This is a genomic window from Mesorhizobium sp. B2-3-11 (assembly GCF_006442215.1).
Lineage (GTDB): Bacteria > Pseudomonadota > Alphaproteobacteria > Rhizobiales > Rhizobiaceae > Mesorhizobium > Mesorhizobium salmacidum.
Map to the genome: position 1 here is coordinate 112,998 of NZ_VFVS01000012.1, position 54,719 is coordinate 167,716.

56 protein-coding genes are annotated in these 54,719 nt (G+C 63.9%); 30 read left to right on the forward strand and 26 right to left on the reverse strand.

Annotated elements, in window-relative coordinates; translation table 11 throughout:
- Positions 1-261: 261 nt before the first annotated feature.
- From FJ960_RS17775 to ligD, 3 genes are all read left to right on the forward strand, one after another.
- Positions 262-768 (forward strand): ferritin-like domain-containing protein, encoded by a 507-nt coding sequence (locus FJ960_RS17775; RefSeq protein WP_140715687.1) that lies wholly within the window; start codon positions 262-264, stop codon positions 766-768.
- A gap of 102 nt (positions 769-870) precedes the next feature.
- Positions 871-1,740, forward strand: a complete 870-nt coding sequence (locus FJ960_RS17780; RefSeq protein ID WP_140507046.1) for a Ku protein — start codon at positions 871-873, stop codon at positions 1,738-1,740.
- A 9-nt stretch (positions 1,741-1,749) separates the two neighbouring features.
- Positions 1,750-4,272 (forward strand): DNA ligase D, encoded by a 2,523-nt coding sequence (gene ligD / locus FJ960_RS17785; protein ID WP_140715689.1) that lies wholly within the window; start codon positions 1,750-1,752, stop codon positions 4,270-4,272.
- An 83-nt stretch (positions 4,273-4,355) separates the two neighbouring features.
- Here ligD and FJ960_RS17790 read toward each other — a convergent pair whose 3' ends face one another.
- Positions 4,356-5,030, reverse strand: coding sequence for a winged helix-turn-helix domain-containing protein (locus FJ960_RS17790; protein ID WP_140715691.1), 675 nt, complete (start codon positions 5,028-5,030; stop codon positions 4,356-4,358).
- 68 nt (positions 5,031-5,098) lie between these two features.
- Here FJ960_RS17790 and FJ960_RS17795 point away from each other — a divergent pair, with 68 nt between their 5' ends.
- From FJ960_RS17795 to FJ960_RS17805, 3 genes are all read left to right on the forward strand, one after another.
- Positions 5,099-5,314 (forward strand): DUF1127 domain-containing protein, encoded by a 216-nt coding sequence (locus tag FJ960_RS17795; protein ID WP_140715693.1) that lies wholly within the window; start codon positions 5,099-5,101, stop codon positions 5,312-5,314.
- Positions 5,315-5,406: 92 nt separating this feature from the next.
- Positions 5,407-5,739 carry an NIPSNAP family protein gene (locus FJ960_RS17800; protein ID WP_140715696.1) on the forward strand — a complete coding sequence of 111 codons (333 nt, stop codon included), beginning with the start codon at positions 5,407-5,409 and terminating at the stop codon, positions 5,737-5,739.
- Positions 5,736-6,080 carry an antibiotic biosynthesis monooxygenase gene (locus tag FJ960_RS17805; RefSeq protein ID WP_140715698.1) on the forward strand — a complete coding sequence of 115 codons (345 nt, stop codon included), beginning with the start codon at positions 5,736-5,738 and terminating at the stop codon, positions 6,078-6,080. The genes FJ960_RS17800 and FJ960_RS17805 overlap by 4 nt, the downstream gene beginning before the upstream one ends.
- Before the next feature lie 209 nt (positions 6,081-6,289).
- Here the strand turns inward: FJ960_RS17805 and mbfA are convergent, their stop codons facing one another.
- A complete protein-coding gene (mbfA, locus tag FJ960_RS17810; protein WP_140715700.1) occupies positions 6,290-7,273 on the reverse strand; it encodes an iron exporter MbfA in 984 nt (327 codons plus the stop codon).
- 171 nt (positions 7,274-7,444) lie between these two features.
- On the opposite strand from mbfA, the gene FJ960_RS17815 reads away from it, so the two are divergent.
- Together FJ960_RS17815 and FJ960_RS17820 are read left to right on the forward strand one after the other, a co-directional pair.
- Entirely contained in the window at positions 7,445-7,768 is a 324-nt protein-coding gene (locus FJ960_RS17815; protein WP_027146459.1) for a hypothetical protein, read from the forward strand.
- A gap of 142 nt (positions 7,769-7,910) precedes the next feature.
- A complete protein-coding gene (locus FJ960_RS17820; RefSeq protein ID WP_140715702.1) occupies positions 7,911-8,888 on the forward strand; it encodes a threonine/serine dehydratase in 978 nt (325 codons plus the stop codon).
- 126 nt (positions 8,889-9,014) lie between these two features.
- On the opposite strand, the gene FJ960_RS17825 is transcribed toward FJ960_RS17820, so the two are convergent.
- Entirely contained in the window at positions 9,015-9,503 is a 489-nt protein-coding gene (locus FJ960_RS17825) for an isoprenylcysteine carboxylmethyltransferase family protein (protein ID WP_140507062.1), read from the reverse strand.
- Positions 9,504-9,667: 164 nt separating this feature from the next.
- Here FJ960_RS17825 and FJ960_RS17830 point away from each other — a divergent pair, with 164 nt between their 5' ends.
- A complete protein-coding gene (locus tag FJ960_RS17830; protein WP_140715704.1) occupies positions 9,668-10,141 on the forward strand; it encodes a MarR family transcriptional regulator in 474 nt (157 codons plus the stop codon).
- On the opposite strand, the gene FJ960_RS17835 is transcribed toward FJ960_RS17830, so the two are convergent.
- From FJ960_RS17835 to FJ960_RS17850, 4 genes are read right to left on the reverse strand one after another with little or no spacing between them, the layout of a single operon-like run.
- Positions 10,138-11,274, reverse strand: coding sequence for an ABC transporter permease (locus tag FJ960_RS17835; protein ID WP_140507066.1), 1,137 nt, complete (start codon positions 11,272-11,274; stop codon positions 10,138-10,140). The genes FJ960_RS17830 and FJ960_RS17835 overlap by 4 nt on opposite strands.
- Positions 11,271-12,191 (reverse strand): ABC transporter ATP-binding protein, encoded by a 921-nt coding sequence (locus FJ960_RS17840; RefSeq protein WP_027146455.1) that lies wholly within the window; start codon positions 12,189-12,191, stop codon positions 11,271-11,273. The genes FJ960_RS17835 and FJ960_RS17840 overlap by 4 nt, the downstream gene beginning before the upstream one ends.
- Positions 12,188-13,141, reverse strand: coding sequence for an HlyD family efflux transporter periplasmic adaptor subunit (locus tag FJ960_RS17845; protein ID WP_140715706.1), 954 nt, complete (start codon positions 13,139-13,141; stop codon positions 12,188-12,190). Before FJ960_RS17845 ends, FJ960_RS17840 begins: the two co-directional genes overlap by 4 nt.
- Before the next feature lie 13 nt (positions 13,142-13,154).
- Positions 13,155-13,838 (reverse strand): CerR family C-terminal domain-containing protein, encoded by a 684-nt coding sequence (locus tag FJ960_RS17850; protein WP_140715800.1) that lies wholly within the window; start codon positions 13,836-13,838, stop codon positions 13,155-13,157.
- Between the two features lie 90 nt (positions 13,839-13,928).
- On the opposite strand from FJ960_RS17850, the gene FJ960_RS17855 reads away from it, so the two are divergent.
- Together FJ960_RS17855 and FJ960_RS17860 are read left to right on the forward strand one after the other, a co-directional pair.
- Complete coding sequence (locus FJ960_RS17855; RefSeq protein ID WP_140507072.1) at positions 13,929-14,402, forward strand: CYTH domain-containing protein; 474 nt, start codon at positions 13,929-13,931, stop codon at positions 14,400-14,402.
- Entirely contained in the window at positions 14,399-15,343 is a 945-nt protein-coding gene (locus tag FJ960_RS17860) for a CHAD domain-containing protein (protein ID WP_140715708.1), read from the forward strand. Before FJ960_RS17855 ends, FJ960_RS17860 begins: the two co-directional genes overlap by 4 nt.
- Positions 15,344-15,373: 30 nt before the next feature.
- Here FJ960_RS17860 and FJ960_RS17865 read toward each other — a convergent pair whose 3' ends face one another.
- On the reverse strand, positions 15,374-16,177 hold the full coding sequence (locus FJ960_RS17865) for a helix-turn-helix transcriptional regulator (protein WP_140715710.1): 804 nt from the start codon (positions 16,175-16,177) through the stop codon (positions 15,374-15,376).
- 113 nt (positions 16,178-16,290) lie between these two features.
- Here FJ960_RS17865 and FJ960_RS17870 point away from each other — a divergent pair, with 113 nt between their 5' ends.
- From FJ960_RS17870 to FJ960_RS17880, 3 genes are all read left to right on the forward strand, one after another.
- Entirely contained in the window at positions 16,291-17,106 is an 816-nt protein-coding gene (locus tag FJ960_RS17870) for an ATP/GTP-binding protein (RefSeq protein WP_246672866.1), read from the forward strand.
- 136 nt (positions 17,107-17,242) lie between these two features.
- Positions 17,243-17,623 (forward strand): nuclear transport factor 2 family protein, encoded by a 381-nt coding sequence (locus tag FJ960_RS17875; protein WP_140507080.1) that lies wholly within the window; start codon positions 17,243-17,245, stop codon positions 17,621-17,623.
- Positions 17,602-18,228 (forward strand): DNA-3-methyladenine glycosylase, encoded by a 627-nt coding sequence (locus FJ960_RS17880; protein ID WP_140715712.1) that lies wholly within the window; start codon positions 17,602-17,604, stop codon positions 18,226-18,228. The genes FJ960_RS17875 and FJ960_RS17880 overlap by 22 nt, the downstream gene beginning before the upstream one ends.
- On the opposite strand, the gene FJ960_RS17885 is transcribed toward FJ960_RS17880, so the two are convergent.
- The 4 genes from FJ960_RS17885 to FJ960_RS17900 all read right to left on the reverse strand — a co-directional run bounded on the left by FJ960_RS17885 (position 18,218) and on the right by FJ960_RS17900 (position 21,644).
- A complete protein-coding gene (locus FJ960_RS17885) occupies positions 18,218-19,960 on the reverse strand; it encodes a SulP family inorganic anion transporter (protein ID WP_140715714.1) in 1,743 nt (580 codons plus the stop codon). The two genes, FJ960_RS17880 and FJ960_RS17885, sit on opposite strands and share 11 nt — an antisense overlap.
- Positions 19,961-20,043: 83 nt before the next feature.
- Positions 20,044-20,307, reverse strand: coding sequence for a helix-turn-helix transcriptional regulator (locus FJ960_RS17890; protein ID WP_140715716.1), 264 nt, complete (start codon positions 20,305-20,307; stop codon positions 20,044-20,046).
- A gap of 285 nt (positions 20,308-20,592) precedes the next feature.
- Positions 20,593-21,294, reverse strand: a complete 702-nt coding sequence (locus FJ960_RS17895; RefSeq protein WP_140715718.1) for a phosphatase PAP2 family protein — start codon at positions 21,292-21,294, stop codon at positions 20,593-20,595.
- Positions 21,295-21,302: 8 nt separating this feature from the next.
- Positions 21,303-21,644: a hypothetical protein gene (locus FJ960_RS17900; protein WP_027146446.1), complete on the reverse strand. Its 342-nt coding sequence runs from the start codon at positions 21,642-21,644 to the stop codon at positions 21,303-21,305.
- Positions 21,645-21,812: 168 nt separating this feature from the next.
- Here FJ960_RS17900 and FJ960_RS17905 point away from each other — a divergent pair, with 168 nt between their 5' ends.
- Complete coding sequence (locus FJ960_RS17905) at positions 21,813-23,204, forward strand: sensor histidine kinase (protein ID WP_140715720.1); 1,392 nt, start codon at positions 21,813-21,815, stop codon at positions 23,202-23,204.
- Entirely contained in the window at positions 23,201-23,863 is a 663-nt protein-coding gene (locus tag FJ960_RS17910; protein ID WP_140715722.1) for a response regulator transcription factor, read from the forward strand. The genes FJ960_RS17905 and FJ960_RS17910 overlap by 4 nt, the downstream gene beginning before the upstream one ends.
- 221 nt (positions 23,864-24,084) lie before the next feature.
- On the opposite strand, the gene FJ960_RS17915 is transcribed toward FJ960_RS17910, so the two are convergent.
- Positions 24,085-24,576 (reverse strand): hypothetical protein, encoded by a 492-nt coding sequence (locus FJ960_RS17915; protein ID WP_140715724.1) that lies wholly within the window; start codon positions 24,574-24,576, stop codon positions 24,085-24,087.
- A 278-nt stretch (positions 24,577-24,854) separates the two neighbouring features.
- On the opposite strand from FJ960_RS17915, the gene FJ960_RS17920 reads away from it, so the two are divergent.
- Both FJ960_RS17920 and FJ960_RS17925 read left to right on the forward strand, forming a co-directional pair.
- Positions 24,855-26,858, forward strand: a complete 2,004-nt coding sequence (locus tag FJ960_RS17920) for a PhoX family phosphatase (RefSeq protein WP_140715726.1) — start codon at positions 24,855-24,857, stop codon at positions 26,856-26,858.
- 132 nt (positions 26,859-26,990) lie between these two features.
- Positions 26,991-27,215 (forward strand): hypothetical protein, encoded by a 225-nt coding sequence (locus FJ960_RS17925; protein WP_140507098.1) that lies wholly within the window; start codon positions 26,991-26,993, stop codon positions 27,213-27,215.
- On the opposite strand, the gene FJ960_RS17930 is transcribed toward FJ960_RS17925, so the two are convergent.
- Entirely contained in the window at positions 27,207-28,391 is a 1,185-nt protein-coding gene (locus FJ960_RS17930; protein WP_140715728.1) for an NAD(P)/FAD-dependent oxidoreductase, read from the reverse strand. The two genes, FJ960_RS17925 and FJ960_RS17930, sit on opposite strands and share 9 nt — an antisense overlap.
- A gap of 442 nt (positions 28,392-28,833) precedes the next feature.
- Between FJ960_RS17930 and FJ960_RS17940 the strand changes: the two genes are divergently transcribed.
- Positions 28,834-29,871, forward strand: a complete 1,038-nt coding sequence (locus FJ960_RS17940) for a phosphatidylglycerol lysyltransferase domain-containing protein (protein WP_140715730.1) — start codon at positions 28,834-28,836, stop codon at positions 29,869-29,871.
- Positions 29,872-29,925: 54 nt separating this feature from the next.
- Here the strand turns inward: FJ960_RS17940 and FJ960_RS17945 are convergent, their stop codons facing one another.
- Positions 29,926-30,687: an ABC transporter permease gene (locus FJ960_RS17945; protein ID WP_027146438.1), complete on the reverse strand. Its 762-nt coding sequence runs from the start codon at positions 30,685-30,687 to the stop codon at positions 29,926-29,928.
- 14 nt (positions 30,688-30,701) lie between these two features.
- Positions 30,702-31,628, reverse strand: coding sequence for an ABC transporter ATP-binding protein (locus tag FJ960_RS17950; protein WP_140715732.1), 927 nt, complete (start codon positions 31,626-31,628; stop codon positions 30,702-30,704).
- A gap of 322 nt (positions 31,629-31,950) precedes the next feature.
- Between FJ960_RS17950 and FJ960_RS17955 the strand changes: the two genes are divergently transcribed.
- Both FJ960_RS17955 and FJ960_RS17960 read left to right on the forward strand, forming a co-directional pair.
- Complete coding sequence (locus FJ960_RS17955; RefSeq protein WP_140715734.1) at positions 31,951-33,312, forward strand: cytochrome ubiquinol oxidase subunit I; 1,362 nt, start codon at positions 31,951-31,953, stop codon at positions 33,310-33,312.
- Positions 33,313-33,316: 4 nt separating this feature from the next.
- Entirely contained in the window at positions 33,317-34,321 is a 1,005-nt protein-coding gene (locus FJ960_RS17960; RefSeq protein WP_140715736.1) for a cytochrome d ubiquinol oxidase subunit II, read from the forward strand.
- A gap of 45 nt (positions 34,322-34,366) precedes the next feature.
- On the opposite strand, the gene FJ960_RS17965 is transcribed toward FJ960_RS17960, so the two are convergent.
- Positions 34,367-36,955: an AAA family ATPase gene (locus tag FJ960_RS17965; RefSeq protein WP_140715802.1), complete on the reverse strand. Its 2,589-nt coding sequence runs from the start codon at positions 36,953-36,955 to the stop codon at positions 34,367-34,369.
- Between the two features lie 223 nt (positions 36,956-37,178).
- Between FJ960_RS17965 and FJ960_RS17970 the strand changes: the two genes are divergently transcribed.
- The 3 genes from FJ960_RS17970 (at position 37,179) to FJ960_RS17980 (ending at position 38,277) form a co-directional block, all read left to right on the forward strand.
- Positions 37,179-37,454, forward strand: coding sequence for a DUF4242 domain-containing protein (locus FJ960_RS17970; RefSeq protein WP_140715738.1), 276 nt, complete (start codon positions 37,179-37,181; stop codon positions 37,452-37,454).
- Entirely contained in the window at positions 37,429-37,695 is a 267-nt protein-coding gene (locus tag FJ960_RS17975; RefSeq protein ID WP_140507114.1) for a hypothetical protein, read from the forward strand. The genes FJ960_RS17970 and FJ960_RS17975 overlap by 26 nt, the downstream gene beginning before the upstream one ends.
- Before the next feature lie 75 nt (positions 37,696-37,770).
- Positions 37,771-38,277 (forward strand): hypothetical protein, encoded by a 507-nt coding sequence (locus tag FJ960_RS17980; protein WP_140715740.1) that lies wholly within the window; start codon positions 37,771-37,773, stop codon positions 38,275-38,277.
- A 102-nt stretch (positions 38,278-38,379) separates the two neighbouring features.
- On the opposite strand, the gene msrA is transcribed toward FJ960_RS17980, so the two are convergent.
- From msrA to FJ960_RS18000, 4 genes are all read right to left on the reverse strand, one after another.
- Positions 38,380-39,105 carry a peptide-methionine (S)-S-oxide reductase MsrA gene (msrA, locus tag FJ960_RS17985; RefSeq protein WP_140715742.1) on the reverse strand — a complete coding sequence of 242 codons (726 nt, stop codon included), beginning with the start codon at positions 39,103-39,105 and terminating at the stop codon, positions 38,380-38,382.
- A 245-nt stretch (positions 39,106-39,350) separates the two neighbouring features.
- Positions 39,351-39,647, reverse strand: a complete 297-nt coding sequence (locus FJ960_RS17990; RefSeq protein ID WP_140715744.1) for a hypothetical protein — start codon at positions 39,645-39,647, stop codon at positions 39,351-39,353.
- A 114-nt stretch (positions 39,648-39,761) separates the two neighbouring features.
- A complete protein-coding gene (locus FJ960_RS17995; protein ID WP_140715746.1) occupies positions 39,762-40,466 on the reverse strand; it encodes a DUF1223 domain-containing protein in 705 nt (234 codons plus the stop codon).
- 153 nt (positions 40,467-40,619) lie between these two features.
- Complete coding sequence (locus tag FJ960_RS18000; protein WP_140715748.1) at positions 40,620-41,702, reverse strand: TadE/TadG family type IV pilus assembly protein; 1,083 nt, start codon at positions 41,700-41,702, stop codon at positions 40,620-40,622.
- Between the two features lie 207 nt (positions 41,703-41,909).
- On the opposite strand from FJ960_RS18000, the gene lepA reads away from it, so the two are divergent.
- Positions 41,910-43,715: a translation elongation factor 4 gene (gene lepA / locus FJ960_RS18005; RefSeq protein WP_140715750.1), complete on the forward strand. Its 1,806-nt coding sequence runs from the start codon at positions 41,910-41,912 to the stop codon at positions 43,713-43,715.
- A gap of 27 nt (positions 43,716-43,742) precedes the next feature.
- On the opposite strand, the gene FJ960_RS18010 is transcribed toward lepA, so the two are convergent.
- A complete protein-coding gene (locus tag FJ960_RS18010) occupies positions 43,743-46,472 on the reverse strand; it encodes a hypothetical protein (protein WP_140715752.1) in 2,730 nt (909 codons plus the stop codon).
- Positions 46,469-46,942, reverse strand: a complete 474-nt coding sequence (locus FJ960_RS18015; RefSeq protein ID WP_140715754.1) for a hypothetical protein — start codon at positions 46,940-46,942, stop codon at positions 46,469-46,471. Before FJ960_RS18015 ends, FJ960_RS18010 begins: the two co-directional genes overlap by 4 nt.
- A 203-nt stretch (positions 46,943-47,145) precedes the next feature.
- On the opposite strand from FJ960_RS18015, the gene FJ960_RS29530 reads away from it, so the two are divergent.
- Entirely contained in the window at positions 47,146-47,658 is a 513-nt protein-coding gene (locus FJ960_RS29530; RefSeq protein WP_181174264.1) for a hypothetical protein, read from the forward strand.
- Between the two features lie 798 nt (positions 47,659-48,456).
- On the opposite strand, the gene FJ960_RS18030 is transcribed toward FJ960_RS29530, so the two are convergent.
- The 3 genes from FJ960_RS18030 to FJ960_RS18040 form a co-directional block, all read right to left on the reverse strand.
- Positions 48,457-50,097, reverse strand: a complete 1,641-nt coding sequence (locus FJ960_RS18030; RefSeq protein WP_140715756.1) for an ABC transporter substrate-binding protein — start codon at positions 50,095-50,097, stop codon at positions 48,457-48,459.
- Positions 50,098-50,579: 482 nt separating this feature from the next.
- Complete coding sequence (gene secB, locus FJ960_RS18035) at positions 50,580-51,077, reverse strand: protein-export chaperone SecB (protein WP_027145705.1); 498 nt, start codon at positions 51,075-51,077, stop codon at positions 50,580-50,582.
- A 196-nt stretch (positions 51,078-51,273) separates the two neighbouring features.
- Positions 51,274-51,771 (reverse strand): FxsA family protein, encoded by a 498-nt coding sequence (locus FJ960_RS18040; protein WP_140715806.1) that lies wholly within the window; start codon positions 51,769-51,771, stop codon positions 51,274-51,276.
- 200 nt (positions 51,772-51,971) lie between these two features.
- Here FJ960_RS18040 and FJ960_RS18045 point away from each other — a divergent pair, with 200 nt between their 5' ends.
- The 4 genes from FJ960_RS18045 to FJ960_RS18060 are packed head-to-tail and all read left to right on the forward strand — an operon-like array spanning position 51,972 to position 54,719.
- On the forward strand, positions 51,972-52,679 hold the full coding sequence (locus tag FJ960_RS18045; RefSeq protein ID WP_140715808.1) for a Tim44/TimA family putative adaptor protein: 708 nt from the start codon (positions 51,972-51,974) through the stop codon (positions 52,677-52,679).
- Between the two features lie 21 nt (positions 52,680-52,700).
- The gene (locus tag FJ960_RS18050) at positions 52,701-53,801 is read left to right on the forward strand and encodes a murein transglycosylase A (protein WP_140715758.1); all 1,101 of its coding nucleotides are present in this window, start codon (positions 52,701-52,703) and stop codon (positions 53,799-53,801) included.
- Positions 53,798-54,328 carry a Smr/MutS family protein gene (locus FJ960_RS18055; protein WP_140715760.1) on the forward strand — a complete coding sequence of 177 codons (531 nt, stop codon included), beginning with the start codon at positions 53,798-53,800 and terminating at the stop codon, positions 54,326-54,328. Before FJ960_RS18050 ends, FJ960_RS18055 begins: the two co-directional genes overlap by 4 nt.
- A gap of 22 nt (positions 54,329-54,350) precedes the next feature.
- Positions 54,351-54,719, forward strand: a complete 369-nt coding sequence (locus FJ960_RS18060) for a helix-turn-helix transcriptional regulator (RefSeq protein ID WP_140507142.1) — start codon at positions 54,351-54,353, stop codon at positions 54,717-54,719.

Here is a 54,719-nt window from a genome sequence, read left to right on the forward strand (position 1 = left end):
GGGTGTTTCGGTGCCTTTTGTCGCCATTTCGTCCGGTGTGACTTTTGCATCACATATGTTTCGTTTGAATGTCGCCTTGGCGCGCTTGTGTTTCAGCTTTCGTGCCGCCCTTGGAATTTCCTTGCCGGATGGCCGGTAGGCCCGGAACCGCCCCGCGCAGCGGACGTTGGGATCATAGGACCGGCATTGCCGGCTCAGAGGCATTGCCGCTGGCAAGCCGCAACTCTCGACACAAGCAAGAGCAATGGAAAGGCTGAAATCATGGGTTTCTTTTCGAAGGACATCAAAACGCTGGACGATCTCTTCGTGCACACGCTGCGCGACATCTACTATGCCGAGAAGCAGATCGAGAAGGCGCTGCCGAAGATGGTCGGCAAGGCAACCGATCCGCAGTTGAAGGCCGGCTTCGAAAAACACCTCGAACAAACCAAGGGCCATATCGAACGCGTCGAAGAGGTGTTCGAGCTGCATGGCGTAAAGGCCAAGCAGGTGAACTGCCCGGCCATCGACGGCATTCTCGAGGAGGCCGACGACGTCAACGGCGATGTCGACGACAAGGATGTTCTCGACGCCGCGCTGATCGCCTCCGCGCAGGCCGTCGAGCACTATGAGATGACCCGCTACGGCACCCTGATCGCCTGGGCCAAGCAGCTCGGCCGCAGCGACTGCGCCAATGTGCTGGCCAAGAATCTTAGGGAAGAGCAGGCGACGGATCGCAAGCTGACCGAAATCGCGGAAAGCAAGATCAACCTGCAAGCCGCCGAATAGGGGCTGACAGCCGGGGCCGGCGGCAACCGCGCCGGCTCCAGCCGGTTGGAACCCATCGGGGTGGTCGTCCGTTGCAGCTGATCTTTGTCAAGGGAAATCATCATGGCGCCGCGCCCGGCCTGGAAAGGCTATCTGAAGCTCTCGCTGGTCACCTGCGCCATCGAACTGACCAATGTCGTCACCCATGCCGATAAGGTCTCGTTCCACATCCTGAACCGCAAGACCGGCAACACGGTGAAGCGTATCTATGTCGACGCCGAGACCGGCAAGCCGATCGAGGAGGGCGACGAGATCAAGGGGTACGAGATCGACAAGGGCGATTTCGTCCATATAGAGGAGGACGAGATCGAGGCGGTGCAGATCGAAACCTCGCACACGATGAGCCTCGACGGCTTCGTCGACAAATCCTCGATCCGGCAGATCTATCTCGACACGCCCTACTATGTCGCGCCGGCCGACAAGGTTTCGCAAGATGCCTTCGCCGTCATCCGCGACGCCATGGCGGGCAAGAAGATGGCCGGGCTGGCGCGCATCGTCCTCTACCGCCGTGAGCGTCCGGTGGTCATCGAGCCGCTCGGCAAGGGCATGGTGCTGACCACGCTGCGCTACGACAATACGGTGCGCCAGCCAGAGACCGTCTTCGGCGACATCGAGGCGGTGAAGCCCGATCAGGAGATGACCGACCTTGCCGAGCTCATCATCGACAAGAAGAAGACGAAGTTCGATCCCTCGAAATTCGAGGACAAATATGAGGAAGCCCTGCTCGAACTGATCCGCGCCAAGAAGGCGGGGCACAAGGCGCCGAAAGCCAAGGCGGCGCCCAAACCCTCCAATGTCGTCAACCTGTTCGACGCGCTGAAGAAGAGCCTGTCGTCGGATTCAGGATCAACGAAGCCATCCTCGGCGAAAGCCAAGCCGGCGGCCAAACGCGTCAAGGCGAAAAGCGTCGCGCCGAAGCGCAAATCGGCCTGAGGATACGAGATGGCCAGCAGCCTCGAACAGTACCATTCGAAGCGGGACTTCAAGAAGACGGCCGAGCCGGCCGGCAAGGTTGCGCGCGGGAAGAAGCACGGCGGCATCTTCGTCATCCAGAAGCATGCCGCTACAAGGCTGCATTACGATTTTCGCCTTGAGCATGACGGCGTGCTGTGGAGCTGGGCGGTGACGCGCGGTCCGAGCCTCGACCCGCACGAAAAGCGGCTGGCCGTGCATGTCGAGGACCATCCCATCGACTATGCCGGTTTCGAAGGCACTATCCCCAAGGGCGAGTATGGCGGCGGCTCGGTCCTCGTCTGGGACGAGGGCACCTGGATGCCCGAGGGCGATCCGGCCAAGATGATGGCGAAGGGCCACATCAACTTCGAGCTCGAGGGCCACAAGCTGCGTGGCAAATGGCATCTGGTGCGGCTGCGTCCGCGCCCGGGCGAAAAACGGGACAACTGGCTGCTGATCAAGTCCGACGATGCTGCCGCACGCCCCGGCGAGGACATTCTGAAGGACGAGCCGAAGTCGGTGAAGTCAGGTCTGACGATCGAGGAGGTCGGCGAAGGCAAGGCGGCCAAGGGCGAGAAACCGAAGGTCTGGCACTCAAACAAGCCGGCCGTCAGCAAGGCCAAAACCGGCGGCAAGAAGCTCGACTTCATTGAGCCGCAGCTCGCCACGCTGGAGCGGGACGCGCCGCCCGGCCAGGACTGGCTGCATGAGGTGAAGTTCGACGGTTATCGCATGCAGGCGCAGATCGCCGGCACCGAGGTGCGGCTCTTGACCCGCACCGGCCTCGACTGGACGGAAAAATTCGGCGGCGAGATCGCGGCCGAGCTCGCTGGGCTGAAATGCAGCGATGCCATCATCGACGGCGAGACCGTCGTGCTGGCCGATAGCGGCGTGTCGTCCTTCGCGCTGCTGCAGCAGGATCTGTCGGCGAAGCGGACAGACCGCTTCCTCTACTATGTCTTCGACCTGATGCGGCTCGACGGCAAGGATTTGCGCCGTGAACCCCTGGTCGAGCGCAAGCACACCTTGCAGGATCTGCTCGGCGAGCAGGCCGACAACGCGGCGGTGCGCTTCTCCGACCATTTTACCGAACCCGGCAAGATCATGCTGGAACATGCCTGTCGCATGGGGCTGGAAGGCGTCGTCTCGAAACGCGCTGATGCGCCCTACCGCAGCGGGCGCGGTCCGACATGGGTCAAATCGAAATGCACGGCACGGCAGGAATTCGTCATCGGCGGCTATCTGCCGTCGGACAAGACCGGACGCGGCCTGCGCTCGCTGCTGGTCGGCTATTTCGAAGACGGCAGCTTGCACTATGCCGGCCGTGTCGGCACCGGCTTCTCCACGAAGGGCGCCAACGACCTGAAGAAGAAGCTCGATGCGCTCAAGACAGACGCCTCGCCCTTCGATGCGGCCGTGCCGAAGGGCAAGGGCCTGGTCTGGGTCAAGCCGGAACTGGTCGGCGAAGTGGAATTTCGCAGCTGGACGTCGGACCGTATAATACGCCATGCTTCGTTCCAGGGGCTGCGCGAGGACAAGCCGGCGGAGGAAGTCGTGCAGGAAAAGCCGAAGCCAGCGACAGATAAGGCGGCGACAGGCAAGGGCCCGGCCAAGGCCAAGCCGGCGGCAAACGCCAATACGGCAGGAACGGCGGCGAAAACCACTGTGAAGCTGTCCCACCCGGACAAGCTTCTGTGGCCCGACGAAAAGATCTCGAAGCGGGCCCTGCTCGATCATTACGCGCTGGTATGGCCGCGCATGAAGCAGTTCGTTGTCGAGCGGCCGCTCAGCCTGGTCAGGGCGCCGGATGGCGTCGGCGGCCAGCGCTTCTTCCAGAAGCATGCCTCGGCCGGCATGCATGCGAAGATCGAGAAGACCAGGGATCCCACGGATGGCGAGGAAATCCTGTTCATCCGCGATTTCGACGGCATCGCAGCGCTGGTCCAGCTCGGCGTGGTCGAGATCCACATCTGGGGCTGCACGATCGACAAGCTTGAACAGCCGGACCAGATCGTCTTCGATCTCGACCCCGACGAAGGCGTCGATGTGAAAGCGGTGCGCGAGGCGGCGCTCGACATCAGGGCCAAGCTCGATGAGCTGTCGCTGCCCAATTTCGTCAAGACATCGGGCGGCAAGGGCTTTCATGTCGTCGTGCCGCTGAAACCGTCGGCGGATTGGGCCGAGGTCAAAGGCTTCGCCCATGATTTCGCCAGGGCGCTTGAGCAAGGCGCGCCGGACCGCTACACGGCGACGCTGTCGAAGAAGGCGCGCACGGGAAAGATCTTCGTCGACTATCTGCGCAACGGCAGCGGCGCGACCACCGTCGCACCGTACTCGTCGCGAGCCAAGAAGGGCGCGACGGTGTCGATGCCGGTGACCTGGGCCGAGATCGAGGCCGGCTTGCCGCCAAACGCCTTCCCGATCGGCGACAAGACGACGCTGAAACGGCTTTCGGAAGCCGATCCGTGGGTGGATTTCTTCAAGAAGGGCAAGGTGTTGAAGCGGGGCTAACTCGACTTTCGACGCCGTGGGGCACCACCCCCCCTCTGGCCTGCCGGAGGGGGGCGCTGTCCCGCCGAGGTCTCCGCAATCCATCACGCCAGAAACACCCTCTCGAACGCCTGCTTGCCGGGCAGCGAGAAAATCACCGCCCGGCTTTCCTTCTCGCGGCGCGCCCATTTCTCGGCAAGGATCTTGTCGAGGATGGCGGCGCCCAGCGTCCCGGCGAGGTGCGAGCGCCGCACGCTCCAGTCGAGGCAGGCGCGGCACACCGGCCGCCGCGGCTTGGTGTAGACATCGATGCCTATCGCCGCGAAGTGCGATGCGGCGGAGGGCCCGAGCCTGATCTCCTTGTCGTCGCGGACCAGGATGTTTTTCTCGACAAGACGATCCAGCATCGCAACGGCCTGCTCGCCGGCAAGGTGATCGTAGCAGACGCGCGCGATGCGCATCGCGCCGTCGCGAGGACCCGGCCGCACGCGCTTGGGGCCAACAGCTTCGGCCACGCCGGTGATGGCTTCGATCATGCCGGCCACTTGCGGGCCGGCCAGCCCGTAATAACGATGCCGGCCCTGGCTGGCCAAGGTCAGCAACCCGCCCTCCATCAGTTTGGACAGGTGCGAGGAGGCGGTCGGCAGCGACACGCCGGCCTCCAGCGCCAGTTCGCTCGCGGTCAATGCCGTGCCGCCCATCAGGGCGTTCAGCATGTTGGCGCGGGCCGGATCGCCGACCAGGCTGGCGATGCGGGCAATATCGGGTCCTTCACGCATGGTTTGATCCTCATCGAAGCATTCTTGTCAGGTAAACATTATTCTCCGACCAGATCAAGGAGACGACGATGGCCGCACGAATCGCTTTCACCCCCGCACCGTTGCCCCGCCGCCAATCGTTCCCGTTCATCAGCTGGGTCCGCTCGCGGCTGCCGGCCCGCTGGTATGACCGCCATTTGCAGCGCCGCGACCTCCGCGAGATCGACGACCATCTGCTGCGCGACCTTGGCCTGACACGGGAAGATGTGCGCCGCGAATGCGCGAAGTCCTTCTGGCAGGCTTGAGGTCAGGACATTTGCCTAGCAGATCGGACGATACAACGGTTCGACGCCGCTCGAATTATCGACGCGAAAACACTCTTCAAGGAGAGACCGAGATGACCATCACGTGCTTTATCCGCTATGAGATCGACCCGTTCGGCAAGGCCGCCTTCGAGGAGTATGCCCGCAACTGGGGCCAGGCCATTCCGCGCTGCGGCGCCGATCTGATCGGTTATTTCGCACCGCATGAGGGCTCGGCCACGACGGCCTATGCCGCCTACAACATCGAGAATCTGGCCGCCTACGAAGCCTATCGCGCCCGGCTTGCCGCCGACCCCGCCGGCAAGGCAAACTACGAGTTCGCCCGCCGTGAACGCTTCATCCTTAGGGAGGACCGCATGTTCCTGAAACTGGCTTCCGGCCCGCATGCGGCGCTGGTGAAGAAATGATCGCCGTCATCTTCGAGGTGCAGCCAGCGCAGGGCCGGCGCGAGGTCTATCTGAGCATCGCCGCCGATCTGCGGCCGCTGCTCGACGGCATCGACGGGTTCATCTCCATCGAGCGCTTCCAGAGCCTGGCCGACCCGAACCGGATCCTGTCGCTGTCGTTCTGGCGTGACGAGGAGGCGGTCAAGGCCTGGCGCAATACCGAAGAACACCGACAGGCACAAAAGGCAGGGCGGGGCGGCATCTTTGCCGGCTATAGATTGCGGATCGCGCATGTGGTGCGGGATTATGGGCTGACGGAAAGAGACGAGGCGCCGGCGGACAGCCGGGCGGTGAATGGGTGAGAGGTTAGCGCGACCTTTTCCCTTCTCCCTTGTGAGGCCCGAAGGGCGGGCGAGGACCGTGACTCGCCCAGGGCGGCGGATCGGCGCGCAGCGCCGAGACGGTCGAGGGGTGTTCCAGCGGAGTGAGACGCTGGCTTTCCCTGGAGCACCCCTCATCCGACCTCGCTGCGAGGCCACCTTCCGCCACAAGGGGGGAAGGAAGAGGCGTTCTACGCATTCCCGATCAGCACACCCGCCGCGAACACCAGGGCACCGCCGAGAACCACCTGGAAGGCGGCGCGCAGGAACGGGGTCTGCATGTAGCGGTTCTGGACGAAGGCGATCGCCCACAATTCGAAGAACACCACCACGGCGGCAACGCCGGTCGCCGTCCAGAAATGCGGGATGAGGTAGGGCAGCGCGTGGCCGAGGCCGCCCAGCGTCGTCATGACGCCGACGGTCAGGCCGCGCTTGGTCGGCGAGCCCCTGCCCGACAGTTTGCCGTCGTCGGAGGCCACTTCGGTGAACCCCATCGAGATGCCAGCGCCGATCGAGGCGGCGAGACCGACCAGAAGCGTCTGCCACGTGTCATGCGTGGCAAAGGCGGCGGCGAAGATCGGCGCCAGCGTCGATACCGATCCGTCCATCAGCCCAGCCAGGCCCGGCTGCACATAGGTGAGAATGAACTGGCGCTGCTCGGCGGTCGCCTCCTCGACCCTGACTTCGCCCGGGACATGTTTCTGCTCCAGCGCATGCGCCGAGCTTTCATGGCCCTGTTCGGCCGCGGCCAGGTCGTTGAGCAGTTTTCGCGTCGAGGCATCGGTGGTGCGCTTGGCCGCCTCGACATAGAACAGGTAGGCTTGCCGCTCCATCGCCTCGGCCTGGGTACGCACGGCCTCGATGCCGAGCGGCCGCACCAGCCAGTCGGGCTTGCGCTCATAATAGCCTTTCACATGTTCACGGCGGATCAGCGGAATGCGCTCGCCGAAACGCTTGCGATGGAGCTCGATCAGCGAGTCGCGATGGCCGTCCTCCTCCTTGGCCATCGCCTCGAACAGTTTGGCCGATTGCGGGAAAGTCTCGGCCAGTCCATCCGCGTAGGCGCGGTAGATGCGGCCATCATCTTCTTCCGATGAAATGGCCAGCGCCAGGATCTCTTGTTCGGAGAGCGATTCGAAGGAGCGGCGGCCGAAGCCGAAAACACGGGAAAGCATGAGGAAATCACCCTAGTTTAGAATTGTTCTAAAGTAGGGTTTACGGCGCCGGTGGTCAATCGCGCGCTTGGCCGCGGTCAACAATAGTTGAAGCCCGGCCTTGGCATCGTCCTTCATTATTGCCGAATGTTCACCTATATATGGCACCAAGCCATCAAAAGGAACGAGCTGATGACGGCAAAGACGCCTCCGCACGCCTATGACCCGAAACCGGTCCTCGATCTCATCGCCAGCATCGAGGCCGACCTGCAGCGCCTGAAAGGCCTTGTCGAACAGCAGGTCGAGAAATTCGACCCTGCCAATCCGCACAACAAGGCGCCGGACGGCAAGCTGACCGAGGAAGGCGTCGAGTGCTGCTACCGCATGTTCGACGAAGGCAAGTCGCGCTATTCGGTGGCCCAGCAGATGAAGATTTCGTTCGCCGCCGCCACGCATCGGTTCAACAGCTGGCGCAAGCTGGGCGGGACAAAAAGGCAGCGGACGTTGCTGGGGTGAATTGCGATACGCTGGCGGCCGCAACGCGGGCTATATTTGTATCTTGATCACAATCGCGAATTGTCCCGGTCACATCTTTTCGTTGGCATCGCGCGAGCCTTTCCGTGCACCATGGCCGGATCGCATCACCACAGGACCCGCCATGACCACCCCTCCCGGCATTGCCGATATCCACGCCGCCGCCGCGCGCCTTTCGGGGCTGATCGTCGAGACACCGCTGATCGAATCGCAGGAGCTGAACAGGCGCTTCGGCGGCCGCATCCTGTTCAAGCCGGAGACACTGCAGCGCACCGGCTCGTTCAAGTTCCGCGGCGCCTACAACAAGCTGTCCTCGCTGAGCGAGGCGGAACGCAGCCGTGGCGTCGTCGCTTTCTCCTCGGGCAACCATGCGCAAGGCGTGGCGGCTTCGGCCGCCATGTTCGGCGTCAAAGCGGTCATCGCCATGCCAGCCGATGCACCTGACATGAAGATCGCCAATGTCCGCAAGATGGGCGCCGAGGTGGTGCCCTTCGACCGTTTCAACGACGACCGCATGACGGTGGTTCGCCCTTACCTCGACAGGGGCATGGCGTTGGTGCCGCCCTTCGACGACCCGGCTATCATCGCCGGCCAGGGCACGATCGGACTGGAGCTGGTGAAGCAGACGCGGGCGCTCGGTGTATCGCTCGACGCGGTCGTCATCCCCTGTGGCGGCGGCGGCCTGACCAGCGGCATTTCCGTCGCGGTCAAGGATGCCTCGCCCGGCACCGCGATCTGGGCGGTCGAACCCGAGCATTTCGACGACACTCGCCGCTCGCTGGCGGCGGGCGCCAGGGTTTCGAACGAGCCGGGCCACAGTTCAATCTGCGACGCCATCCTGACCGCCGAGCCGGGCGTCATCACCTTCGAAATCAACCGCCGCAACCTCGCCGGCGCCATCGCGGTTTCCGACAAGGCGACGGCTCAGGCGATGCGCGACGCCATGGCCCATCTCAAGCTGGTGGTCGAGCCCGGCGGCTGCGTTGCGCTCGCGGCGCTGTCATCGGGCGAGATCGAACTGTCCGGCAAATGCGTTGCCGTGATGCTGTCCGGCGGCAATGTCGATTTCGGCACCTATGCGGAAATCATGGGGGCCGCATAAAGGTTGCAATTGATCTGCGGGATCATGCGCTGGCCAATTGGACGCGCGGCACTCTAGGGTCAAAGCCAAATCAGTTGGCTGCCGCAAATGGCGCCGGCGCTGCAGGCCGGCGCTCTTGTCCAACTGTCACAGCCAGCGGCGCACGCGGGCCTTGTAGCCCCGATAGATGTCGCCGAACCGCCTTTCCAGGTAAGCCTCCTCGCGCGCGACGACGCCATAGCGGACCATGAACACAAGCGGCAGTGTTAGGATCAGAACCCACGAGCTTTGTGTCGCGACGCCGATGCCGCCGTACATGAGAAAAAACCCAAGATAGATGGGATTGCGGGTCCAGCGGTAAATGCCTGTCGTCACGAGCACGCGGGCGGGCTGGTTCGTGGGCAAAGGCGTCGCAGCGCTGGAGAAGCGGCGGACCCCCGCGGCAAAAAGCGCCAAACCTATCAGGATCAGCGACCCGCCGATGATCCGGTGGACCAGGTCGATCCCCGGCACCGGGAACGGCAAAGGCAGCACCCGATCCAAGGTGAGACCGACCAGAACAGCGGCAGGAAAGAAAAGGATCGGTCGCCCAGCGACGCCTGCTGTCGCGGCCACTTGTTGCCCATCTGTGTCCATACCCGTGGCTGCTCCTGCAGATCCTGGAGGCTACGTAGGGGAGGTCGCCTTCAAAATGACAACTAAGGTGTCATTCTATACTTGACAATCGGCGTGTCAATCAGGAAACAGGCGAGGTCAGCGGAATGGATGCGCATGGCAGCGGCACGACACAGGACCGAGGCATGCCGAAGGACGGGATCGGACCAATCGTCGACAGCAAGGGCGAGGCAATCGCCGAGCTGATGCTCGAAGTGGCCCAGTGCTTCTTCAGAATACGGGCCCTGGGTCAGAAGACGGGGCTCATCACCAGCTGGGGCGGCGGTGCGTTCGGCTTCATGCGAAGTCTCGCGCTGCTTGGTCCCCTGACCGTGCCGCAGATCGCTCAGATGAGACCCACCAGCCGCCAGCGGATGCAGCGGCTGGCGGATGAGCTTGCGGCCGAGGGGCTCGTCAAATTCGTCCACAATCCGAAGCACCGGCGCTCCAAGCTCGTGCAGCTGACGCCCATAGGCGACGCGCGCTACCGCGAACTCAACACCCAGCTCCTTTCGATCGCAACCACCATGGGCGTCGCGCTCAGCGAACCGGATATTCGCAGGACGACCGAGATCGTGCGGCGGCTGAGCGATGATGTGAGAGGGCGCTCGAAACTTTAGTCCAACGTGCGCCTGAACCGTACCAGCGCCACGCCGGCGAACAGCGCCACGAACGCCGCCAGCCAGCCGATCTCGGTCGCCACCGCCGGCAGCTGGGCGCTCTTCAACATCACCGCGCGGGTGATGCGCAGGAAATGCGTCAGCGGAAAAATCTCGCCGAAGGTCTGCGCCCAGCCCGGCATGCCGCGATAGGGAAACATGAAGCCCGACAGCATGATTGAGGGCAGGAAGAAGAAGAAGGTGAGCTGAAGCGCCTGCATCTGCGTGCGCGCGATCGTCGAGATCGTGTAGCCGAGCAGCACCAGGGACAGCACGAACACCAGCACCGCCGACAAAAGCAGCGTCATCGAGCCGGTGAAGGGGATGGCGAACAGAAGCTTCGACGCCGCCAGCACCACCACCACCTGCACCGCGCCGACCGCCAGATAGGGCAGCACCTTGCCCATCATGATCTCCAGCGGGCTCGATGGCATCGCCAGGAGATTCTCCATCGTGCCACGCTCGGTCTCGCGCGTCAGCGCGATCGAGGTCATCATCACCATGGTCATCTGCAGGATGACGCCGAGCAGGCCGGGCACGATGTTGTATTGCGAGATGCCTTCGGGATTGTAGCGCCGGTGCACGACGACATCGAGTTGGCCCCTGGCGGCCTCGGCGGCGGCTTCCTGCATGCCCTGCGCTCTCAGCAGCGCCTGGCCGGCGATGGTGCCGAGCGTCGATATCGCGCCGCTGGCGACCGCCGGATCGGTGGCGTCGGCCTCGATCAGGATCTGCGGCTTGTCACCGCGCTCGACGCGCCGGGCGAAATCGGCGGGGATGGTGACGACGAAGGCGACGTCGCCGCGCGCCATCAGGAACTCGGCCTCGTCAGCGCTTTGCGCGACATTGTCGAAGCGGTAGTAGCCGGTGGTCTGCAACGCCGAGACCATGGCGCGGGTGTAGGGATCGCTGCTGGTCGCCACCAGCGCCGCCGGCAGGCTTTTCGGGTCGTTGTTGATGGCGTAGCCGAACAGGACGAGCTGTATCAGCGGCACGCCCAGCATCATGGCGAAGGTGATGCGGTCGCGCCGCATCTGGATGAACTCCTTGATCAGCAGGGCGCCGAGCCTGGCGAAGGAAAAGACGTTGTTCATGCCATATTGTCCTTCGATCCCGACATGAACTGAATGAAGACGTCCTCCAGGCTGGTTTCGCCGGGTTTCATGGTCACCCCTTTGTGCTCTCTCTCAACATCGGCAAGGGCAGCCTCAAGCTTCTTGCGGTCGGAACCGACGACATGCAGCGTCGCGCCGAACGGTGCCACCTGGTCGACGCCGGGACGGCCTTGCAGCGTTTGCGCCACCTCGTCGAGCCGCGGACCCTGCAGCACGAAAGTGGTCAGGCCCGCGTTCTTCACCACCTCGGCGACGGTACCGGTGGCTAGCATCTTGCCGTAGGAGATGTAGCTGATGCGGTGGCAGCGCTCGGCCTCGTCCATGTAATGAGTGGAAACCAGCACGGTGAGCCCGCCGCTGGCCAGGCGATGGATCTCGTCCCAGAACTCGCGCCGCGCCTTCGGGTCGACGCCGGCCGTCGGCTCGTCGAGCAGAAGCAGTTTCGGCTTGTGCATGATACAGGCGGCCAGCGCCAGACGCTGCTTCCAGCCGCCGGACAAGGTGCCGGCCAGCTGGTTGCGGCGCGTCGCCAGGCCGAGATCCTCCAGCGTGCGCGAGACATATTCCTCGACCGGCTTCAGCCGGTAGAGCCGCGCCACGAATTCCAGGTTCTCGCCGATCGTCAGATCCTCGTAGAACGAGAATTTCTGCGTCATGTAGCCGACTTCACGCTTGATCCTGAGCGCATCGGTGCGGATGTTGAAGCCCAGCACCGTGCCTTCGCCCTCGTCCGGCGTCAGCAGGCCGCACATGATGCGGATGGTGGTGGTCTTGCCCGAGCCGTTGGGGCCGAGGAAGCCGACGATCTCGCCCTCGGCGACCGACATCGTCACATGATCGACGACGGTCTTGTCGCCGAAGCGCTTGACCAGGCCGTGAACGTCGATGGCGTTCATTTTCCCATATCCGCGAGATCGACATCGACGATCTGGCCGGGCTGAAGCGGCCCCGCATCGCCCTCCGGCCGCGCCTCGACGAGGTAGACCAGCTTCTGCCGGTTCTCGAGCGAATAGATCACCGGCGGGGTGAATTCGGGATCGGGCGAAACGTAACTGACGCGCGCCTTCACGTCCGGGCCGCAGCCGTCGCAACGGACGCTGAGCAGGCTGCCGACCTTGACCGAGGAGAACGCGCTTTCCGGAACATAGACGCTGAGCTTCACCGCGCCGTCGGGAAGCACCGAGATGACAGGCGCGGTCGGGCCCGCCGTGTCGCCGGGATTGCGGATGACGTCGTTAACGCGGCCGGGCGAAGGGGCTGCGAGCGTGCGCTTGGACAGGCGCCATCGCGCCTGTTCCAGTTCCGCCTGCGCCTGCTTGACCTGGTTGTCGGCGGCCTTGATCGTCTCGGGCCGCGCCGGCAGGCCGCCGACGGCGAGATTGGCCTCGGCCTGGCCAACCTGGGCATTGGCGGTTTCCAGCGTCGCCGAGGCGGTGTCATAGTCCGCTTGGGTGCCGGTACCGCGCTTGAACAGATCGGAGGCGCGGTCGTTTTTTCGCTTGGCGTCGGCGGCCTGTGCCTTGGCCATGTCGACCTCGGCCTTCAGCACGGCGATCTCTTCCGGCCGTTTGCCGACCTGGAGGTCGGCAAACTGCGCCTGCGCCTGTGCAAGGGCCGCCTGCGCTTGCGCCACCGCGATCTTGGCGTCGGCATTTTCGAGTGTCACCACGGTGGCTCCCGGCGTGACGCGATCGCCGCGCTTCACGGTCACCGTCTCGACCTGCGCCACTTCGATCGGCGCCAGGAGCACATAATCGCCCTCGACATAGCCGACGGCGAGCGGTGCCGCCGGGGCGCAGGCAGCGAACAGTTGGGCAGCGAGCGGCAGCGAACACAAAATGCTCATTGTCTTGATCCCTTCATCCCTGCCTCTTTCGGGCGGCCAGTATGGCGCCGAGGTTGTCCGTGGTGACCGCCACCACCTTGGCGGCCTCGGCGGCACCGATTTCGTGCCAGCCCATGCGGCGCATCACCGCCTCGCGGCCGATGCGGAAATAGATGACCTGGCCGATCAACGTGAACACGGTGAGCCGGGTCCGTTCGCTCTCGGCCGGCTCGCCGGTGGCCTGCTCCCAGAGCAGACATAAACGACGATGCGCCGGATCGAAGACGCCTTCATAGATGCGGTCGAGCGCCGCCGTCGGATACGACAGCTCGCGCAGCACGAACTGCACGATCTCTCCGGCCTGCGGACTGGCAACGACAAAGCCGACCATCCGTTCCAGGGCCGCGAAGAGCTGCGCGCGCGCCGCCTCCGGATCGCCAGCCGTCGCGGCCTGTTCATTGAGCGCCTGACCGGCGACGGCCTGAATGGTCTCGACGATAAAGTCGGCGGCAGCTGCGCGAAGACCTTCCTTGCCGCCGAAATGATAGGCGATCGAGCCGATATTGGCCCCCGCCTCGGCCGCGATCTCGCGCGTCGAGGTGCCGTCGAAGCCTTGCCGCCCGAACAGTTTCAGCGCCGCCCGGACGAGCGCGGAGCGCGTCAGCTCTGCCGGGGATGTCTCGCGGCGGGGCGTCTTGGCATCTGGCGATTTGATCATGTCGAAGGCTTTAATCAATCGATTGATTAAAGTCAACTTCCGCGCGCTCCGTCTTGCCATCGCGCGCGGCAAACGCTTTAGTGCGCGGCCATGGGCAAGGAAGTCGAGCGTAAGTTCCTGGTCTCCAGCACAGCATGGCGGGATCTGGTGGAAGCGGATATCCGCATTCTCCAGTTCTATCTCGCCATGGCACCCGGACGAACCGTCCGCATCCGCATCAGTGACGGAGCCTCGGCCAAGCTGACGCTCAAATTCGGCAGCAGCGCGCGCGAGCGCGACGAATTCGAATATCCGATCCCGCTCGCGGAGGCAGTGGAGATGCTGGACTTCGCCATCGGACGTGTCATCGAGAAGACACGTCACCATGTTAGGCATCGCGGCTATCTCTATGAAGTCGATGTCTTTGGCGGTGCACTGGCGGGACTTGTGGTGGCCGAACTCGAGACTCCGCAAGACGTTCCGGATGAAATGCTGCCGGACTGGCTCGGCCATGAAGTCACCGGCGATCAGAAGTTCTACAACGCGTCGCTCGCCCTCGGAGGGATACCGGAGATCGCCGCATGAGCTTTCGCATAGACCCGCGCATGCCGCTGACCGGCGAGGTCAGACGCATCCTTGCCGAGGAGATCGGCAAGGCCCTGTTGCATTTGGATGCGGCACGCGCCCGGCCGGAACAGGGCCTGCACAAGTGCCGCAAGCGGCTGAAGAGCGCGCGTGCCTTGCTGCGCCTCGTTCGTTCCGGAGACGAAACATTCTGCGCGACCGAGAATCAGTGCTACCGCAACGTGGCGGCGCTGCTAGCCGGCCCGCGTGAGGCGACGGCGCTGATCGAGACCATCGACCGGCTGGCGGCGCGTTTCGCGAAGGAGAGCGCCGATGGCGGGCTCGATGCCGTGCGCGACAGGCTGATCGCGCGCCAGCATGATTTGCACGAAGGCGCCGGGCTGCAGGCGGCGATCGGCGCGGCGACCGCTGCGTGCGAAGACGGCATGAAGCGCATCGAAGCCCTTGCCTTGCCCGACCAGCCGGAACAGGCCGCAGACGTGCTCGCCGAGGGCGCCCGCGTCACCTTGCGCCGTGCCAGGAAGGCGCTCGACAAGGCCGGCGCCCACGGCAAGGCCGACGATTTCCACGACCTGCGCAAGGCGGCCAAGACGCATGGCATGCACCTGTCGCTGCTGGGCAGGCTGTGGCCGACCCCGATCAAGGCGCGGCGCAAGGCTGTCGATGAACTGGGCGAGCAGCTCGGCGAACTGCATGACGTGTTCGTCATGCGCGCGCTGCTCGAGGCGGACAGCGAGCCGCTTGGGCCGCCCGAGGACACGAAACTTATCGGCAAGCTGCTCAAGCGCTCGGAAAAGAGCCTGAGGAAGGCGTGCCTTGCCGACGCGGCCGAACTGTTCGGCGACAGCCCGAAGCGCTCGACGAAGAGGCTTGCCCGCAAGGCCCGCGACGATCTCGCCGGCGCCTCGCCCGCCGACGATCTGGCCGCCGCGGCCGGTTGACGGCGGAAGACTTCGCCGATCGCCATTGCGCTAAGCGGGTAGCGGCGGTCGCCTTTTTGCCTCGGACGCCTGATCCTTCATCCGCGCGCCGGCGTCGCGCGGGTGTGGGCCAATCGGCATGATCGCCTCGAACGGCGTCGCGCCAAAGGCAAACGTCCATTTGTAGCCGACCAGTCCGTTCTCGGGCGTGGTGTGCTGGTCGTGATGGGCCAGCAGTTTCGCGCGGTCGGCAAGCTCCTCCGCCTCGCGGCGCACCATCTCCGCCGTCTCCGGCCGCATCCGCCTGGAGAAGCTGACGAAGGTCGCCTCCCGCTCGAGATGGGTGATCGCCCAGCCGATGAAATTCTTGTTGGTCATCTCGAACAGCGGCCTGAGCGGCCCCTCGAAATTCCACTGGATGGGCGTTTCGACCAGCAATTTCGCCGACAGGCCACGACCGAGCGCGATCAGGCCGAGTTCCTCGAGGTCGCGCAGATAGAGGAACATCGAGGCCTCGCTCAGTCCCTGCGAGCGTATGACGCCTTGCGGCGTGAACTTTTCCGACAGCATGACGAAGACGAAGAGCAGCGCCGGCCGGCCGGCGAGCCTGCGCTCGATCTCCGGCGCGATGTGGTTGACCGGCCCCGGCCCCCGGTTCATCGAGCCGAGCACGTTTTCCAGCTCGACGCCGGCGGCGGCGCAGATCTCCACCAGCCGGTCGAGCTTGCAGTTCTTCTCGTGGAAGATGCGCTTCACCGTCGGCTCGGAAACGCCCATCCGCTCGCCAAGCTCGCGATAGGTGACCCCCTTCGCCTTCAGTGTCCGTTTCAGCGCCTCGAAGATCGGGCCGTTCATGGCATGCACCTCATTCCGGCAGTTTCGTATCGATATTCGATACTAGAGCCAATCGCTCTTCCCGAAAAGTATCGAAAACCATAGGTCTCCGCCGTCATCACAGGAGACCGGACATGAAACGCCTCATCACCTCAGCCTTCATCGCCGCCATCGGCATCGCGGCTCCCGCCCAGGCCGGCGAGCTCTGGTGCGCAAGGGGCCTCGAGCAGCCGGAATCGGCGCTGTTCGACGCCGCCAATAACCGCATCATCGTTTCCAACATCGTCGGCAATCCGGGCGACGCCGACGGCAACGGCTATCTCAGCGTGCTGTCCCTCGACGGCGAGATCGTAACGCAACACTGGACCGACGGTATGGACGCGCCCAAGGGCATGGCGATATCGGGCGGCAAGCTCTATGTCGCCGACATCACCAAGGTCCGTGTCGTCGACCTCGCCAGCGGCAAGCTCATCGCAAGCATCGCCGTGCCGAAGGCGGTCTTCCTGAACGACATGACATCGGACCAGTCCGGCAAGGTCTATGTCACCGACATGCTGGCCGACACGATCTATCGCATCGATGGCGACAGGCCGGAGCTGTTCGTGAAGGATGCGTTGCTCGCTTCGCCCAACGGCGTCTTCGCCGATGGCACCAGGCTGATCGTCGCCTCATGGGGTAAGGGCGTCAAGGCCGACTTCAGCACCGCCGAGCCGGGCGGGCTGCTGGCGGTCGACCTCGCCAGCAAGGCGGTGACGCCGTTGGCGGGCGCCCAAAGGTTCGCCGATCTCGACGGCGTCGTCGTCATTGGCGACACCATCTATGCCACCGCCTACATGACCGGCCGCTCTACCGATACAGGACCGGCGGCACGCCGGAAGCGGTGGCGCGGTTCAAGCCCGGCAGCGCCGACATCGGTACCGACGGCAAGTCGATCCTCTATGTGCCGCTGATGAACGAGGGCGAAGTGGCGGCGCTGAAGCTCGACTGAGAGCCGGCGTCCCGACGCCGATCCGCGCGACCTTCGCTGACAGCCGTGGATGGACCGTGGTAGGACGGTTCACACGGCGATGGTCAAGGAGGTTTGCCATGGACGACCGGGAGATCAGAGCGGCCCTGGATCGCCACTGGGCCGCCTCCGACGCCAGCGACTTCGAGATGGAGCACCAGATCTACCGGGAGGATGCGGTGCTCGACTATCCGCAATCGGGCGAGCGCATAAATGGGCGGCGCAAGATCAAGTCATCGCGCGCCGCGCAGCCGAACCGCAAGCGCTTCACCGTGCGCCGCATCACCGGCACCGGTGACCTCTGGGTCACCGAATATGTCCTGACCTATGACGGCCGGCCATCCTATACCGTCAGCATCATGGAGTTCCTCGACGGCAAGGTGGCCCGCGAGACCCAGTATTTCGGCGATCCGTTCGAACCCGGACCTTCGCGCGCGCAATGGGTCGAGCGGATATCGTGAGCCACAGCGACGATCATCCGCCCCTCGCGCGAGAAGAACTGCCCGACGATACGGCCGCCCTCGCCCGCTATCTCATCGGCAAGCTGGTGGTGCGTGACTTGCCTGAAGGCAGGGTCAGCGGCCGCATCGTCGAGACCGAGGCCTATGTCGTCGGCGATGCCGCCGGGCATGGCTTTCGGGGAATGACGCCGCGCAACCGGTCGCTGTTTCTCGAGCGCGGGCACGCCTATGTCTATCTCGCCTATGGCATCTCGTTCATGCTGAACGTTTCCAGCGACACGCAAGGCACCGGGACCGGCGTGCTGATCCGGGCGCTGGAGCCGCTGGAAGGCATCGCGATCATGCGGCTGAACCGTGGCGTCGAGCGCCTGCGCGACCTGGCGCGCGGGCCGGGACGGCTGGCCGCGGCATTGCGGATCGATCGATCGCTCGACGGGCTCGACCTTTGCCGGGAAGGCCCGCTATGGCTCGCTCGGGATGGCACTGAAACCGGCGCGATCGGGCAGAGCATCAGGATCGGCATTTCGAAGGACTCGGAGCGCCTGCTGCGATTTTATCTCGTGGGAAGCCCGTTCGTCAGCGGCCCGGCATCGCTCAACCGGTGAGGGACGGCTGCTCCACCTCTTGTTTTCCCGCCAGCTGCGCCCGAGCGTCGCGGATCGAAGCGGCATAGGTCACCAGCGGCCGCTTGACGCCGTGGTTGATCAGCATGCGCCGTATCCGCGGCGAGGCGCCCGAAATGATGAAGCGCACGCCAGCGCGCCTCGCCTTGCGGGCCGCGCTTTCGATGACATTGGCCGCCGTCGAATCAAAAAGCGGCACGGCCGAACAGTCGAGGATGAAGTTGCGGCGCTGGTCGGCGATGCGGTCGAGCACGCTGCCGACGGTGGAGGCGGCGCCGAAGAAGAAGGCGCCCGAGATGCGGTAGACGACGGTGTCGGCGTCGGCGGCCTCGCTGGAATCATAGGCACGGGCGCCGTCGACGCTGTCGGCGACATCGTCCTGCGCCAGATCCGCCTCGACGGCGACGGACTTCGCCATGCGGTCGATGAACAGGATCGAGCCGAGCGCGAAGCCGACGACGATGCCTTCGGTCAAATCGCGGAAGACGACGATCAGGAAGGTCGCCAGCAGCACCAGCGCATCGCCGCGCGACGCCCTGAGCAGCGTGCCGAAGGCCTGTTTCTCGAACATGTTCCAGCAGACCACCGCCAGCACGCCGGCAAGGGCCGAGAGCGGGATGTAGCTGGCTAACGGCGCCGCCACCAGCATCAGCACCAGCAGGATGGCCGAATGGACGATGCCCGAAACCGGGCCGTGCGCGCCGGCCCGCACGTTGGTGGCGGTGCGGGCGATGGTGCCGGTGGCGCAGATGCCGCCGAACAGGGCGGACGCGATGTTGGCGAAGCCTTGCGCCACCAGCTCGCAATTCGAGCGGTGCCGCCGGCCAGTCATGCCGTCGGCGACAACGGCCGACAGCAGCGATTCGATGGCGCCGAGCAGCGCGAAGGCGATCGCGTCCGGCAAGACGTCGAGCATCCTGCCGAAGCTGACCGGTGGCAGGCCAGGCCATTGCAGGCTGCGCGGGATGCCGCCGTAGCGCGTGCCGATCGTCTCGGCCGGCAGCGCAAACAGCGCCACGACGAGCGAGGCTAGCCCGATGGCGATCAGCATGGAAGGCCATTTCGGCCGCCAGCGCTTCAGGAAAACGATGGTTGCGATGGTCAGCACCGCCACCAAGATCGCGGCGGGGTTGATCGTGCCGGCCGCTTCGCCAAGCGCGATCAACTTGGGCACGAACGGTCCGGGTTCCCTGCCCGGCAGGGTCAGCCCGAACAGTTCGACGATCTGGCCGGAGAAGATGATGACGGCAATGCCGGCGGTGAAGCCGACGGTCACCGGATAGGGAATGAATTTGATGTAGGTGCCGAGGCGGAGGTACCCGATCGCAAGCAGGAAGAAGCCCGCCATCATCGTCGCCAGCAGCAGGCCATCGACGCCGACCCGCGCGACCGTTGCCGCCACCAGCACGATGAAGGCGCCGGCCGGGCCGCCGATCTGGAAGCGGCTGCCGCCCAAGGCCGAGATGATGAAGCCGCCGACGATGGAGGTGTAGAGGCCGCGTTCCGGCGTCACGCCCGACGCGATCGCGATTGCCATCGACAGCGGCAGCGCGACGATGGCGACGGTCAGGCCGGACATGAAGTCGGCCTTGAATTGCGGCAGGTGGTAGCCCTCCCGCCAGACTGTCGCCAGCTTCGGCGTGAACAATTCGGAAAATGTCGGCTTCACCGGCTGATGGGCCGGTTGATGCACTGCCTGACGCGCTTGATCCATGGGCTGCCTTCCGCACCTGCAAAGGCGGCGGGATCGTCGGCAGGACTGTCGGCGGTCGCCGTCGCGACTTATGCCGGCTCAGCCTAGGGATCCGGCGGCACGGCGGGCTTGAGACGCACGCCCCTGCCGCCGCGCTCGCTGGGCTGGTTCTCGCCGATCAGTTCCACCCCGGCACCATCGAGAGCCTGGATGACCTTCATCAGCGTATCGACCACGCCCCTGACCACGCCGTCGCTCGCTTCCATGCGCTGGATGGTCGGAAGCGAGACGCCGGCGCGCTCGGCGAGCGTCTTCTGGTCGATGCCGGCCAACGCCCTTGCGGCACGCATTTGCGCGGCAGTGATCATCGGCCGGAACCCATGTCTGAGTCTGCGGAGATAATGTGTAATACCATCATTGTGATGTTTCAAGCATCATTGTAAATGCGTTAGACATAATCGTTGTCGCCTGATTGCCAATTTTCTTCGATACTGCGCGAGAATTTCAAGCTAGGGTGGCGTGCATCCGGGACAGGGGTAGACGCGGTTGACCATTTTCAAGACTTTGATGACATCGGCGTGCTTGCTGTCGATGGTTTTGGCGCTGGCGGGCTGTGGTGGGCACCTCATCAACAGATTGATCTGACAGCGAGGTCAGGCGTCGTCGCTCACCGCCTGGCGCCGTTGCAGAAGCCTCGCCACCAACCAGCATAGCATCGCCCAGGCGAAGCCGGCGCACCAGCCCGCCAGCACGTCCGACGGCCAGTGGACGCCGAGATAGATACGGCTGACGCCGACCAGCACCGTCGTCAGAACCGCCAGGAACAAGATATAGACCTTTGTCGTCCGGCCCGGCAGGAAGCGCGCCGCGAGCGAACCGAGCGTGAGATAGGTCACCGCCGACAGCATGGCATGGCCGCTCGGGAAGGAAAGCGAGGTCTCGTTGACCAGATGCGAAACCAGTTCCGGGCGTGGCCGGTCGACGCCGACTTTCAGCAGGCTCGACAGCACTTGGCCGCCCGCTACCGCAACGAAGATGAGAAGCGCCGTCGCCGGGCGGCGGATCAACAGCAGATAGATGATCATCGCCGTGGTGATCAGCACCAGCACGCTGGTACTGCCAAGGCTGGTGATGTCGCGCATCGCCCCTTCCAGCCATGGCGAGCCGATGGGAACGCCGGGCTGGCCCGGCTGGCGGAAGGCAAGCAGGATTTCGGTATCGAAGGCGTGCGGCGTGGTGGCCCGTGCCACCTCCATCAATTCCTCGAACGCCCACAGCCCACCGGCGATGACCAGGCCGGCCAGCAGCACCGGGAATTCGACCCGGTTGAGCATAGCTTTCGCAGCGTTCTTCATCGGCACCGTTACAACCGCCCTTGCAGATAGGGTCCAAGGGTGATCAGCGCCACGGCGGCGATCGCCAGCGCGATGCCGGCGGCCTGCAGCGCGTTGACGCGCTCGCCGAAGAACACCAGCGCCACGACGTTGACCGAGACCAGCTGGATCACCGCCGAGAGGCTGAAAGACACCGACATGCCGAACTCGCGGATCAGCCGCAGCATGATCAGATTGCCCAGCGAATAGAGCGCGAGCGTCAGCAGGATCTTGCCCAGGCTCGGTGCCAGGCCCCATTGCTTGGCGGCGGTCGCCGCCAGCAGGAAGATCACCGTCGAAAGGCCAAGCTGCAGCAGTCCCGAAAAACTCAACGTCCGTCCCCCTCGAAGCGGCTTTCGCCTGATGTCGCGGACCATGTTTCCGAAGCGCGTCGGGACGTCAAGCGACGTCGTTTCCAACGAAGGTCTTGGCAACGGCGAGACTGAAGCTCAATGTGCTGGAATCGCCCGGCATGTCGATAGAAGGGCGGTCAGGGGACCATGATTCGTATTCTTCAGAACTTGGCGCGGCGCTGGAGCGAGCTTTCCCTTGCCCTGCAATTCGTCGTTGCCGGCGGCTTTGGGCTTCTGGTCGTCATGCTGGTCGTAGGGACCTGGGTGACGACGCAGATCCGGGACGGCATCACTCGCAATTCGGCTGCCACGACGGCCCTTTATGTCGACAGCGTGATTGCGCCGCTACTGCCCGACCTGCGCAAGAGCGAGGAGCTTAGCGCATCCGTCAAACAGGCGCTCGACGAGACGCTCGGCCAGGGCGCTCTCGGCAAACGCCTGGCATCGTTCAGGCTCTGGCGTCGCGACGGCACGGTGCTCTACGCGAAGGACGCGGATTTGATCGGCCGCCGCTTCGACCTGAACAAAAATCTGCGTTCCGCCTTCCAGGGCAGTGTCGTTGCCCAGTTCGATACGTTCGACGAGAACGAAGAGAAGGAGCGGGCCGCGGGCGTGCCGTTGCTCGAGATCTACAATCCCGTGCGCGAACCCTGGTCCGGCGACGTGGTCGCCGTCACCGAATTCTACGAGATCGCCAGCGATTTCAAAGCCACCCTGGCTTCCGCCCTGCTGTCGAGCTGGCTGGTGGTGGCCGGCACCACCTTGACGGCATTCCTGCTTCTGTCGAGCATCGTCCTGCGCGCCAGCCGCACCATCGACGACCAGCGCGGGGCGCTGCGCCGCCAGGTGTCGGAGCTGCAAGGGCTGGTGACGCAGAACAGCGCCTTGCGGCAACGCGTGCAGCGGGCGTCCCGCCGCGCCACCGCACTCAACGAAAGATACCTGCGCCGGATCGGCGCCGACCTGCATGACGGCCCGGCCCAGCTCGTGGCCCTGGCGGCGCTGCGCATGGACAGTCCGGTGTTCACCGGCGACGGCCATGGCAGCGAAGGCCGCTCGACCGAGGTCGCCATGATCCGCAAGACGCTGGAGGACGCGATGCGCGAAATACGCGGCATCTGCACAGGCCTGGTGCTGCCGCAGATAGAAACGGCCGCGGCCGCGGACGTGTTGCGGCTGGCCGTCGAGGAACATGAGCACCGGACGGGCACGTCGGTGAGGCTCACCCTGCCCGGACATTTGCCCGAACCCGGCGCTTCTGAGAAGATCAGCATCTATCGCTTCGTGCAGGAGGGGCTGAACAATGCCTACCGCCACGGGCGGGGCAAGGATCAGGCGGTGCATGCAGGAATGAAAAACGGCAGGCTTTTCGTTGAGGTGTCGGATGGCGGGCCGGGCTTCGATCCGGCGCGGGCCGAGGGGTTGGGGCTGGCCGGCCTCAGGGAGCGCGTTGAAAGCATCGGCGGACAGTTCGAAACCCTGACCGGGCCGAAAGGCACAAAGCTGGTGATCCGTCTTTCAGTCGAGGAGCAAGCATAATGGACGCCATTCGCATCGCCATTGTCGACGACCATCCGCTGTTCCGCGAAGGCGTGACCCGCAGCCTGTCGGAGATCGGAGGCTTCGAGATAGCCGGAGAAGGTGCGACCGCGCAGGACGCGGAACGCATCGTCTCGACCATGCAGCCCGACATATTGCTGCTCGATATTTCGATGCCGGGCGGCGGCCTGGCCGCGGTTGCAAGCATCCTTGCCGACCATCCCGCCCAGAAGATCGTCCTATTGACCGTTTCAGAGGCCAATGGCGATGTCACCAAGGCCCTGAATGCTGGCGTGCGCGGCTATGTCCTCAAAGGCGTTGGGTCGCGCTCGCTTGCCGATATCCTGCGCAACGTGGCGGCCGGCGAAAGCTATCTTTCGCCGATGTTGTCGGCCCGGCTGCTTTCCGATGTGCAGTCCCTGCAGCCTGCCAACGGCGTGGCGGACCGGCTGCGGCAACTCACCGGCCGGCAGACCGAAATCCTGCGGCTGGTGGCGGAGGGACTGAGCAACAAGGAAGTTGCCTTGCGCCTGGAACTGCAGGAGAAGACCGTGAAGCACCACATGACGGGGGTGCTGTCGAAACTCAGCGTGCGAAACCGCACGGAAGCAGCCCTCATGATGCGCGAGTTTCGCGACCGCGAGACGGACCGCTCATAGAGCGGTTCGGCGTCTGCGTAATTCCGCCAGGAGAAAGCGCTGCGCGCTTTTCGCGGGAAAACCGTTTTTTCCTGGAATAAGCCCTCGGGGCATTTGGAACGCCACGCAAAGGAGGTCACCTCCGCCGGGGGGCGGCGGAGGTGACGTGTGAAACTGGTCGTTGCCTGTTGACCAGCTTCACAAGGCCGAAATTCATAAGGCCGAATTCACAGGGCCGAAATTCACAGCGCCTTGAGACGGCTGACATCGGCCGGTGTGGCCGGGCGGTCGATGATGGTGCGGCCGAGCGCATCCTTCATCCTGAAACGGCCGTTCTCGATGTTTTCCGTCATACCGTCCGGGTGCTGAACTGTAATCTTGTTGCCGTCCACGTCGACCTCGTCGCCGGTGGTGGCGTTGACATGGCTGCTCTTGTCGCTGCTCTTGTCGCGCTGGCCCTTGCCATTTCCGTTGTTCCCGCCGCCGCTATTCCCGTTACTGTTCCCGCTATTCCCACTATTCCCGCTGCCACCACCGTTGCCACCATTGCCGCCGTTGCCGCCGTTGCCGCCACCATTGCCACCGTCTCCGCCACCCTTGGCATGTGCGGTCGCGGCATCGATTCCAGGCACGAATCCATGGAAGGCAATTCCATAGGGAGCGACGGTCAGCGCCAGAAGCGCCGCCGATCTCAGAGCCAGGCGACAACAACGGGCCGTAATCGATCCGTGCATACTGATCTCCGTCGATTGAGCCGGCGCGCTCACCCCAACGTTGCAGTGCAACCAACATCGCCGAAAGACGTGGTGACCGAAAGCAGCCTCCGACCGTTGCGTTCGTCCCCCAGGACCTTTGCAGGCGCAAGATTGGACTAAAGTCCCAAGGCCCCGGCGTGAAAACCGGTATCGTGAGGGAGCGGCAGCGCGCATACGATGTCACGAAAATGTGATCGGTCGACTGTAAGGCGGTCGAACAGGCAACAAAATCCAGCCAAATCCAGCCAGAGGCTCCCATGACCGAACATCGCTCCACTGATGCCCGATTCCGCACCAGCCTGCTCGAGGAAAACGAAGGCCCAGCCAACAATCCCAGCGAAAACCGCACGATGGGCGAGATTATCGCCGCGCGGTTCTCGCGCCGTGGCTTCCTCAAGGGCTCGCTTGCCGTCTCGGCGATCGCCGCCACCGTCAGCCCGCTGGCGATGATCGCCGCCGACGATGCTCGCGCCGCGGAAGGCTCGGCCTTCACATTCGACGAGCTGGAGGCCGGTATCGACGACAAGCACCATGTCGCGCCGGGCTACGACGCCGACGTGTTGTTGCGCTGGGGCGATCCGCTGTTTGCCGATTCGCCGGAATTCGACCCGACCAGGCAGTCGGCGCAAGCCCAGGCCAGGCAGTTCGGCTATAACAACGACTATGTCGGCTATGTCGCGATCGACGGCTCGGCGGAACACGGCCTGCTGGTCGTGAACCACGAATACACCAACCCGCATCTGATGTTCCCGGGCATCGTCAAGATCGTCGAGAAGGACGGCAAGAAGTCGGCCGAGGTGGCGCCGCTCTCGAAGGAGCAGGTCGATGTCGAGATGGCCGCCCATGGCGGCACCATCGTCGAGATCCGCAAGGACGGCGGCAAATGGCAGGTGGTGCGTGACGGCAAGCTCAACCGCCGCATCACCTCCAACACCGAGATGGCGCTGTCCGGCCCGGTCGCCGGCCATGACCGCGTCAAGACCAATGCCGATCCGTCCGGAACGAAAGTCTTCGGCACGATCAACAACTGCGCCGGCGGCGTCACGCCCTGGGGCACCTATGTTATGGCCGAGGAGAACATCCACGGCTATTTCTCCGGCGAGCTGCCGGAGGGCCACAAGGAAGCCGCCAACTACAAGCGCCTCGGCATACCGGAAGGCGCCTATGAATGGGGCGCGCATTATGACCGCTTCAACCTCGCCAAGGAGCCGAACGAGCCCAACCGCTTCGGCTGGATCGTCGAGGTCGATGTCAACGACCCGAATTCGGTACCGCGCAAGCGTACTGCCATGGGCCGTTTCAAGCATGAGGGTGCAGAATCGATCGTCGCCAAGGACGGCCGCGTCGTCTTCTATCTCGGCGACGACGAGCGCTTCGACTATGTCTACAAGTTCGTCACCAAGGGCATGTTCAACGCCGGCGACCGCGCGGCCAACAAGGACCTGCTCGACGACGGCACGCTGCATGTCGCCAAATTCGCCGAGGACGGCTCGGTCGAATGGATGCCGATCGTGTTCGGGCAGGGACCGCTGACGGCGGAAAACGGTTTTGCCGGCCAGGCCGACGTGCTGATCGAGACGCGTCGCGCCGCCGACCTGCTTGGCGCCACCAAGATGGACCGGCCGGAAGACATCCAGCCCAATGCCGGCAACGGCAAGGTCTATGTCATGCTGACCAACAATTCCAAGCGCAAGGCCGATCAGGTCGACGCCGCCAACCCGCGCGCCGGGAATGCCTTCGGCCACATCATCGAGATCGTCGAGGACGGCGGCGATTTCGCCGCCACGAAGGGCAAGTGGGAAGTGCTGCTGAAATGCGGCGATCCGGCGGTGGCCGATGTCGGCGCCACCTTCTCCACCGCGACGACGGCCCATGGCTGGTTCGGCATGCCCGACAATTGCGCGATCGATTCGGCCGGGCGCCTGTGGGTCGCCACCGACGGCCAGGGCCCGAAGGCCACCGGCCGCACCGACGGCCTGTGGGCGGTGGACACGGAAGGATCGGCGCGGGCGACCTCGAAACTGTTCTTCCGGGTGCCGATCGGCGCCGAAATGTGCGGCCCGCTGTTCGCGCCGGACGACCAGACCGCTTTCGTCGCCGTCCAGCATCCGGGTGACGGCGGCGAGGACTGGGATGCGTTCGGCCGGCCCTCCTACTACGAGGACCCGTCGACCCGCTGGCCCGATTTCAAGCCGGACATGCCGGTGCGGCCGGCGGTCGTGGCGATCACCAAACAGGGCGGCGGCAAGATCGCCATCTGACGTCGGGCGAGACAAACGAGAGAGGCTCCGGGCATCCGAAGTCCCTCTTTTTGTGTGGCATTGTATTCAAGCCTCGGAAAAGATTGGCAATTTACACGTGGCGCCCTAGATCGCGACCAGGAGATCACCGCCATGCCCAAGTCGATCTACGACCGTGGCCTGCTCAAACCTGACGAAGTGGCCACCTTGCAACGTGTCTTCGATGAGGCCTGCCGCCGACGCGAAGCGCATCCCGAATCCGCCAAGGCGCGTGAATTGGCTCTCACCTTGCTCGCCCTCTACAATGCCGGCATGGTCGACGAGGAGATGCTGACCGAGGCTGTCGGTTTCCGGCGGCTGGAGCCGAAATCAGCGTGAGGTGCCCGGCTGACCGGGACCGGCGATCCGCCCGGCTATCGCCCTGGCCAATATGGCGGCATTGGCGAAGCAGCCGCGGATGCTCGGCCGCATGCCGGTGAACCACAGGCCGGGCCATTTCGGGTCGGCCTGGCCGCCGTTGAAGAGCGGAACGCCCTTTTCGTCGAGCACGCCGAGATCGCCGACCATGCGCTCCAGCCCGGTACGGTAGCCCGTCGCGGCTATGACGATGTCGGGAGCAACCATGCTGCCATTGGCCAGGATGACGCCATCGCGGGTGAACTCCCGTATCGCCGGCACGACCACGATCCTGCCCGATTTGATGGCATCGACGGCGCCGTCGTCCGCGGCGATCGCGGTATAGTCCGAAGTCAGGCGGCTGGCGCCGCCGGCGGGTGCCGGCGGCATGCCGAATTTGGTGAGATCGCCGAAAACCAGGCGCTGCGTCACCGCCATAACCGCATCGGCGACGCGCAGCGGCAAGCAAGCCATGAGCGGCGAGAGGCGGTGTACGGCGATCTTGCCGACGCGCTTGGGCAAAAGGGCGGGACCGTTGCGAGCCGACAGCCAGACAGCGGCGGTGTCGACGCCCGCCAGGTGATTGAGGGCGTCGAAGCCCGAATTGCCGGCGCCGACAACCAGGACCTTCTTGCCTGCATAGGCCCGGGCGTCGCCAAAATCCGCCGAATGGATGATGCGGCCCGCGAACGCCCGCATGCCCTTCCATTGCGGCGTGTAGGGCTCCCTGTCGCGGCCGGTGGCGACAACGACGTGACGCGCCAGGCGCGAGCCGGCGCTGGTGCGCACGATCCAGTGGTCGCCCGCGAACATGATGGCCTCGGCGGAAACGCCAAACTCGACCGGCAAACGGTTCGCCTCATGGAAATCGTTCATATGGCGGATGACGACATCCCGGTGCGGAAAGGCGGGGGTCCCCTTGGGATAGGCAAGGCCGGGCAGCGCCGAGAGATCGCGGTGGGTGTTGAGGTGCAACTGCTCGTGGCGCCGGCGCCAGGGCTCGGCGAGCCGGCTTTCCTTCTCGAGGACCGCCGTCGCCACGCCGGCCTTCATCAAAGCCCGCGCGACAGCCAGCCCGGCGACGCCGGCGCCAATGACGATCGCCGGCTCGATCGCTGCCATCTGCTCCATCATCGTCCCGGGTGTCGTATCAGCCATTCACTCTCGAATCCCGTTCGCCCTTGCGGCAACCCCGAAAGGCTCGCAGGCCGTTGTAACAGTTTGATCGCGTGCAGGACCCGAACGGCAACTCGATGCCGATCTTCGAAGGCCCCGCGCCGAGGCGCGATCTCGCTCCGGAGCATTCCACCGCCCGGTGGAAACTGCCGGTCGCGGTACCGCGGCCAAAACAACGACAGGAGCGGATTACCCGCTTCTGTCCGAATACATCCAGCCCTATATGGCATATCGGCGGCATCGGCGATAATCAGGTCGCGGCAAAGTGATTGATTCGAGGTCCGGGGGCTGGGGATCTCGTCACGGACGTGGGCATTCGAAACCGGCAATCGATTTCGGCTACCCGCGAGAAATCAGGACGCCGTGGCGCGTCTTGCGTGTCGACCGACACGTCGCGCCATAAACGGCACGCGGAATCTCGACCATGCCCTCCTTGCGGATCTATTTCGACAACATCCTCGAGGGGGCCTCGCCCAAGGTCGAGCGCCAGGCGCTGGCGCATGTCGAGCGGCTGGCGCTGGTTCGCCGCCATGGCGACTTCTCGCTCGCCTATTCCACCGCCGTGCAGCACAAGCTTTCCTATTTTGGCGACGCCGACGGCTACATCGCCTTCGGCACCAAGATGAAGCATCATTTCGCGCTCGGCGATCCGGTGGCGGCGCCGGCGCAGCGGCCCGATTATATCAGACGCTTCGTCGAGAGTGCCGGCGGCCCATGGTTCGTGCAGATCGGCGAACAGACCGCCCAGGTCCTTGCCGGCCTCGGCTACAAGGTCAACCGGCTGGGCATCGATACCCGCCTGCCGCTGCCCGACCATGATTTCTCCGGCAAGCGAAACGAGACGGTGCGCTATTCCGAGCGCTGGCTGCTGAAGAAAGGCTTTTCGTTCGAGGAGGACAAACGCACGATCAACCTCGACGAGATCTCCCGGCTCTCCCAGAATTGGCGCGGCGACCGCATCGTCAAGCGATGGGAGATGGGTTTCCTCAACCGTCCGTTTTACAATCAGCTCGGCAGCGACATGCGCCGTTTCGTGCTGCACGGTCCCGATGGCGACCTGGTCGCCCTGCTCGACTTCGATCCGATGTTCGCTGGCGGCAAGGTGATCGGCTACACCACCGCCTTCAAGCGCAAGCATATCGATGCCTCGCCGCATGCCGAGATCGGCCTGACCAAATTCGCCGTCGACCGGTTTCGCGAGGAAGGCATTTCGGTGGTGACACTCGGCCTGTCGCCGCTCGTCGATGTGGGTCCCAGCGGATTTGCCGAAAGCGACTTCTGGCGCAACACCTTCCAGCGCGCCTACGATTCGCCCTGGGTCAACCGCCGCAGGTTCAACCTGCAGGGCCAGGCGGCATTCAAGCGCCGCTTCCACGGCGTCGAGGAGCCGGTCTACATCGCCTTTCGCGAGGGGACCTACATCGAGATGCTGGGATTGCTGCGGCTGGTCAAGGCGATTTGAGATCTGCCCTTTCCTCGCCCCGCGGAGCGGGGACAGGAACCAAGTCCCAGCCGATCAGTTCCGCAGCCGGTAGCCGGTCCGGAAGATCCAGGCGACGATCGCGATGCAGACGGCCAGGAACACCAGCGTCATGCCGAGGCTGATGCCGACCGAGACGTCGGCCTTGCCGTAGAAACTCCAGCGGAAACCGCTGATCAGGTAGACCACCGGGTTGAACAGCGTGATCGTCTTCCAGATGCCGGGCAGCATGTGGATCGAATAGAAGCTGCCGCCGAGGAAGGTCAGCGGGGTGACGATCAGCAGCGGCACCAACTGCAGCTGCTCGAAGCTTTTCGCCCAGATGCCGATGATGAAGCCGAACAGGCTGAAGGTCACCGCCGTCAGGATCAGGAAGGCGAGCATCCAGAACGGATGTTCGATGTGCAGCGGCACGAACAGCGAGGCCGTGGCCAGGATGATCAGGCCGAGGATGATCGACTTGGTGGCCGCGCCGCCGACATAGGCGATGACGATCTCCAGATAGGAGACCGGCGCCGACAGAAGCTCGTAGATCGAGCCGACGAATTTCGGGAAATAGATGGCGAAGGAGGCGTTGGAGATCGACTGCGTCAAGAGCGACAGCATGATCAGTCCCGGCACGATGAAGGCGCCATAGCTGATGCCGTCGATCTCGGTGATGCGCGAGCCGATGGCCGAGCCGAAGACGACGAAATAAAGCGATGTCGAGATGACCGGCGAGATGATGCTCTGCAGCACGGTGCGGAACGCACGCGCCATCTCGACCCGATAGATCGCCCACACCGCACGTAGATTCATGGCCGCGCGCGGGTTCATGGCTCTTGCCTCAGGAGATTGACGAAGATCTCTTCGAGCGAACTGTTCTTGGTGTCGAGATCGCGGAATTGAATGCCGGCCGCCTCGAGATCGCGGATCAGCGAGGCGACGCCCGGCCGGTCGCTCTGGTTGTCATAGGTATAGGTGAGCTGGTTGCCGTCCGGCGACAGTTCGAGCGCGTAGTTCGAGAGGCCCTCGGGCACGCTGCCGAGTGGCGCGCGCAGCTCCAGCCTCATCTCCTTGCGGCCGAGCTTGAGCATCAGTTCGGCCTTGTCCTCGACCAGGATGATCTCGCCGCGGTTGATGACGCCGACGCGGTCGGCCATGGCCTCGGCTTCCTCGATATAGTGCGTGGTGAGGATAATGGTGACGCCATCCTCGCGCAGCCGGCGCACCATCGCCCACATGTCCTGGCGCAGTTCGACGTCGACGCCGGCGGTCGGCTCGTCGAGGAACAGGACGCGCGGCTCGTGCGACAGCGCCTTGGCGATCATCAGCCGCCGCTTCATGCCGCCCGAAAGCGTGATCGCCTTGGCATCCTTCTTGTCCCACAGCGACAGATCGCGCAGCACCTTCTCGACAAAGGCCGGATTGGCCGGCCTGCCGAACAGGCCGCGGCTGTAATTGACGGTTGCCCAGACGCTCTCGAAGGCGTCGATGGTGAGTTCCTGCGGCACCAGCCCGATCAGGCTGCGCGCGGCGCGATAGTCCTTGTTGATGTCGTGGCCGTCGACGGTGACGGTGCCCGACGAGCGGTTGACGATGCCGCAGACGATCGAGATCAGCGTCGTCTTGCCGGCGCCGTTGGGACCGAGCAGCGCGAAGATCTCGCCGCGCGCTATGTCGAGGCTGACTTCCTTGAGCGCGGTGAAGCCGGTGGCGTAGGTCTTGGAGACCCCGGAAATGGAAAGAATGGAGGGCATGGCTGAAAACGGCTGCTTGAAAGAGGTGACTTGATATAGGCCTGTTGTCGCCCAGTGCAACTGCAAGTCAATGCCCTGCTGCCAGTTCTCGACATTGAAGCCGGGGGCCGGTTGGAAATGGGTGGCTTCTATTCGGTAAAATTGTCCTGTGGCGTTCAGCCTCGCGGCGGGACGCCGCTTTGACCTGACCCAGCTTCGGGCTTATCCTTCGCCAGTATTGGAGCAATTCCAGGAAAAGTGTGAAGCGGTTTTCCCGGGAAAGGCGCATAACGCTTTCCCTAGGGAATTGCGGCAAAATAAATAATAGCAGCCGGAGCCCGCCATGGACCCGCTTATTCTCTCGCGCATGCAGTTCGGCGCGAATATCTCGTTCCATATCCTGTTTCCGACGATCACCATTGCCCTTGGCTGGGTGCTGCTGTTCTTCAAGCTTCGCTACAACGCGACCAATGATTCCGCCTGGATGCGCGCCTATTTCACCTGGGTGAAGGTGTTCGCGCTGTCCTTTGCCATGGGCGTGGTTTCGGGCGTCACCATGAGCTTCCAGTTCGGCACCAACTGGCCGGGCTATATGCAGCATGTCGGCAACATCGCGGGACCGCTGCTCGCCTACGAGATACTCACCGCCTTCTTCCTTGAAGCGGCCTTCCTCGGCATTATGCTGTTCGGCTTCCGCCGCGTTTCCAACCGCGTCCACACGATGGCGACGGTGCTGGTCGCCGGCGGCACCACCCTATCGGCCTTCTGGATCATCGCGCTCAATTCCTGGATGCAGACCCCGGCGGGTTTCGAAATGCGCGACGGCGTCGCGCACGCCGTCGACTGGTGGGCCATCGTCTTCAACCCGTCCATGCCCTATCGGCTGGTGCACATGCTGCTCGCCTCGGGGCTGACGGTGTCGTTCCTGATCGCTGGCCTGTCGGCGCTGCGCTACCTCAAGGGCGACCGTTCGGAATCGATGTGGAAGGCGCTGCGCACCGGCGTCTTCACCGCCGCCATCCTGATCCCGATCCAGATCCTGGCCGGCGACCAGCATGGGCTGAACACGCTGGAGCATCAGCCGCAGAAGATCGCCGCCATGGAGGCCAACTGGAACACCGGCCCCAACGTGCCGCTGGTGCTGTTCGCGCTGCCCGACGAGGCGGCCAGGCAAAACAAGTTCGAGGTCGCGATTCCCGACGGCGCCAGCCTTATCCTGCGGCACAGCATCGACGGTGTCGTGCCGGGGCTGAACGATTTTCCGGGCAACCACCCGCCGGTCTTTCCGCTCTTCTGGAGTTTCCGCATCATGGTCGGCACCGGGCTTTTAATGCTCGCCGTCTCGTGGTCGGCCGCCTTCTTCCTCAAGCGCCGGCATTCGCTGCCCAAGCCGCTCGCGCTGCTGATGGTGCCGATGGCGCTGTCGGGCTGGCTGGCGACACTGGCCGGCTGGTACACGACCGAGATCGGCCGCCAGCCCTGGCTGGTGACCGGCGTGCTGAAGACCGCCGACGCCGTCGGTCCGGTGGCCGGCAGCCATGTCGCGCTGACGCTCGCCGTCTACCTTCTCCTCTACCTGCTTTTGCTGATCGCCTATCTCGGCGTGCTGGTGCACCTGGCGCTGAAGGCGGCCAAGGATGGCGACACCTCGCCGCTGCCGGGTGTGATGAAGACGGCCATGTCGCAACCGGCGGCGGGGGAGTGAAAAGATGAGCTACGACTGGCCAACCCTGCTCCCCCTCATCTTCGCCGGCCTGATGGGCCTTGCCATTCTGATCTACGTCATCCTCGACGGCTTCGACCTCGGCATCGGCATGCTGTTCGCCGCCGCCGAAGACACCGAGCAGGACACGATGATCGCGGCGATCGGCCCGTTCTGGGACGCCAACGAGACCTGGCTGGTGCTGGCCGTCGGCCTGCTCCTAGTCGCCTTTCCGCTGGCGCATGGCGTCATCCTCACCGCGCTCTACATTCCGGTCTTCGTGCTGCTGGTCGGACTGATCCTGCGCGGCGTCGCCTTCGATTTCCGCGCCAAGGTGCCGGCCGGCCGCAAGCACCGCTGGAACCGTATTTTCTTCCTGGGCTCACTCACCGCCTCGCTGGCGCAAGGCTACATGCTGGGCGTCTATGTGCTCGGCCTCGATGTCGGGCCGGGCGGCATGGCGTTCGGCGTGCTGGTGGCGTTCTGTCTTGCTGCGGCTTATGCCGCGATGGGCGCTGCCTGGGTGATCTACAAGACCGAGGGCGAGCTGCAGAAGAAGGCGGTGCTCTGGCTGCGCACGGCGCTGGTGCTGACCGCGCTCGGGATGGCCGCCGTGTCGCTGGCGACACCCTTCGCCAGCCCGCGTATCTTCGCCAAATGGTTCGATTGGCCGCGGATGCTCTATCTGTCGCCGCTGCCGATCCTGTCGGCGCTGCTGTTTCTCTGGCTGTGGCGGCAGACCTTCCACCTGCCGCGGCCCAACGACCGCCATTCGCTGACGCCGTTCCTGACGCTGGCCGCCATCTTCGCGCTCGGCTTTGCCGGCCTTGCCTGGTCGTTCTATCCCTATGTGGTGCCCGATCGCCTGACCATCTGGCAGGCGGCGTCGGCGACCGAAAGCCTGGCCATCATCCTGGCCGGCACCGTGGTGGTGCTGCCGGTGATCATCTTCTATTCGTTCTACGCCTACCGCGTGTTCGGCGGCAAGGCGACGGATTTGACGTATGATTGAGGCTCTGACCTACGAGTAGGACGGGCGGCGGATCAAACTGCCGGTTCAGATCAGCCCGCTGTCTCGCGCGGCGGCGGTGGCCTCACCGCGCGACACGGCCTCGAGCTTGCCCAGCACCGCCGAGACATGGTGGTCGACCGTTTTGGGCGAAATGGCGAGATGCTCGGCGATGCGCTTGTTGGACAAGCCGCGCTCGATCAGCTGCAACACTTCCATCTGGCGCTCTGTCAGGCCGGCGCGGTTGGCGCGCGTGGAGCGGCGCGGGCCACGGGCGATGTGAATGACGCCGCTTCGGCGCATGATGTCGCGCACGTGCTGGGCGACCGGCCGGGCACCGAGCGCCTCGAATGTCTCCAGTGCTACCCGCTGCGCGGCCTCGTCGCCCTGGGCAAGCGCCAATGCCCGTTCGTAAGGTGCGTCGAGCTCGGCCCAGGCCGAGGCCGCGCCACGCCAGTCACCGGTGAGCAGCATCTTGTACGGCAAGGCCATGCCGGCCGTGTCTCCGGGATCGACATCCGGTGCCAGCATCTGCCGCCAGACGGCCAGTTCGGCAAAGACCGCCCGCGTCGGTGACAGACCTTCGGCAAGCCCGATGAACCGCAGCGCCTCCTCCTTGTCCGCCTGCCCGAGCCAGGCTTGTTCGGCAACCACCGCCGCGTAGGGCAGCAGCCGCTGCAGCTCGATCCCCTTTTCCAGAAACCGCTTCATCTCCGCCAGAAGCGGCTCGGCCGACGGGTCGCCGCGCCGAAGGCGAAGTTTGGCCAGCGCAACCAAGGCGGGATAGCGCACCAGGGCCGTGGCCTGATCGTTGCCGATCACGTCCAGCGCCTCGGAAGCCGCCTCATCCCAGCATCCCTGACGCAGCCGCAACTGTGCGCGCACGCCGTGCATGTAGTCGCGCCATGTCGCCAGATCGTTCTCGACGCAATAGTCGATGCCGCGATCGAGGAAGGATTGAGCCTCGCGGTAGTCGAGCTGGTTCATGCCGCCACAAGCGCAATTGGTGAAGGCGCGTGCCGCGTGCTCCTGAAAATTCTCCTGCAGCGCGATTTCGAGGCTGCGGGCAAGATGCCGCCGGCTGCTGGCCAGATCCAGCCACTGCTCGGCGGCGCCGACATTGTTGAGCGCGTGGCAGACGACATCCGACCGGTTCAACCGTTCGGCGAGCTCTATCGCCCTGGAGCCCAGCGACAATGCCTCGTGCAGTCTTTCGGCCAGCATCGCCAGCTGCGAAAGGTTGGAATAGGCCATGGCAAGTTCGGCACTGGGCCCAACGGCCTCCAGCAACGCGACCGCCTGGGCGCCGAACCGGTCGGCGGCCTGTCGGTCGCCCAGGAGATAGGCGAAGCGGGACAGCCATCTGAGGCTGTCGCCTTCCTTCAGACTATCGCCGAGCGCCTGCCGCAGTGCGCGCGCCTGCTCCTGCGCCTTGATGGCCTCGTCGATGCGCGCGATCAAATGGCACTCGAAGGCATACTGCTCGTAAAGCCCGGCGCGCTCTTGCGCGGGCAAGGTGTCGGCCTGGCGCAAGGCGACCTCGTAATAGCCGGCGGCGTCGCGATGAGCGCCAACCCGGGAGGCCTCGCGTGCGGCGACCGGCGCCAGTGCGCGCACCGTCTCAAGATTGTGTGCCTCCACCGCGTGATGGACCAGCCGCGCGGTGGCGACATCGCCCCTTTCGAGCAGCGCCGACAGAGCGCGCTGGTTGAACGCCCGCCGGTGGCTGGTCGTCAGCATGGTCTCGATGGCGTGGCGGGCGATCTCGTGGCGAAACGCATAGGCGTCGCCCAGATCGTCCAGCAAACCGTTGGATACGCATTCCGCCAGCTGGCCGGCGCTGGCCACGCCGCACAGGCCCGCCAGGGCCCAGGCGTCGGCGCGCCGGGGAAATACCGAGACGGCGTCGAGCATCGAACGGGCACCGGCCGACAGACGTTCGGCGCGCGCGAGCACCACGTCGCGCACGCTGGCCGGCAGCGCCGTTTCGCATTCGCAGCTCAACAGTTCGGTGACGAAAAAGGCGTTGCCGGCGGTCGCCCGGTAGATGGCATCGCCGTCTCGGCCGGCGGCACCGGCGAGCGACAGCACCGCCGCTTCGCTCAAAAGCGGCACGTCGATCCGTGCAACGCTTGCGGCCGGGATTTCACCCAGCGCGCGGCGCACGCGCATCTGGCCCTCGCTGCGGTCCGTGCGCGCCGTCAGCAGCAGCAGGATGTGGGTGTTGGCGATGCGGCGGCCGAGAAAGCGGACGAAGTCGAGCGTCGCGTCATCGGCCCAGTGCAGGTCCTCGATCACCAGAAGGGTCGCGCCCGTTCTCGCCTCGAAGACATCCAGTGCATCGGAAAACAGCGGCAGCCGCTCTCCCCGCCGCGCGTCGACCGCCTGCGGCATTGCCCATTGCGCCTCGCGTGCAAGGTCGTAGAGCGGCCCGAGCGGATCGGGAATCGACAGGTCTTCGCAGGCGCTGCGGAAGATCTGGGCCCGCGCACCGGTTTCGCCGATGAAGGCTTCGACAAGGGCCGACTTGCCGGCGCCCGCTTCGCCCGACAACGCCGCCACGTGACCGCGGCCGCGACCTGCCTGCGCCAGCAAGCCGTCCAATTGCGCCAGCTGTTCCTGCCGTTCCAGAAGCATCGTCATTGGCTCATGTGATCCTGGCTGCGGCCGCCGCAGCCCAGCCCGGCCGCCAGGGTAGCCGGGCTCGGTATCTGCTGTGTGGCTCCTGGACTAAACGCCGTTAACATGGGGAATCGTCCCGCCAAACATAGGGAAAGGTTCCGATGCGCGCCGTTGACGGGCGTGATCATGTCCAGCCGCGCTCAATTCGAGCGTGTCCAATGGAAAAGGGAACCTCGATATGCCCCGCTATGTGGTTGAACGTACATTTCCTGACGGCCTCAGCGTGCCGATGAACGGTGCCGGCGCCGATGCACTGGCCGGAGTGATCATGCGCAATGCGGAGAAGGGCGTCACCTGGGTGCAGTCCTTCGTGTCGCCCGACAAGAAGCAGAGCTTCTGCATCTATGACGCGCCTTCGCCGGAGGCGATCCGCAGCACTGCCCAGAAGAACTCCCTGCCTGTCGACAAGATCACGGAGGTACGGGTTCTTGACCCTTACTTTTACCGCCCATGAAAGTCCGATCAGCCAGCGCAACGGCGACATGTCCGACATGCCGGCCAGCGACACGACACCTGCCATGGGAGATGGCCGCCGGGCGTGGGGCTTGCCCCGCCGCCTGTGGCGGATCGTGTCGGCGCTTTCCGCGCAATTGCCGGGGAGGCGCCGGCCACCGGAAGGCGACTATCTAAGGCGCGACATCGGCCTGCCGGAGCGCGAAGAGCTGCCCCACTACTGGGACTTCACCCGGCTGTAACCACCGATATGTCCGGCCGTCCGGCTTCGCTGCGAGGAGCGGCTGCTCCCGCGCACATCAAAACGAGGAGAGAATATGAATATCCATCTATGGGCCAAACACCTCATCAACCTGTCGCTACTGTCGATCGCGGCCACGGCGGCGAATGCCCATGATACAGGCGCGCTGGACGAGAAGGTGCGGGCAGCCAATAGCCGCTTCGAGAATGTGGCGATGGCGACCGCCGAAGGCTATGCGCCGATCCCGTGCGCCAGCGGCGTCACCGGGGGCGCCATGGGCATCCACTACGTCAATGCCGCCTATCTGAAAGACGACACGGTCGATGTCGCCAAGCCGGAGGCGGTGATGTACGAGCCAACGGCCGACGGCAAGCTCAGGCTTGTTGCCGTCGAATACATCACCTCGAAAGGTCCGGCCTCGCTGGCAGGGCAGCTGTTCAACTTCAACAGCGCTCCCAACCGCTATGGTTTGGGAGCTTTCTACGAACTGCATGTCTGGGCGTGGAAGAAGAACCCGACCGGGACCTTTGCCGACATGAACCCTGACGTGTCGTGCGATGCAATGAAGGCCGACGGCATGTAGCCGGCCTTCACCCCGGGGCCAACGCGCCAGTGCCCACCCAGGCGGGGCGGGCGGAGCCGATTGGTCCCGGGGGACACTCACCCGCGGGACGTCGCGGCAAAGTCAGTTCGAAGCCGACAGCACCAGCACCGGCTTTTCGCTGTACAGCGACGGGAACAGCGTCTTCAAATTAGCCACCTTGGGCAAGTCGTTGTAGACGATGTAGGGGTAGGTCGGGTTCAGCGTCAGGAAATCCTGGTGGTAGTTTTCGGCCGGGTAGAAGGTCTTGCCGGTCTCCAGCGTGGTGACGATGGGTTCGGAAAACACCTTGGCCTTGTCGAGCTGGGCGATATAGCTCTGCGCGATCTTCTTCTGGGCGTCGTTTTCGGCAAAGATCGTCGAGCGGTACTGCGTGCCCGAGTCCGGACCCTGGTAGTTGAGCTGGGTCGGATTGTGGGCGACCGAGAAATAGACCTGCAGCAGCTGGCCATAGGTCACCTTGGACGGATCATAGGTGATCTCGACGGATTCGGCGTGGCCGGTGCGGCCGGTGCCGACCGTCTCGTAGACGGCGTCGTCCTTGGCGCCGCCTGTATAGCCCGAGACCGCCTTGCTGACGCCCTTGACGTGCTGGAACACGCCCTGCACGCCCCAGAAGCAGCCGCCGGCGAAGATGGCCTTCTCGCTGCCTGGAGCCGCCTTTTCGTCGATTGCCGGCGGCGGGATTTTCACCGCGTCCTCGGCGGAGATGGCCGGCGTCAGCCAGAAGGCGGCGCCCGCGACGGCAAGGGCGAGTGCGGCGAGCCCGCCGCGGACAAAGCCGGTCGAACGATTCTTGATATTGGTCATGGTTGCACTCCTCATGGTTTCCCCTGGGATCGGTCCATTGGGGATCAGTCTATTGGATCGGCTGCCGTGGCGCGATGCGCGAGTTGCGGCGGAGGCTCACATTCGCGTGCGGCCCGGACTTTTTGCCTTGACGTCATTCCCGACGCATAACCGCTTCAGCTTTCCGGGATTGCTCCGGCAACTGTCCCCGGCTGGACAGGGAGCCCGCCAGGGACAGAAGGCCACGCGCCAATCTCAATTGGCTATCAATTGGCCGTGGCATCCGTTGCCGGCTTCATCGCATCGGTCGCCGGTTTCATCGCGTCCGTCGCGGGCTTCATGGCATCGGCGGCGGGCTTCATGGAGTTGGTGGCCATCGGGTCGGCCGGCTTCATCGCATCGGTTGCCGGTTTCATGGCGTCCGCGGCCGGCGCCATGGCGTTGGCGGCGGGCTTCATCGTGTTGGTGGCGTCATCGGCGCGCGCGATGCCGCCGGCAGACAGCGCCGTCGAGCAGAGAGCGAGCGCGAGCGCCGGCAGCGTCAGGCGGGAGAAATTGGTCATGATAGGCTTCCTTGCGGGGTTGATGGCACGCCCTTTCCGGGCGGCCGGGCTCTTGCGCCGCTGTCCGTGCGGCGACGCAAATTTCTGCTTGGCAAATCTCTGCTTGGACGCGATCTAGTTGGCGGCGGCGGCCAGGATCGGCCCGCCGCCGGGCGACTGCACCAGCACGGCGGTACTGAGGCCGCCCGAGGCTGCCGGCAAATCGAGCGTCTTGGCCTCGCCGCTCCAGCTGCCGAGTTTTGTCAGCGCATGCACGACATTGGCGTGCGGCAAGGTGCGGCCGGTGTTTTCGCCGCGCGCCACCGGCACCTCGACGACACCCTTGGTGTAGTGCACCAGCCAGACATCGGCCTTGCCGCCCGGTGCCGCACCGGCGCCGATCGCGACCTTGCCGCCCTCGAGCGACAGCGAGGGACCGCCGGTCTTGGCCGTCGCGGCGATCAGATGTTCGATCTGGCCGGGCGCGGCGCCGACGACATCGGCATGGCCGTTGACCACCACTTGCGGCGTGAACGGTCCGTCATGGCCGAGCGGGCGCTCGTAGGAAACCTGGCGCTGGGTGAACTCCTGCTTGCCGAACGTGTCCTTCCAGCCGAGATAGTCCCAATAGGTGACGTTGAAGGACAGCGCCAGCACGCCGGGCCGGTCCTTGACCTTGATGAGATTGGCATTGGCCGGCGGGCAGGACGAGCAGCCCTGGCTGGTGAACAGCTCGACCACGGTGAGCGGCTGGGCGGCTGCCGCGCCGAGCGAGGCGGCGAGCGCCAGCGCGGCGAAGCCGGACAGTGCGAGAAACCTGCTGGATATGACTGGCGACATCGGCGTGCTCCGTGGGGACGGCGCCACGATGCGCCCGTCATGTCCCCACTTCGCCGCCACCACGAGCTTCGTTACAGCGCTCACCGCTTTGTGATTGAAGAGCGCCAGCGCTTTTTCCCTTCTGCCCCGTGGGAGAAGGAAGACGCGTCTACATCACTGCGTCAGCGCAGTGTCCGAGGGGCGCTTGTTGAAGTCGCATTTGCCGGTGACGTTGTAGAAGAAGTCGGCGTTGCCGACAGGCGCCGGAACCGAGTTGCCACCGTCTTCCCAGGCCTGATAGGCTGTCGAGCCGCAAGGTACGAGGCCGAAGATGTCGACGACCTGGCCGGTCGCGGTTTCTGTGTAGTTGGTATTGCCGGTCTGTGGATCCTTGATCCCGCTGTAGAGCCGGTTGGAGGTGGCCGGATCATTCGACTTGAGGTATTGCGGGTTCCCTGATGGCACATACATCTGCAGACTGAGGCCACCCATCTGGCTGACATCGATGGACGCGCCGGTGCCATTGGCGGGATACATCGTGTCGACACAGTAAAATTTCGTCAGAAACTTGTCGGTCTGGATCACCGCACCGGCGGGCGGGTTGGAGCCGGCGAGCTTGCAGACCTGCGTCTGGGCCACCGTGGCGACGGTCTTGCCGGTTGAATCAGTCGTAAGGATGCTGGTGGTGGTGGTGCCATAGCCCTTCGGGTCTCCGGTCTTGCCATAGACGTAGTCGATCGTCATCAGCGGCTTGGCCACCGTCGCGCCGAACTGCGTACCGTAGAGCGTCATCGTCTTGTTCCAGTAGCCCGACACTCCGGTGACCTTGAAGTCCGCCTTGACCAGCGCCGGCGGCTTGCTGACCGCCGAGGCCACGGCGATCGGTACGGTGTCAATCCTGGCGATGGTCATGAAGACGGTCGGCATGGCGAAACTTGCCGTGGCCTGCGCGGTGGTGGCGCTGGTGGCGGTGCCACCCACGAAGTTGGTCAGCGTCGCGGTGCCTTGTCCGCCATTGGCTATGAAGGAATCCTGCAGCATCGTCTGGCGCTGCGAAAGTGTCGCCGTGGTGTCCATGGTGGTGATCGTCAGGATCGCGGCATCCAGCGCCTGCTGCTGGTTGGACTTGGTCTGGACCGCGCTTGTATAGTCGACCGAGAAGCCGACGGCCGCGATCAGCGGCATCAGCATCACCAGGAAGAGCGGCATCATCGACCCGCTGCGGGAGCGGGCAAAGCCGCGCAAAACCCTGAACATTTCGACCCCCAACAGACATTAGCGTTCGTTCATTTACCATACAGGCGGCAAACCAAGGTCTAATGTGATCGATCAAAGTTTACGCATTCTTCGCCGCGGGCCGGTTTTTCCCGGTTTTTTGGCCGATGTCGCCGCTTTGTGACCCGCAAGGCAGCCCTTACGCCGCAAGCCTTGCCGCCGATTGCCGCCCCTGCTAAAGCGCGCGGCATGAGCACGCCCCTCGACCACATCCGCAATTTTTCCATCGTCGCCCATATCGACCATGGCAAATCCACGCTTGCCGACCGCCTGATCCAGTCCACCGGCGGGCTGGAGTTGCGCGACATGAAGGAGCAGGTGCTGGACTCGATGGACATCGAGCGCGAGCGCGGCATCACCATCAAGGCGCAGACGGTGCGGCTAAAATACCGCGCCAACAATGGCGAGGACTATATCCTCAACCTGATCGACACGCCCGGCCATGTCGACTTCGCCTATGAAGTGTCGCGGTCGCTCGCCGCCTGCGAGGGCTCGCTGCTGGTCGTCGACGCCTCCCAGGGCGTCGAGGCGCAGACGCTCGCCAATGTCTACCAGGCGATCGACAACAACCACGAGATCGTCGTGGTGCTGAACAAGGTCGACCTGCCCGCCGCCGAGCCCGAGCGCATCCGCGAGCAGGTCGAGGAGGTGATCGGCATCGACGCCTCGGGCGCCGTGCTGATCTCGGCCAAGACAGGCCTCGGCATTCCCGACGTGCTGGAAGCCATCGTCCACCAATTGCCGCCGCCGCGCGAGGGCGATGCCGCAGCCCCCCTGAAGGCGATGCTGGTCGACAGCTGGTACGACGCCTATCTCGGCGTCATCGTGCTGGTGCGCATCATCGACGGCGTGCTGAAGAAGGGCCAGACCATCCGCATGATGGGCACGGGCGCCAAATACCTGGTCGAGCGCACCGGCGTGTTCACGCCGGCCCGCATCAATGTCGAGGAGCTCTGCCCCGGCGAGTTCGGTTTCTTCACCGGCTCGATCAAGGAAGTGGCCGACACCCGCGTCGGCGACACCATCACCGAGGACAAGCGGCAGACCGCGCATGCGCTGCCCGGCTTCAAGCCGGCGCAGCCGGTGGTGTTCTGCGGCCTGTTCCCGGTCGACGCCGCCGATTTCGAGGACCTGCGCGCCGCCGTCGGCAAACTGCGCCTCAACGATGCTTCTTTCTCCTATGAAATGGAAACCAGTGCCGCGCTCGGTTTCGGCTATCGCTGCGGCTTCCTGGGCCTCTTGCATCTGGAAATCATCCAGGAGCGGCTGGAGCGCGAGTTCAACCTCGACCTGATCGCCACCGCGCCATCGGTCGTCTACCGGCTGCTCCTCAATGACGGCTCGGTGAAGGAACTGCACAACCCGGCCGACATGCCCGACGTGGTGAAGATCTCCGCGATCGAGGAGCCATGGATCCGCGCCACCATCCTGACCCCCGACGACTATCTCGGCGGCATATTGAAACTCTGCCAGGACCGGCGCGGCATCCAGGCCGACCTCTCCTATGTCGGCAAACGCGCCATGCTGACCTACGACCTGCCGCTCAACGAAGTCGTCTTCGATTTCTATGACCGGCTGAAGTCGATCTCAAAAGGCTACGCATCGTTCGACTATCACCTGACCGACTACCGCGAGGGCGACCTGGTGAAAATGTCGATCCTGGTCAACGAGGAGCCGGTCGACGCGCTGTCGATGCTGGTGCACCGCACGGCGGCCGAAAAGCGCGGCCGGCAGATGTGCGAGAAGCTGAAGGAACTGATCCCGCACCACCTCTTCAAGATCCCGATCCAGGCCGCCATCGGCGGCAAGGTCATCGCGCGGGAAACCATCTCGGCCTTGCGCAAGGACGTCACGGCGAAATGCTACGGCGGCGACGTCTCGCGCAAACGCAAGCTGCTGGACAAGCAGAAAGAAGGCAAGAAGCGGATGCGGCAATTTGGGAAGGTGGATATCCCGCAGGAGGCGTTTATTCAGGCGCTGAAGATGGGCGATTGAGGGGGCGGACTCGAAGCGGCTCTGCGATCACGCCCGCGCTCGTTCACGTGCTCGCCTAGTCAAACTAATGATGTTTGGCCTAGCCCCGCCACGCCTCATCTGAAGGCCGATTCTAAACAATTCTGGGACTTCGAAGCGCCCGTCCTCTTGATAGGCGACTCCGTACTTCTCCAAGCTCTCCAAGTCGGCATCAGACAACCCGACCGTCTGCGCTTCTATGCGTGTGAATGGTGTAACAAAACCAGGTGCTTTCTTGAATTTATCGAAGATAACCTCAAGTTGCGTTACCTCTTTCGGGTACTCCTCCACCTTCTTTTCGCTCGTAAAGTCGACTGCGGTTTTCAGCGCAGACGCAGCCAATAGCCTATCTTCAAGCCTTATTCCTCGTGAATGCTTAGCCGCTTCACTAACGAAGCGAACAAGGTCGCGAGCGGTGAGTCGACCAGTAAGGTCCGTGAGCACGGAAATAACCCATTCAGTCGTCCTCGCTTCGCGGCTGTCGTCCCGGCCCAATTTCATTCCCCATATGCGCCGCAGGTCGTTTTCTTGCAACTCAGGTGAGGAGTGGGAAAGTCGCCAGTCACCGGCCCATAGACCTGGGATCGCTCCACTGTTGCTAACTAACCACACTACCAATTCTTTTATATCGATGTCGCGCCAAGTTAGAGCATAGTTAGAAAAGACTGCACGGAACTGCGCTGCATTCTGAGTGATCGCGGCTTGAATCATGTCTGCACGCACGAACGCAATGTAACCGACCGGTCGGCCCGCCTCCTCCCTCAGCCTCAATGGTACGTCTACCAGAAGTGAAGCAAGAGCCGCAGCCTCGTTCGGCCGGTTGAACGGATCAGTGAGAACTTCCTCAAGCCCTTCTATCAGCACGACTGGCCGGACCGCCGACTTCTTTGCTGCCGCAATAAAATTAGACCAAGCCCCTCCGCCGTGGAACCCTGCGGAGCCTGCTATTTGCGACAGCCAAAAATCTAGCCAACTGGTTTGTGGCGAAGATACCAGTTGGCCGCGAATTGCCTGTGTTGTTTCAGACAGCGTTGAAGGCTTGCCACCTTCGAGCCCCCCACTGGCTCGAGTCCTTCCGTCGGCAACAAGCGACGTAATCTTGTCGCTGGTAAGAGAACCGAACATGGGTATGAATGGACCATCGAACGAACTCTGATTTGTGGTTTGTAAGGCTGCTACTGCGGCTTTCCAGCTTCCGCGCTCCAAGAGGAACCGTGCTGTGAGCGTCTTTCCCGTTCCCTTGGCTCCCTCGACGACCACCACGGGCGGCTGACTCAAGAAGTCGGTAGCAAGCCTCTCAAGGGGTGGAGTCACAAGCGGCGTCGCAAGCTCATCAGCAGTCTCTGCAAACGTCAACTTGAAAGCAAATTCTTCTAATTTCCGACACCGTTTGTCCGCGTCTTGCGGTGGCGCAGCAGCTATCGGCTGTTGTCGACCGGAGTCATTGAACGCTTCCCATCCTGACCAATTTGCCATTTCAGATTTGAGCTGCGGGAGAAAGCTAGATGCAGAAAGCTCTCTTACGAAAGTATCCCATTCGCCTGACATGCCTATAAGTTCGGCTAGATGCGGAATAAATCCGACCGCGACAGGGCTCGCCTCTGTATAGTCATTATCGGCAAAGGAAGGGAAATCCTCAGCCGCCCTTAACGTGAGCTGCCCTGCCAGATCACCGCGATATTTAAAATCCCCAAAACGTGCTATCGGAAGCTGATTAAACAATACGAACGGTTGACGTCCTGGGACGCCAGTCTGTTCTTCGAGCATTCCGAGCGTCCGCATCATACTCGTTAGCGCCGCTACGGATTGTCCGGAAGTGCTCGAGACGAAAACTCGGTCAACAGATGGATCGGCGAGAAACTGGATCGAGACATCTACCAAACCTGCGCGCAGATCCACGACTGCCGCTTGGCAACCTAAACGCTTTGCAAGATCGCGGACCAAGTCCGGCACGACGAAGGGGTCGTCGCTGCGAGCGGCTTGCAAATTTTCGGGCCGGATAGCAAAACCAGACAGGTCGTCAAGCAGGCGCTTAACAGGCAACACATAGATTCCATTTACCAGTTGGTCGACCATTCGTGTTGCAACGAAGTCGATAGTAGCTTCAAAACCATCAGATCGATCAGCATGAGCAAGCGCTAGCAAGTCTTCCAACGAGATCGTAAAGCCAGCCTTTCTGCTCTGGAGCAGAAAACTGACTCCCGGAGCCTCGAAGTCAGCATCCACTAGCAAGACGGGCCCAGTATTCTCTTTTGCCAATTCGAGTGAAAACGCCAACGCCGTAGTTGTCCTTCCAACACCGCCCTTGACACTGTGGAACGCGAATATCGGTGGCCCGCCTTTGTCTGTTCGGGGCGGGAAGTCGATATCAAAATACCGCTCCCCATTAAGGGCGGCACTCGGCTCAAAGGTTTTTTTTGTAGATTGGGTTTCTTGGCTCCGAACAATAACTACCGGGAGCGTTTCCATGCCATGCGGCGCCGAAAGCTCTATGCGCATTTCGTGCCCGTCGGCGACATTCAACCAACTGCCGAACACTGCTTTGAGCCAATCACGCATTGCGGTTTCGTCAGCATCTCGCGTGATGACGACTTCCAATCCGCTCCAATAAGCAGATGTAGAAATCAGCCCGTTGGGCGGGGACAACGGACCACCTATGGGATCAATGCTGTACAATCTCCTTGCAACATCCACCCAAGAAATCAGTTCGGCTACCCGCAAAGAGTCGCGCACAATCATTTGGGCAATTCCTTCTCTAAGTACGCGGTAACATGTGCCAGATAGCCAGTAATATTGACTTCATCAGCGACGTCGATTGTTAACCCATATCTCCAAGCCTCATGAGCTTCGCCTAGCGAAAATCGCTGCCCCCCAGTACCATCGTTAAAGCCAGGCACACACCTAAAGGTCGCTTTAGGTGGCGCAGGAACTCTAGCCGCCGGCACCTTCAAACGGGCAATCATATCTACGATTCTATGGCTAAAAAATTCGACATGTTCGACCTTTCCAGTGATTTCATGTCGAAATGGTATTTTTGCACTTTTACTCAAGAGGTACTTCAGGCCGACCTCTGCGGCATAGAAATGAAGGAGGTTGGTGGCGCTGGCTGAAGGAACCTCCCCTAGCGCTTTTGCCTTACGGGTGGCCGAAATGCTTGCGAGCAAATTCCAGAAGTTCTTACGATGTTCGTCCTGAAGCACTTTCAGCATGAGTGAGTTTCTACTCTCGTTTGGGCCAAAGCCACTGCCAGATGGCTTGTACGCACGACTCAGAAGCCACAAAAGGTTACAACACACAAATGCGGTATGACGCTACACGATTTGCAAGCGCAGCACCGCGGTCCGGTTGCATCGCCGTGCTTCACCTTGTCTGCGCCTTAGCGTATTCTTTTCCCGGCTTGGGGAGACCTCACATGCGCTCCACCTCAGACACCATCGCCTGTCTCGGCCTCGCCATCGGCGGCATCTTCGGCCTTGCCGGCACCTTCGTCGCAAGCGCTCCACTCCGCGAATCCCTGTGGACGATCGACGGCGTGGGCATCGTCGTGGCCACCGCGCTGCTCACCATGAAATACCAGCGGCTCGGCAATGACTGCGTCGCCGCCGGCTTCCTGACTTTCCTTGCCGGCGAAAGCCTGCTTTTGGCCGGCAACGCGGCGGGGCTGCAGGCCAGCGTGCCTTCCTATGTCGGCGGCATCGCGCTGTGGGCGGCCGCCCTCATCATGGTCAGTGTGCCCAGCACTTTCGCGCTGTGGATGCGGTTCACCGCATTCGTTGCCGCCGCGCTGTTCTTCGCCTCTGCGGGCATGGTGCTGTGGGGCACGCCCCTGCTGCCGACCTCCTCGCCGCTGCCGGCGGCCGGCTATCCCTTCCTGGTGCTGACCTTCGCCGGCTGGATCTGGACGCTGGTGAAGCCTGCGCGGTGAGCGGGACCGCCTGTTTCGGGCGCTGGCGCCGCCCCTCACCTGCCTGCCGGCATCCTCTCCCCGTAAACGGGGCGAGGGACGCTGTCGTGGCGGCTTTCGCCAGTCGCCAAAGTTGCAAAAAACGGCGCCGGCGTTGCGGCCAGCCCCTCTCGCCCCGTTTACGGGGAGAGATGTCCGGCAGGACAGTGAGGGGCGGCGCCGACCTGGCAATGGTAACAGTCCGCCCCGAACCACGGCCGCCTCGTATTGATATCATGTGCGTCATCGGGCGCGGGCCAATTGGGGACTAATCCATGAAAAAGACCTACGCAAAGCCGACGCTGAGCAAGCGCGAGAAGCTTTCGGCCGTGACGGCTGTCGCGTGTCCGGTGTCGGTCTGCCCACACTAAAGACGTTCGCCGTTTCCCGGGACGGGTAAGCCTGTCGCCGCCGGTCGCGCGATAAATCCCGGATTGGTACGAATTCATACCAACTGCCCGGCTCGGTTGATCGCGCGGGATAGGCCCGGTACACAAATCGGGCGGCGGACCTTCATCAGGTCGCTAGTGGCCGGCGCGGGCTCAGGCAATTGTCTCACCGGCATGCGCGCCGGCCATTTTCCCCGGACGATAGGTGAACCAAGGGCGCTCCGCATCGCTCGGGATTCCCGGTGCTGACCTTCGCCAGTTGGATCTGGCGCCAGTTGGATCTGGACGCTGCCGAGGGCCGGGCGGCAGCTGGTACGTCGAGATCAGCCCCCGTCCGCGACAGGAAGAACTGCGTCGGCGCGCGACGTCCAGGGTCGGCGCCGCGCCCGCGTCAGCTTTCAATCCAGACCTTCTCGAAATGCTGCTCCAGCGCCTGGTGCTGTTCGCAGCCTTCTATGCCTTTGCGGTAGGTGCGGTAGACCGAGCGCCAGTAGGGCTGGATGATGACGCCGCTGTCGCGCAGATTCTTCTCGATGCCGGCCATGATCTCCTTGCGCGCCTTGGGGTCGGGCATGGCCAGCGCCTTGTCGAGGAGCTCGTCGAACTCCTTGCTGGCATAGGCGCTCTCGTTCCAGGCCGCACCCGATTTATACGCCAGCGCCAGCACCTGGACGCCGAGCGGGCGGCCGAGCCATTCGGTGCAGGAGAAGGGGTATTTGCTCCAGTCGTTCCAGAAGGTGGCGGCGGGCAGCACGGTTCGCTTGATCTTGAGGCCAGCCTCGCGCATCTGCGCGGCGATCGCGTCGCCGGTGCTCTTCTGCCATTCGACGTCGACCGAGATGAGGTCGTATTCATGGTCGGCCTTGCCGCTCTCGGCCAGCAGCTTCTTGGCCTCGTCCATGTCGCGCTTGGCCGGGCCGATATCGGCATATTCGGGGTGCATGGGGCCGACATGGTGGTTGTCGGCGGGCTTGCCGCGGCCGCCGAGGCCGAGCGCCAGCACGGCCGCATTGTCGACGGCGAGCTGGGCGGCGCGGCGGACCTTGATGTCGTCATAGGGCGGATTGCCGACATTGAAGCGGGCGACGATGGTGGACCCCGTGGCGATCTCGGAATTCTTCAGCCCCATCTTGTCGGTCTGCGAGACGGCGTCGGAAGCGGTCTCGTGGTCGGTGTCGATCTCGCCGGATTCGAAGGCCGACAGCATGGCGTTGGGGTCGGAGCCGTAGTCGATCCACTGGATGCCGTCGAGGTAGAACTCGCCCTTCCACCACGGCTTGTCCTTGCGCTTCACCTCGGCGCCCGTCTCTGCGTCCCATTTGACCAGCTCGCAGGGACCCGTGGTGATCGCCAGAGCCTTCATCGGGTCGCCGTCGCCATCATAGGAGCGGTGCATGATCAGCGCGGGATAGTCGGCCATGCCGGCGATCAGCGAAATGTCGGGTTTTGGCAAATTGAGCTTTATGGTGAAATCGCCGACCTTCTCGATACCGCCATCGACCACCTTCTTGGTGTCGGCATTGACCAGCGCGCCCATGCGTGCGGCGACCGAATTGCCGGCAACGCCGGCCTCGCACCAGCGGGTGAGGTTGTGGACGACATCGTCGGCATTGAAGGCATCCCCGTTTGACCAGGTGATGCCCTTGCGCACATGCAGCGTCAGCGTCCTGGCGTCATCGCTCATCTCCCATTTTTCCAGCAGCCAGGGCTCGAACGAAAAATCGGTGTTCCAGCGCACCAGATATTCGTTGCAGTGGCGCGCGACGTTGGACATTTCGACGCCGTCGAAGGTGCGCGGGTCCTTGAAACCCTTGACGTTCATGGCGACGCGCAAGGTTCCGCCCTTCTTCGACTCGGCGGCGCGGGCCGGGGCCGCGGCGATGCCGCCGAGGGCAAAAGCGCCGGCGGCGCTGACGCCGAGCCCGGCCATCAGCGCCAGATATTCGCGGCGGCTGATGCCGCCGGTCCTGAAATCGTCGGCGACGGGTTTGGCCCGCGGGTGAAGCTTGCGGTCGGTCAGCATGAATTTCATCGTCGTTCCCTCTTTTGTTGGTGCATGCCGCCCACAAGTGCCCGGCGGTCATCACAGGCTCGCCAATGCGGGGGCGGCTGCGACCGCCGGGGCGCCATTGCCGAGAGGGAATGATAAAGCGGGGTAACGTGGCGAAATGTTCTGGAATCCGCAGGAGTTGTGCGGCGCTCCGCAGGGCTGACAGGGGACGCTCCACGGCCTCTCCTTCGTCATCCACGGGCGGAGCGGTAGCGAAGCGGACGCGCAGACCCGAGGATCCATGCCGCGACCTCAGCCGTGGAGTGCAGCGGAGCAGATTCTGGACCGTGGCAACGCTCGGGAGTCCCGGCATGGACCTATGGTCTGCGCCGCGTCGCTTCGCTCCTTGCTCCGCCATAGGATGACGAAGAGGGAGGCGGTGGCGCCAGGGCGACGCCAAGCCTACGCCAACAAAAAACCCGGCACGAGGCCGGGTTTTTCGAGACATCCGTTTAAGCCGAGCCTCAGCTCACCTTGGTCTGCGATGCGGCCTGGTCCTCGGCGATCTTCTGCTGGAACATCTGCGCGAAATCGATCGGGTCGAGCATCAGCGGCGGGAAGCCGCCATTGCGCGTCGCCTCGGCAATGATCTGGCGGGCGAAGGGGAACAGAAGGCGCGGGCATTCGATGAACAGGATCGGCAGCATGTGCTCCTGCGGGAAGCCCGAAATGGCGAAGACGCCGCCATAGACCAGCTCGACGTTGAACAGCACTTCCTGGTCGAAGGAGGCCTTGGCGTTCAGCGTCAGGTTGACGTCGAACTGCTTGTCGGAGAGCGGGTTGGCGTTAACGTTGACGTTGATGGCGATGCCGGGCGCCTTGTCGCGGCCGCGCAGCGAATTCGGCGCGCCGGGGCTTTCGAAGGACAGGTCCTTGACATACTGGGCCAGGACGTTGAGCGAGGGCTGCGTCGCGTTGCCGTTGCCGTTGGCGCCGACCGGCGCGTCATCATTGCTGGCCATGAGCCGATATCCTTTTTCCCCTGTGCAGTCTCGCTCACCGAATAATCGGGGCTGACCGAATTGAAATCGGGCGTTCGCTACCATGGCCGGCATGACAAGACAAGGTTTGCCGCCTTGCTTGTCGCGTCGTCATCCCCGGGCGAAGCAGGCGCGCAGCTCCGCTCCTTGCTCCGCCCCAGGATGACGAAGAGAAGCCTCAATCGTCCTTCAGCCGCCGCCACGGCGAGTTGTGGTCCGGGCCGCGCTTGAGATCGTCCTCGCGCGAATAGTCGCCGTCTTCGAGGTCGATGACCTTGTCGCGCTGGCGGCGGAAGCCGCCGGTGGGGAAATCGGTGGCCACGACGATGCGGCCTTTCAGCCTGCTCCAGGCAAGGTCGCGCACCGGCGGCAGGAACAGGAGCAGGCCGATGATGTCGGTGATGAAGCCGGGGATGATCAAAAGGATCGCCGCGACCAAGATCATGGCGCCATGGGCGAGCTGGCCGCTGGGGTCGCGGCCGGCAGCCATCTCGGCGCGGATGCGGGTCATGACGCCGAAACCCTGGTGGCGCAGCAAAAGCACGCCGGCGAAGCTCGATGCCAGCACCAGGCCGACCGTGGCCAGCGCGCCGACCTCACGGCCGACGACGACGAAACCGGCGATTTCCAGCAACGGCAGCGCGAGGAGAAAGAAGGGAAGCAGCGAAATGCGCAAGTCTTTACCGACCATTCGATTGTTTTGTCCCGCCGGCGACCAATCGCCGCTGGCACGGAGGCTGTTAGATAGGTATGCCTGCCTTTGATTTGAATGATTGCGCCTTGCGTTCTATATGCTTTGAATGGTGAACGCTATGCGACCGCGGCCTGTCGGCTGGGACGGTCCGGCCTAGAGGCAGGGATTGATTGGCGGAAAATATGGGCTTCTTCGACTTCGGCACGATTTTCTTCCTGATCGCGGCGGTGGTGATCTTCTTCCAGCTGCGCAACGTGCTGGGCCGTCGGACCGGTAGCGAGCGGCCGCCCTTCGATCCCTATACGGCGGCGCGCACCGACAAGGACGCCACGCAGAAGCCCGAAAACGTGGTTTCGCTGCCGCGCAAGCGGGCGCCCGGGGAACCGGCGCCGGCAGACACCTATACGGCCATCGACGCCTTCGCCAAGCCCGACACCGATCTCAACAAAGGCCTGCGCGCGATCAAGGACAATGATCCGTCCTTCGACCCCAAGGGGTTCGTCGACGGCGCCAAGATGGCCTATGAGATGATCGTCATGGCCTATGCCGACGGCGACCGCAAAACGCTGAAGAACCTTCTGTCGCGCGAGGTTTATGACGGCTTCGTCGCGGCGATCGGCGAGCGCGAGGCCAAGTCGGAAAAAATCCAGTCCTCCTTCGTCGGCATCGACAAGGCCGACATCGTCTCGGCCGAGATGAAGGGCGGCGAGGCGCATGTGACGCTGCGCATCATCAGCGAACTGATCTCGGCGACGCGCGACCAGGCCGGCACGGTCATCGACGGCGACCCCGAAACGGTGGCCGAGGTCAAGGATGTCTGGACTTTCGCCCGCGACACGCGCTCACGCGATCCGAACTGGAAGCTCGTCGCCACCGAAGAAGAAGACTGAGTCCGGAACAGGCGGGCTCCGGTGTCGCTGTCGCCCCTCTTTGTTGAAAGATCCTTCGGCGACCTGCCCGGTTGGGGTGACGACGACCATCTGCCGGCCTTCGAGGCCTTTGCCCGCTCCGCCTTCCATGTGCCGGTAAAAGCCTATCGCAGCGGTGCGCTGGGTGTCGATTTCGGCGCCTTCGCCGAGGCCTATGAGCAAGCGCGCGGCGCCGCGCCGGCGAACCGATCCGAGGCCCGCGCCTTCTTCGAGCGCCATTTCGTGCCCATGCTGGTCCGGCCGGAGACCGGCGCCGGCCTCGTCACCGGCTTCTACGAGCCTCAAGTCGAGGCCTCGCCGGTACGGAGCGAGCATTTTGCCGTGCCGCTGCTGTCGCGTCCGGCCGACCTCGTCGATGTCGACGACGCCAACCGGCCCGCCGGGATGGATCCTTACCTTGCCTTCGCCCGCCGGACCGCCGACGGGCTGACCGAATATCCCGACCGTGGCGCGATCGAGCGCGGCGCGCTCGCCGGCCAGGGACTGGAGATCGCCTGGCTGGCCGACAAGGTCGACGCCTTTTTCATCCATGTGCAAGGCGCGGCGCGGCTTGCCATGACCGATGGCCGGCTTTGCCGCGTCACCTACGCCGCCAAATCCGGCCAGCGTTTCACCGGGCCGGGCAAAATCCTGAGCGAGCTGGGGGAAATCCCGCTCGCCGAGGTGACGATGCAGTCGATCCGCGGCTGGTTCAAGGCGCATCCGGAGCGGGTCGACGACATCCTGTGGCAGAACCGCTCCTATATCTTCTTTCGCGAGGCCGCGGTGGACGACGCCGCGCTGGGGCCGATCGCGGCCGCCAAGGTGCCGCTGACGCCGGGCCGCTCGATGGCCGTCGACCGGCTGCTGCACACATTCGGCACGCCTTTTTACATCGACGCGCCGACGCTTGCCGCCTTCGACAAAAGCCCGTTCCGGCGGCTGATGATCGCGCAGGACACCGGCTCGGCCATCACCGGGCCGGCGCGCGGCGACCTGTTCGCCGGCTCGGGCGACGCCGCTGGCGAGATCGCCGGGGTGGTGCGCAACGCCGCCGATTTTTACGCGCTGGTGCCACGCGCGCTGGCCGGGGGCGCAAAATGAGCAGGCGCCCGGATAAACTCAGCGAGGATGACCGGGTGCTGTGGAGCCTGGTGGCGCGCACCGCCAAGCCGCTCAAGGGTCGTGCCGCCGTCGACATTCCAGATTTGGCCGTCGATGCTAGGCCGACGCCGTCGCAACCGGCCCAGCCCGTTGCCAACGCGTCGGGCGCGGCAAAACCGAAGGTCCAGCATGTCACGCACCGACTCGATGAGCCGACGCTGGACAAGTTGCAAAAAGGCCGGCTGCCGATCGAGGGCCGCGTCGACCTGCATGGCATGACGCAGGACGAGGCCTATTCGCTGCTGTTCTCGTTCCTGCACCGGGCGCATGCCGGCGGCGTCCGCTATGTGCTGGTCATCACAGGCAAGGGGTCGTCCTCGGGCGGCGATGGCGTCCTGCGGCGCGCCGTGCCGGCCTGGCTGTCGACACCGGCGTTCCGGCCGCTGGTCTCCAGCCACGACCATGCCGCCCGCAACCATGGCGGCTCGGGCGCGCTCTATATCAGGCTGCGGCGGGCACGCTCATGAGGGCTCTCAGGAGGCCGGGCGCATGACGCCGTTCGGCGAGAAGCTGCGCGCGCTGAGGGCCGAACGCGGCGTCAGCCAGAAAGACATGGCGGCGGCGATCGGCGTCAGCGCCGCCTATCTGTCGGCGCTCGAGCATGGCAGGCGCGGCGCGCCGACCTGGACGCTGATCCAGAAGATCATCGGCTATTTCAACATCATCTGGGACGACGCCGAGGAACTGGCGCGGCTGGCCGAAACCTCGCATCCGCGCGTGAAACTCGATACGTCGGGTCTTTCCCCCGCCGCCACCGAACTTGCCAATCTTCTGGCCGAGAACATCGAAAAGCTGGATGAGGCCGCGCTTCTGCGCATCACCGCGTCGATCCGCGCGGCACTCGGCCGGCGATCCTAG

Bases quoted from the DNA above. Each gene is read 5' to 3' on its own strand.
- FJ960_RS17775 (WP_140715687.1), top strand. From the start codon at position 262: ATGGGTTTCTTTTCGAAGGACATCAAAACGCTGGACGATCTCTTCGTG.
- FJ960_RS17780 (WP_140507046.1), top strand. From the start codon at position 871: ATGGCGCCGCGCCCGGCCTGGAAAGGCTATCTGAAGCTCTCGCTGGTC.
- ligD (WP_140715689.1), top strand. From the start codon at position 1,750: ATGGCCAGCAGCCTCGAACAGTACCATTCGAAGCGGGACTTCAAGAAG.
- FJ960_RS17790 (WP_140715691.1), bottom strand. From the start codon at position 5,030: ATGCGTGAAGGACCCGATATTGCCCGCATCGCCAGCCTGGTCGGCGAT.
- FJ960_RS17795 (WP_140715693.1), top strand. From the start codon at position 5,099: ATGGCCGCACGAATCGCTTTCACCCCCGCACCGTTGCCCCGCCGCCAA.
- FJ960_RS17800 (WP_140715696.1), top strand. From the start codon at position 5,407: ATGACCATCACGTGCTTTATCCGCTATGAGATCGACCCGTTCGGCAAG.
- FJ960_RS17805 (WP_140715698.1), top strand. From the start codon at position 5,736: ATGATCGCCGTCATCTTCGAGGTGCAGCCAGCGCAGGGCCGGCGCGAG.
- mbfA (WP_140715700.1), bottom strand. From the start codon at position 7,273: ATGCTTTCCCGTGTTTTCGGCTTCGGCCGCCGCTCCTTCGAATCGCTC.
- FJ960_RS17815 (WP_027146459.1), top strand. From the start codon at position 7,445: ATGACGGCAAAGACGCCTCCGCACGCCTATGACCCGAAACCGGTCCTC.
- FJ960_RS17820 (WP_140715702.1), top strand. From the start codon at position 7,911: ATGACCACCCCTCCCGGCATTGCCGATATCCACGCCGCCGCCGCGCGC.
- FJ960_RS17825 (WP_140507062.1), bottom strand. From the start codon at position 9,503: ATGGACACAGATGGGCAACAAGTGGCCGCGACAGCAGGCGTCGCTGGG.
- FJ960_RS17830 (WP_140715704.1), top strand. From the start codon at position 9,668: ATGCCGAAGGACGGGATCGGACCAATCGTCGACAGCAAGGGCGAGGCA.
- FJ960_RS17835 (WP_140507066.1), bottom strand. From the start codon at position 11,274: ATGAACAACGTCTTTTCCTTCGCCAGGCTCGGCGCCCTGCTGATCAAG.
- FJ960_RS17840 (WP_027146455.1), bottom strand. From the start codon at position 12,191: ATGAACGCCATCGACGTTCACGGCCTGGTCAAGCGCTTCGGCGACAAG.
- FJ960_RS17845 (WP_140715706.1), bottom strand. From the start codon at position 13,141: ATGAGCATTTTGTGTTCGCTGCCGCTCGCTGCCCAACTGTTCGCTGCC.
- FJ960_RS17850 (WP_140715800.1), bottom strand. From the start codon at position 13,838: ATGATCAAATCGCCAGATGCCAAGACGCCCCGCCGCGAGACATCCCCG.
- FJ960_RS17855 (WP_140507072.1), top strand. From the start codon at position 13,929: ATGGGCAAGGAAGTCGAGCGTAAGTTCCTGGTCTCCAGCACAGCATGG.
- FJ960_RS17860 (WP_140715708.1), top strand. From the start codon at position 14,399: ATGAGCTTTCGCATAGACCCGCGCATGCCGCTGACCGGCGAGGTCAGA.
- FJ960_RS17865 (WP_140715710.1), bottom strand. From the start codon at position 16,177: ATGAACGGCCCGATCTTCGAGGCGCTGAAACGGACACTGAAGGCGAAG.
- FJ960_RS17870 (WP_246672866.1), top strand. From the start codon at position 16,291: ATGAAACGCCTCATCACCTCAGCCTTCATCGCCGCCATCGGCATCGCG.
- FJ960_RS17875 (WP_140507080.1), top strand. From the start codon at position 17,243: ATGGACGACCGGGAGATCAGAGCGGCCCTGGATCGCCACTGGGCCGCC.
- FJ960_RS17880 (WP_140715712.1), top strand. From the start codon at position 17,602: ATGGGTCGAGCGGATATCGTGAGCCACAGCGACGATCATCCGCCCCTC.
- FJ960_RS17885 (WP_140715714.1), bottom strand. From the start codon at position 19,960: ATGGATCAAGCGCGTCAGGCAGTGCATCAACCGGCCCATCAGCCGGTG.
- FJ960_RS17890 (WP_140715716.1), bottom strand. From the start codon at position 20,307: ATGATCACTGCCGCGCAAATGCGTGCCGCAAGGGCGTTGGCCGGCATC.
- FJ960_RS17895 (WP_140715718.1), bottom strand. From the start codon at position 21,294: ATGAAGAACGCTGCGAAAGCTATGCTCAACCGGGTCGAATTCCCGGTG.
- FJ960_RS17905 (WP_140715720.1), top strand. From the start codon at position 21,813: ATGATTCGTATTCTTCAGAACTTGGCGCGGCGCTGGAGCGAGCTTTCC.
- FJ960_RS17915 (WP_140715724.1), bottom strand. From the start codon at position 24,576: ATGCACGGATCGATTACGGCCCGTTGTTGTCGCCTGGCTCTGAGATCG.
- FJ960_RS17920 (WP_140715726.1), top strand. From the start codon at position 24,855: ATGACCGAACATCGCTCCACTGATGCCCGATTCCGCACCAGCCTGCTC.
- FJ960_RS17925 (WP_140507098.1), top strand. From the start codon at position 26,991: ATGCCCAAGTCGATCTACGACCGTGGCCTGCTCAAACCTGACGAAGTG.
- FJ960_RS17930 (WP_140715728.1), bottom strand. From the start codon at position 28,391: ATGGCTGATACGACACCCGGGACGATGATGGAGCAGATGGCAGCGATC.
- FJ960_RS17940 (WP_140715730.1), top strand. From the start codon at position 28,834: ATGCCCTCCTTGCGGATCTATTTCGACAACATCCTCGAGGGGGCCTCG.
- FJ960_RS17945 (WP_027146438.1), bottom strand. From the start codon at position 30,687: ATGAATCTACGTGCGGTGTGGGCGATCTATCGGGTCGAGATGGCGCGT.
- FJ960_RS17950 (WP_140715732.1), bottom strand. From the start codon at position 31,628: ATGCCCTCCATTCTTTCCATTTCCGGGGTCTCCAAGACCTACGCCACC.
- FJ960_RS17955 (WP_140715734.1), top strand. From the start codon at position 31,951: ATGGACCCGCTTATTCTCTCGCGCATGCAGTTCGGCGCGAATATCTCG.
- FJ960_RS17960 (WP_140715736.1), top strand. From the start codon at position 33,317: ATGAGCTACGACTGGCCAACCCTGCTCCCCCTCATCTTCGCCGGCCTG.
- FJ960_RS17965 (WP_140715802.1), bottom strand. From the start codon at position 36,955: ATGCTTCTGGAACGGCAGGAACAGCTGGCGCAATTGGACGGCTTGCTG.
- FJ960_RS17970 (WP_140715738.1), top strand. From the start codon at position 37,179: ATGCCCCGCTATGTGGTTGAACGTACATTTCCTGACGGCCTCAGCGTG.
- FJ960_RS17980 (WP_140715740.1), top strand. From the start codon at position 37,771: ATGAATATCCATCTATGGGCCAAACACCTCATCAACCTGTCGCTACTG.
- msrA (WP_140715742.1), bottom strand. From the start codon at position 39,105: ATGACCAATATCAAGAATCGTTCGACCGGCTTTGTCCGCGGCGGGCTC.
- FJ960_RS17990 (WP_140715744.1), bottom strand. From the start codon at position 39,647: ATGACCAATTTCTCCCGCCTGACGCTGCCGGCGCTCGCGCTCGCTCTC.
- FJ960_RS17995 (WP_140715746.1), bottom strand. From the start codon at position 40,466: ATGTCGCCAGTCATATCCAGCAGGTTTCTCGCACTGTCCGGCTTCGCC.
- FJ960_RS18000 (WP_140715748.1), bottom strand. From the start codon at position 41,702: ATGTTCAGGGTTTTGCGCGGCTTTGCCCGCTCCCGCAGCGGGTCGATG.
- lepA (WP_140715750.1), top strand. From the start codon at position 41,910: ATGAGCACGCCCCTCGACCACATCCGCAATTTTTCCATCGTCGCCCAT.
- FJ960_RS18010 (WP_140715752.1), bottom strand. From the start codon at position 46,472: ATGATTGTGCGCGACTCTTTGCGGGTAGCCGAACTGATTTCTTGGGTG.
- FJ960_RS18015 (WP_140715754.1), bottom strand. From the start codon at position 46,942: ATGCTGAAAGTGCTTCAGGACGAACATCGTAAGAACTTCTGGAATTTG.
- FJ960_RS29530 (WP_181174264.1), top strand. From the start codon at position 47,146: ATGCGCTCCACCTCAGACACCATCGCCTGTCTCGGCCTCGCCATCGGC.
- FJ960_RS18030 (WP_140715756.1), bottom strand. From the start codon at position 50,097: ATGAAATTCATGCTGACCGACCGCAAGCTTCACCCGCGGGCCAAACCC.
- secB (WP_027145705.1), bottom strand. From the start codon at position 51,077: ATGGCCAGCAATGATGACGCGCCGGTCGGCGCCAACGGCAACGGCAAC.
- FJ960_RS18045 (WP_140715808.1), top strand. From the start codon at position 51,972: ATGGGCTTCTTCGACTTCGGCACGATTTTCTTCCTGATCGCGGCGGTG.
- FJ960_RS18055 (WP_140715760.1), top strand. From the start codon at position 53,798: ATGAGCAGGCGCCCGGATAAACTCAGCGAGGATGACCGGGTGCTGTGG.
- FJ960_RS18060 (WP_140507142.1), top strand. From the start codon at position 54,351: ATGACGCCGTTCGGCGAGAAGCTGCGCGCGCTGAGGGCCGAACGCGGC.